This window comes from Acinetobacter sp. F-1, from assembly GCF_022869025.1.
GTDB classification, from domain to species: Bacteria; Pseudomonadota; Gammaproteobacteria; order Pseudomonadales; family Moraxellaceae; genus Acinetobacter; species Acinetobacter pseudolwoffii.
Genome location: NZ_JAJKFX010000010.1, coordinates 57,672 through 114,156, shown reverse-complemented (window position 1 = coordinate 114,156; position 56,485 = coordinate 57,672). Strand labels below are relative to the sequence as shown.

At 43.7% G+C, this 56,485-nt stretch carries 64 protein-coding genes and 1 other RNA gene (2 of these 65 only partly in view); 16 read left to right on the top strand and 49 right to left on the bottom strand.

Going from position 1 to position 56,485, the window contains the following annotated elements:
• A protein-coding gene (locus LOZ91_RS10670; RefSeq protein WP_244783180.1) for a cupin domain-containing protein crosses the window boundary here: on the top strand, window positions 1-911 show its 3' portion. Its footprint begins 259 nt before the window's first position; the window shows 911 of its 1,170 coding nt (coding positions 260-1,170); the start codon falls outside the window, past its left edge; the stop codon is at window positions 909-911.
• Between the two features lie 85 nt (window positions 912-996).
• On the opposite strand, the gene LOZ91_RS10665 is transcribed toward LOZ91_RS10670, so the two are convergent.
• The 5 genes from LOZ91_RS10665 to LOZ91_RS10645 all read right to left on the bottom strand — a co-directional run bounded on the left by LOZ91_RS10665 (window position 997) and on the right by LOZ91_RS10645 (window position 5,901).
• Window positions 997-2,919: an ATP-binding protein gene (locus tag LOZ91_RS10665; protein WP_244783179.1), complete on the bottom strand. Its 1,923-nt coding sequence runs from the start codon at window positions 2,917-2,919 to the stop codon at window positions 997-999.
• Entirely contained in the window at window positions 2,919-3,602 is a 684-nt protein-coding gene (locus LOZ91_RS10660) for a response regulator transcription factor (RefSeq protein ID WP_005096728.1), read from the bottom strand. The genes LOZ91_RS10665 and LOZ91_RS10660 overlap by 1 nt, the downstream gene beginning before the upstream one ends.
• Before the next feature lie 220 nt (window positions 3,603-3,822).
• A complete protein-coding gene (locus tag LOZ91_RS10655; protein WP_074382852.1) occupies window positions 3,823-4,605 on the bottom strand; it encodes a glutathione S-transferase N-terminal domain-containing protein in 783 nt (260 codons plus the stop codon).
• 109 nt (window positions 4,606-4,714) lie between these two features.
• Window positions 4,715-5,224, bottom strand: a complete 510-nt coding sequence (gene rraA / locus LOZ91_RS10650) for a ribonuclease E activity regulator RraA (protein WP_005096725.1) — start codon at window positions 5,222-5,224, stop codon at window positions 4,715-4,717.
• A gap of 11 nt (window positions 5,225-5,235) precedes the next feature.
• Window positions 5,236-5,901: an NAD(P)H-binding protein gene (locus LOZ91_RS10645; protein ID WP_005171169.1), complete on the bottom strand. Its 666-nt coding sequence runs from the start codon at window positions 5,899-5,901 to the stop codon at window positions 5,236-5,238.
• Between the two features lie 214 nt (window positions 5,902-6,115).
• Between LOZ91_RS10645 and rpsT the strand changes: the two genes are divergently transcribed.
• Complete coding sequence (rpsT, locus tag LOZ91_RS10640) at window positions 6,116-6,385, top strand: 30S ribosomal protein S20 (protein WP_180096576.1); 270 nt, start codon at window positions 6,116-6,118, stop codon at window positions 6,383-6,385.
• 154 nt (window positions 6,386-6,539) lie between these two features.
• On the opposite strand, the gene LOZ91_RS14605 is transcribed toward rpsT, so the two are convergent.
• The 9 genes from LOZ91_RS14605 to LOZ91_RS10600 form a co-directional block, all read right to left on the bottom strand.
• The gene (locus LOZ91_RS14605) at window positions 6,540-6,665 is read right to left on the bottom strand and encodes a hypothetical protein (protein ID WP_005107186.1); all 126 of its coding nucleotides are present in this window, start codon (window positions 6,663-6,665) and stop codon (window positions 6,540-6,542) included.
• A gap of 238 nt (window positions 6,666-6,903) precedes the next feature.
• On the bottom strand, window positions 6,904-7,644 hold the full coding sequence (locus LOZ91_RS10635; protein WP_244783178.1) for a phosphoglycerate mutase family protein: 741 nt from the start codon (window positions 7,642-7,644) through the stop codon (window positions 6,904-6,906).
• A 62-nt stretch (window positions 7,645-7,706) separates the two neighbouring features.
• A complete protein-coding gene (locus tag LOZ91_RS10630; RefSeq protein ID WP_244783177.1) occupies window positions 7,707-8,558 on the bottom strand; it encodes a 3'(2'),5'-bisphosphate nucleotidase CysQ in 852 nt (283 codons plus the stop codon).
• Window positions 8,559-8,885: 327 nt separating this feature from the next.
• Window positions 8,886-9,257, bottom strand: coding sequence for a hypothetical protein (locus LOZ91_RS10625; RefSeq protein ID WP_244783176.1), 372 nt, complete (start codon window positions 9,255-9,257; stop codon window positions 8,886-8,888).
• The gene (locus LOZ91_RS10620; RefSeq protein WP_244783175.1) at window positions 9,258-9,800 is read right to left on the bottom strand and encodes a glycoside hydrolase family protein; all 543 of its coding nucleotides are present in this window, start codon (window positions 9,798-9,800) and stop codon (window positions 9,258-9,260) included.
• A complete protein-coding gene (locus LOZ91_RS10615; protein WP_244783174.1) occupies window positions 9,784-10,047 on the bottom strand; it encodes a holin in 264 nt (87 codons plus the stop codon). Before LOZ91_RS10615 ends, LOZ91_RS10620 begins: the two co-directional genes overlap by 17 nt.
• A gap of 157 nt (window positions 10,048-10,204) precedes the next feature.
• Window positions 10,205-12,922, bottom strand: coding sequence for a hypothetical protein (locus tag LOZ91_RS10610; RefSeq protein WP_244783173.1), 2,718 nt, complete (start codon window positions 12,920-12,922; stop codon window positions 10,205-10,207).
• 9 nt (window positions 12,923-12,931) lie between these two features.
• Window positions 12,932-14,584, bottom strand: coding sequence for a phage terminase large subunit (terL, locus tag LOZ91_RS10605; RefSeq protein WP_244783172.1), 1,653 nt, complete (start codon window positions 14,582-14,584; stop codon window positions 12,932-12,934).
• A gap of 3 nt (window positions 14,585-14,587) precedes the next feature.
• Complete coding sequence (locus LOZ91_RS10600; RefSeq protein ID WP_244783171.1) at window positions 14,588-14,905, bottom strand: hypothetical protein; 318 nt, start codon at window positions 14,903-14,905, stop codon at window positions 14,588-14,590.
• A 163-nt stretch (window positions 14,906-15,068) separates the two neighbouring features.
• Here LOZ91_RS10600 and LOZ91_RS10595 point away from each other — a divergent pair, with 163 nt between their 5' ends.
• Complete coding sequence (locus tag LOZ91_RS10595) at window positions 15,069-15,212, top strand: hypothetical protein (RefSeq protein WP_171066772.1); 144 nt, start codon at window positions 15,069-15,071, stop codon at window positions 15,210-15,212.
• Window positions 15,213-15,258: 46 nt separating this feature from the next.
• Here the strand turns inward: LOZ91_RS10595 and LOZ91_RS10590 are convergent, their stop codons facing one another.
• The 24 genes from LOZ91_RS10590 to LOZ91_RS10475 form a co-directional block, all read right to left on the bottom strand.
• Window positions 15,259-18,429, bottom strand: coding sequence for a hypothetical protein (locus LOZ91_RS10590; protein WP_244783170.1), 3,171 nt, complete (start codon window positions 18,427-18,429; stop codon window positions 15,259-15,261).
• Window positions 18,426-18,677: a hypothetical protein gene (locus tag LOZ91_RS10585; RefSeq protein WP_244783169.1), complete on the bottom strand. Its 252-nt coding sequence runs from the start codon at window positions 18,675-18,677 to the stop codon at window positions 18,426-18,428. The genes LOZ91_RS10590 and LOZ91_RS10585 overlap by 4 nt, the downstream gene beginning before the upstream one ends.
• 64 nt (window positions 18,678-18,741) lie before the next feature.
• A complete protein-coding gene (locus tag LOZ91_RS10580; protein ID WP_244783168.1) occupies window positions 18,742-21,567 on the bottom strand; it encodes a lytic transglycosylase domain-containing protein in 2,826 nt (941 codons plus the stop codon).
• On the bottom strand, window positions 21,567-23,597 hold the full coding sequence (locus LOZ91_RS10575) for a methyl-coenzyme M reductase (RefSeq protein ID WP_244783167.1): 2,031 nt from the start codon (window positions 23,595-23,597) through the stop codon (window positions 21,567-21,569). The genes LOZ91_RS10580 and LOZ91_RS10575 overlap by 1 nt, the downstream gene beginning before the upstream one ends.
• On the bottom strand, window positions 23,597-23,983 hold the full coding sequence (locus LOZ91_RS10570; protein ID WP_244783166.1) for a hypothetical protein: 387 nt from the start codon (window positions 23,981-23,983) through the stop codon (window positions 23,597-23,599). Before LOZ91_RS10570 ends, LOZ91_RS10575 begins: the two co-directional genes overlap by 1 nt.
• A gap of 2 nt (window positions 23,984-23,985) precedes the next feature.
• A complete protein-coding gene (locus LOZ91_RS10565; RefSeq protein WP_180050354.1) occupies window positions 23,986-24,438 on the bottom strand; it encodes a GNAT family N-acetyltransferase in 453 nt (150 codons plus the stop codon).
• Window positions 24,439-24,440: 2 nt separating this feature from the next.
• Window positions 24,441-26,465, bottom strand: a complete 2,025-nt coding sequence (locus tag LOZ91_RS10560; RefSeq protein WP_244783165.1) for a carbohydrate-binding protein — start codon at window positions 26,463-26,465, stop codon at window positions 24,441-24,443.
• Window positions 26,465-27,028, bottom strand: a complete 564-nt coding sequence (locus LOZ91_RS10555; protein ID WP_244783164.1) for a hypothetical protein — start codon at window positions 27,026-27,028, stop codon at window positions 26,465-26,467. The genes LOZ91_RS10560 and LOZ91_RS10555 overlap by 1 nt, the downstream gene beginning before the upstream one ends.
• Window positions 27,029-27,265: 237 nt before the next feature.
• A complete protein-coding gene (locus tag LOZ91_RS10550; protein ID WP_244783163.1) occupies window positions 27,266-28,165 on the bottom strand; it encodes a phage capsid protein in 900 nt (299 codons plus the stop codon).
• Window positions 28,166-28,178: 13 nt separating this feature from the next.
• Entirely contained in the window at window positions 28,179-28,799 is a 621-nt protein-coding gene (locus tag LOZ91_RS10545; RefSeq protein ID WP_244783162.1) for a hypothetical protein, read from the bottom strand.
• Window positions 28,792-29,316 (bottom strand): hypothetical protein, encoded by a 525-nt coding sequence (locus LOZ91_RS10540; RefSeq protein ID WP_244783161.1) that lies wholly within the window; start codon window positions 29,314-29,316, stop codon window positions 28,792-28,794. The genes LOZ91_RS10545 and LOZ91_RS10540 overlap by 8 nt, the downstream gene beginning before the upstream one ends.
• On the bottom strand, window positions 29,313-30,971 hold the full coding sequence (locus tag LOZ91_RS10535) for a portal protein (RefSeq protein WP_244783160.1): 1,659 nt from the start codon (window positions 30,969-30,971) through the stop codon (window positions 29,313-29,315). The genes LOZ91_RS10540 and LOZ91_RS10535 overlap by 4 nt, the downstream gene beginning before the upstream one ends.
• Before the next feature lie 3 nt (window positions 30,972-30,974).
• Window positions 30,975-31,205: a hypothetical protein gene (locus LOZ91_RS10530; protein ID WP_244783159.1), complete on the bottom strand. Its 231-nt coding sequence runs from the start codon at window positions 31,203-31,205 to the stop codon at window positions 30,975-30,977.
• Window positions 31,206-31,207: 2 nt separating this feature from the next.
• Window positions 31,208-31,528: a hypothetical protein gene (locus LOZ91_RS10525; RefSeq protein ID WP_244783158.1), complete on the bottom strand. Its 321-nt coding sequence runs from the start codon at window positions 31,526-31,528 to the stop codon at window positions 31,208-31,210.
• 111 nt (window positions 31,529-31,639) lie between these two features.
• Entirely contained in the window at window positions 31,640-31,987 is a 348-nt protein-coding gene (locus LOZ91_RS10520) for a hypothetical protein (protein WP_005251552.1), read from the bottom strand.
• On the bottom strand, window positions 31,988-32,251 hold the full coding sequence (locus LOZ91_RS10515) for a hypothetical protein (protein WP_244783157.1): 264 nt from the start codon (window positions 32,249-32,251) through the stop codon (window positions 31,988-31,990).
• Between the two features lie 179 nt (window positions 32,252-32,430).
• The gene (locus tag LOZ91_RS10510; protein WP_244783156.1) at window positions 32,431-32,760 is read right to left on the bottom strand and encodes a hypothetical protein; all 330 of its coding nucleotides are present in this window, start codon (window positions 32,758-32,760) and stop codon (window positions 32,431-32,433) included.
• Entirely contained in the window at window positions 32,757-33,197 is a 441-nt protein-coding gene (locus tag LOZ91_RS10505) for a hypothetical protein (protein WP_244783185.1), read from the bottom strand. Before LOZ91_RS10505 ends, LOZ91_RS10510 begins: the two co-directional genes overlap by 4 nt.
• Window positions 33,198-33,226: 29 nt before the next feature.
• The gene (locus tag LOZ91_RS10500; protein ID WP_244783155.1) at window positions 33,227-33,742 is read right to left on the bottom strand and encodes a RusA family crossover junction endodeoxyribonuclease; all 516 of its coding nucleotides are present in this window, start codon (window positions 33,740-33,742) and stop codon (window positions 33,227-33,229) included.
• A complete protein-coding gene (locus LOZ91_RS10495) occupies window positions 33,739-33,990 on the bottom strand; it encodes a hypothetical protein (RefSeq protein ID WP_244783154.1) in 252 nt (83 codons plus the stop codon). Before LOZ91_RS10495 ends, LOZ91_RS10500 begins: the two co-directional genes overlap by 4 nt.
• Window positions 33,987-34,592, bottom strand: a complete 606-nt coding sequence (locus LOZ91_RS10490) for a restriction endonuclease (protein WP_244783153.1) — start codon at window positions 34,590-34,592, stop codon at window positions 33,987-33,989. Before LOZ91_RS10490 ends, LOZ91_RS10495 begins: the two co-directional genes overlap by 4 nt.
• Window positions 34,589-35,476, bottom strand: a complete 888-nt coding sequence (locus LOZ91_RS10485; RefSeq protein ID WP_244783152.1) for a replication protein — start codon at window positions 35,474-35,476, stop codon at window positions 34,589-34,591. The genes LOZ91_RS10490 and LOZ91_RS10485 overlap by 4 nt, the downstream gene beginning before the upstream one ends.
• A 3-nt stretch (window positions 35,477-35,479) precedes the next feature.
• On the bottom strand, window positions 35,480-35,809 hold the full coding sequence (locus LOZ91_RS10480) for a hypothetical protein (protein ID WP_244783151.1): 330 nt from the start codon (window positions 35,807-35,809) through the stop codon (window positions 35,480-35,482).
• Window positions 35,810-35,819: 10 nt separating this feature from the next.
• Window positions 35,820-36,053, bottom strand: coding sequence for a hypothetical protein (locus LOZ91_RS10475; RefSeq protein ID WP_244783150.1), 234 nt, complete (start codon window positions 36,051-36,053; stop codon window positions 35,820-35,822).
• Window positions 36,054-36,174: 121 nt separating this feature from the next.
• Here LOZ91_RS10475 and LOZ91_RS10470 point away from each other — a divergent pair, with 121 nt between their 5' ends.
• Both LOZ91_RS10470 and LOZ91_RS10465 read left to right on the top strand, forming a co-directional pair.
• The gene (locus LOZ91_RS10470) at window positions 36,175-36,918 is read left to right on the top strand and encodes a S24 family peptidase (RefSeq protein ID WP_244783149.1); all 744 of its coding nucleotides are present in this window, start codon (window positions 36,175-36,177) and stop codon (window positions 36,916-36,918) included.
• A 58-nt stretch (window positions 36,919-36,976) separates the two neighbouring features.
• Complete coding sequence (locus tag LOZ91_RS10465; RefSeq protein ID WP_244783148.1) at window positions 36,977-37,498, top strand: hypothetical protein; 522 nt, start codon at window positions 36,977-36,979, stop codon at window positions 37,496-37,498.
• Between the two features lie 257 nt (window positions 37,499-37,755).
• Here the strand turns inward: LOZ91_RS10465 and LOZ91_RS10460 are convergent, their stop codons facing one another.
• Window positions 37,756-37,923: a hypothetical protein gene (locus LOZ91_RS10460; RefSeq protein ID WP_244783147.1), complete on the bottom strand. Its 168-nt coding sequence runs from the start codon at window positions 37,921-37,923 to the stop codon at window positions 37,756-37,758.
• A 194-nt stretch (window positions 37,924-38,117) separates the two neighbouring features.
• Between LOZ91_RS10460 and LOZ91_RS10455 the strand changes: the two genes are divergently transcribed.
• From LOZ91_RS10455 to LOZ91_RS10430, 6 genes are all read left to right on the top strand, one after another.
• Entirely contained in the window at window positions 38,118-38,360 is a 243-nt protein-coding gene (locus tag LOZ91_RS10455; protein WP_244783146.1) for a hypothetical protein, read from the top strand.
• Entirely contained in the window at window positions 38,357-39,175 is an 819-nt protein-coding gene (locus LOZ91_RS10450) for a PD-(D/E)XK nuclease family protein (RefSeq protein WP_244783145.1), read from the top strand. The genes LOZ91_RS10455 and LOZ91_RS10450 overlap by 4 nt, the downstream gene beginning before the upstream one ends.
• Before the next feature lie 29 nt (window positions 39,176-39,204).
• Window positions 39,205-40,608, top strand: a complete 1,404-nt coding sequence (locus tag LOZ91_RS10445; RefSeq protein WP_244783144.1) for a recombinase RecT — start codon at window positions 39,205-39,207, stop codon at window positions 40,606-40,608.
• A gap of 52 nt (window positions 40,609-40,660) precedes the next feature.
• Window positions 40,661-41,437: a hypothetical protein gene (locus LOZ91_RS10440; RefSeq protein WP_244783143.1), complete on the top strand. Its 777-nt coding sequence runs from the start codon at window positions 40,661-40,663 to the stop codon at window positions 41,435-41,437.
• Window positions 41,437-41,718 carry a hypothetical protein gene (locus LOZ91_RS10435; protein ID WP_244783142.1) on the top strand — a complete coding sequence of 94 codons (282 nt, stop codon included), beginning with the start codon at window positions 41,437-41,439 and terminating at the stop codon, window positions 41,716-41,718. Before LOZ91_RS10440 ends, LOZ91_RS10435 begins: the two co-directional genes overlap by 1 nt.
• Before the next feature lie 139 nt (window positions 41,719-41,857).
• Window positions 41,858-42,079: a hypothetical protein gene (locus LOZ91_RS10430; protein WP_005251506.1), complete on the top strand. Its 222-nt coding sequence runs from the start codon at window positions 41,858-41,860 to the stop codon at window positions 42,077-42,079.
• Here the strand turns inward: LOZ91_RS10430 and LOZ91_RS10425 are convergent.
• Entirely contained in the window at window positions 41,989-43,290 is a 1,302-nt protein-coding gene (locus LOZ91_RS10425; RefSeq protein ID WP_044110199.1) for an integrase family protein, read from the bottom strand. The two genes, LOZ91_RS10430 and LOZ91_RS10425, sit on opposite strands and share 91 nt — an antisense overlap.
• Window positions 43,291-43,511: 221 nt before the next feature.
• Between LOZ91_RS10425 and LOZ91_RS10420 the strand changes: the two genes are divergently transcribed.
• From LOZ91_RS10420 to LOZ91_RS10405, 4 genes are all read left to right on the top strand, one after another.
• Window positions 43,512-44,186 carry an HAD hydrolase-like protein gene (locus LOZ91_RS10420; RefSeq protein ID WP_244783141.1) on the top strand — a complete coding sequence of 225 codons (675 nt, stop codon included), beginning with the start codon at window positions 43,512-43,514 and terminating at the stop codon, window positions 44,184-44,186.
• Window positions 44,179-44,619, top strand: a complete 441-nt coding sequence (locus LOZ91_RS10415) for a S4 domain-containing protein (protein ID WP_005096718.1) — start codon at window positions 44,179-44,181, stop codon at window positions 44,617-44,619. Before LOZ91_RS10420 ends, LOZ91_RS10415 begins: the two co-directional genes overlap by 8 nt.
• A 145-nt stretch (window positions 44,620-44,764) precedes the next feature.
• Window positions 44,765-45,805, top strand: coding sequence for a recombinase RecA (gene recA / locus LOZ91_RS10410; protein WP_005096717.1), 1,041 nt, complete (start codon window positions 44,765-44,767; stop codon window positions 45,803-45,805).
• Window positions 45,806-45,895: 90 nt separating this feature from the next.
• Entirely contained in the window at window positions 45,896-46,507 is a 612-nt protein-coding gene (locus LOZ91_RS10405) for a regulatory protein RecX (RefSeq protein WP_244783140.1), read from the top strand.
• Window positions 46,508-46,699: 192 nt separating this feature from the next.
• Here the strand turns inward: LOZ91_RS10405 and ffs are convergent.
• Window positions 46,700-46,796: signal recognition particle sRNA small type (gene ffs / locus LOZ91_RS10400), an RNA gene on the bottom strand.
• Between the two features lie 293 nt (window positions 46,797-47,089).
• Between ffs and LOZ91_RS10395 the strand changes: the two genes are divergently transcribed.
• Window positions 47,090-47,887, top strand: a complete 798-nt coding sequence (locus LOZ91_RS10395) for a YbgF trimerization domain-containing protein (RefSeq protein WP_244783139.1) — start codon at window positions 47,090-47,092, stop codon at window positions 47,885-47,887.
• Between the two features lie 73 nt (window positions 47,888-47,960).
• Here LOZ91_RS10395 and lpxA read toward each other — a convergent pair whose 3' ends face one another.
• The 8 genes from lpxA to LOZ91_RS10355 all read right to left on the bottom strand — a co-directional run.
• Window positions 47,961-48,749 (bottom strand): acyl-ACP--UDP-N-acetylglucosamine O-acyltransferase, encoded by a 789-nt coding sequence (gene lpxA, locus LOZ91_RS10390; protein WP_074382858.1) that lies wholly within the window; start codon window positions 48,747-48,749, stop codon window positions 47,961-47,963.
• A complete protein-coding gene (gene fabZ, locus LOZ91_RS10385; protein WP_171063349.1) occupies window positions 48,746-49,231 on the bottom strand; it encodes a 3-hydroxyacyl-ACP dehydratase FabZ in 486 nt (161 codons plus the stop codon). Before fabZ ends, lpxA begins: the two co-directional genes overlap by 4 nt.
• 5 nt (window positions 49,232-49,236) lie before the next feature.
• On the bottom strand, window positions 49,237-50,307 hold the full coding sequence (gene lpxD, locus LOZ91_RS10380; protein ID WP_074382859.1) for a UDP-3-O-(3-hydroxymyristoyl)glucosamine N-acyltransferase: 1,071 nt from the start codon (window positions 50,305-50,307) through the stop codon (window positions 49,237-49,239).
• 3 nt (window positions 50,308-50,310) lie between these two features.
• A complete protein-coding gene (locus LOZ91_RS10375; protein WP_005171235.1) occupies window positions 50,311-50,808 on the bottom strand; it encodes an OmpH family outer membrane protein in 498 nt (165 codons plus the stop codon).
• Between the two features lie 82 nt (window positions 50,809-50,890).
• Window positions 50,891-53,404, bottom strand: coding sequence for an outer membrane protein assembly factor BamA (gene bamA / locus LOZ91_RS10370; protein ID WP_005171238.1), 2,514 nt, complete (start codon window positions 53,402-53,404; stop codon window positions 50,891-50,893).
• Between the two features lie 39 nt (window positions 53,405-53,443).
• Window positions 53,444-54,799: an RIP metalloprotease RseP gene (gene rseP / locus LOZ91_RS10365; RefSeq protein ID WP_100328701.1), complete on the bottom strand. Its 1,356-nt coding sequence runs from the start codon at window positions 54,797-54,799 to the stop codon at window positions 53,444-53,446.
• Window positions 54,800-54,802: 3 nt separating this feature from the next.
• A complete protein-coding gene (gene ispC / locus LOZ91_RS10360; protein ID WP_159515858.1) occupies window positions 54,803-55,999 on the bottom strand; it encodes a 1-deoxy-D-xylulose-5-phosphate reductoisomerase in 1,197 nt (398 codons plus the stop codon).
• Window positions 56,000-56,485: the 3' portion of a phosphatidate cytidylyltransferase gene (locus tag LOZ91_RS10355; RefSeq protein WP_244783138.1), read on the bottom strand. The gene runs 339 nt beyond the window's last position; 486 of the gene's 825 nt are visible here — the last part of the coding sequence; its start codon lies beyond the right edge, outside the window; the stop codon is at window positions 56,000-56,002.

Here is a 56,485-nt window from a genome sequence, read left to right as displayed (position 1 = left end):
GGACACTTTTGGTTCAGGCTGTAGATCACTATTCATTTGACCTGTCGGCGCTTTGGAAAAAATTCCCGTTTATTCCACAATGGCGTCGCGATGACATTATGGTGTCTTATGCTCCACAAGGCGGTTCAGTCGGCAAACATTTCGACTTCTATGATGTATTTCTGGTACAAGGCCATGGCCACCGTCGCTGGCAGCTTGGGCAAATGTGTGATGCCGAAACGGCATTCGTTCCAGGTCAACCACTTAAATTATTACCTGAAATAGAAGTGAACTTTGATGAAGTGCTGGCACCTGGCGACTTGCTCTATGTGCCGCCTGGTCTGGCTCATTACGGCGTGGCTGAAGATGACTGCCTGACTTATTCATTCGGTTTCCGCATGCCAAATATCAGTGACATGATGGATCGTGTCGGGGATAAATTCTCTGAAAATGAAACGCTGCGTAACCCATTGCTGGATATCATCCGTGATCAAGTCGGTGCTATCGGTGAAGTGAGCAGCAATGAGCTGGAATATCTGAAAGAACAGATCATGCAGCAACTGCATAATTCCAATGTTCTCGAAGATGCCATCATGAGCTTGATGTCCGAACCTAAATATCCTGAAAACCTGCCTGAAGCAGAAGAAATCGGTACAGGTGATCTGGAAGAAGCACTCGATCAGGGCTATAGCCTGATGCTTGAACCTGCGTCACGCCTGCTTTATACTGAAACGGACGGCGACGTTCTGTTCTGGGCAAATGGTGAGGGTGTGTGCATCTCTGAGACATTTACCGCAAAACTCAAACAGCTTGCAGATGGTGAAGCGCTGTTATTCGGTGAAGACTTCGCTGATGAAGAAATTCTGGAAGATGTTGCTGCATTATTAAATGAAGCCGTGTTGATGCTGGTTCCACCGCCAGAAGACGAGTAATCTTTCCACGGTTCTATTTAGGCAATAATTTTAAGAGGATCACATGATCCTCTTTTTTATTTTTAGAGTCTAGAATTCTAGCTACTTAAGGCTGATAAAGTTCCAGTACCACCCGAATCAGCGTATTTCCTTGCTCGGACTCAATCTGAAACACGCCTCCCATACGTTCGACCCGCATTTTCATGCTGCGCATCCCAATACTCAGACCATTTTTTTGCACTATTTCAGCATCAAACCCAACGCCATTATCCTGAATACTTAAGGTGAGTTGATGTGGCAGAAAATATTCCAGACTAACTTTCGCCTGACTGGCCTGACTGTGCTTAATGATATTGGTCAGACTTTCTTCGACCACCCGAATCAGGGTCAAACATTGCAATGCGGTCGGTTCACGCTGCCAGACTTTTGGAAATAACCATTCAACCTCAATATTTATCTCTTCCAGCAACTGGGTAAAACGATAACGTACCGGGGCAATCCAAAGTAGCGGGGTTTCCGGTACTTTATTTTCGATAGACGAACCACTATCAATGATTTGTCTGAGATCATCTCTAAGCAATTTCAGCATAGAAAGAAACTGTCGGTTGGGAATGCTGTCAGTACTCTGATCGACCAGAATCATAGAGCGCACAATCGAGCCTCCTAGCCCATCATGCAGTTCATGCGATAAGTTAATCCGCTCCTGTAAGCGGACATTATCCAGCTCCAGTTGATGTTTATCGTTCAGGCTTTTATTCAGATCAGCGCTGACCTGCTGGACTTTACGTTCTAACTGGCTATTAAATTTTTCGATTTTCCTGACATTACGATTCAACCGCGTGGCCATAATCAGCACCACAAACAGGGTAATAATTGGTGAGGTATAGGGTGATAAAGGTGAAAAATCACTAATTGCCGTTTGACTTAAAATGATCAGATCTACGATTACACATAACAAAATCCCCCAGAGACACAGCATCAGGAAAAGATATTCCCCATTGCGGGTTTTAATTGCGTAATAGCTCACATAAATAATACAGCTTATAAATAATCCCACATAGAAAATAAATGCTGTGCCCAGTATCTGCCCCAGATAATCCAAGGAACTCATCACAATCAGCAGAGCAAATAAAAGCGTGATCAGGATAAATCCCCGCTCCACATACTTAAATCTCTGTTTTAAAAAGCGGATCAAATACAGACTAAAACAGTGGATATAGGCAATAAAACAAAGCATATTGGCTTTGCTGGCCGCGATGCTGGAGCGAAACGGAAAGCTTTCTGTGGTCAGCACATTGGAAATAAACAGAATCCATAGGAATGAACTGAGTGCCAGCCAGCCAAAGGTGGTTTCTGAACGTCGAAATTGCCAGACAATGAAGCAGATGATCCCAATCATTGCTGAGAAAATCATATTCATCTGAAACAGCGTGCGGCGATCCCAGATTTCGCCTAAATGCTTCTGGCTATTGACCAGCACATTATTAAATTCAATTTTACCCAGTCCGGCGTTCTGAAAACTATAACCCTGTACATAAACCAGAATTTCATTGCTGTCCTTGTTTAAGCCACTGATGGGCAAAATCCAGTAACGCGGCATATTCCAACTTTTTGACAATGGTTCTTGCAGGTGCTGATCTGACCAGAGTAAATCACCATTCAGGAACACGGCGCCAGCCGAATTAATATAATCAATGGAAAAGGCAATCGGTTCTGCAAGACGAATATTGTCTTGGCATGACCAGTTCCAAACAATTTTATACCAGGCCCCACCATGATAATCTTTCCAGTTACGCTGCCAGTTATCCGGCAAACGTACGCTTTGCCAGCCCGATTTCGGCATCTCGGTAGGACCCTGAGCCTGAACCTTCTGAATATAGTCGATCTTCACCTGACAAAGATCATTAATCTGAAAATGGCTTTGCGCCTGACTCATACCACTTAACAGACACAGCCAGCAGCAAAAGAGCAAAATACCGATCCATTGCAATCTCTGTCGCTGCCTGCTTCCAGAACGAGCTGGATGCATCACAGAATTCCTAAATGCCGTGCGGTACTGACTGCCTTGGTACGCCGACTGACCGAGAGTTTCCGGTAAATATGCTTGATATGACTTTCGACGGTATAACGTGACACACAAAGTTGCTCGGCAATCTCTCGATTACTCAGGCCTTGTGCGACCAGTGACAGAATTTCTTTTTCCCGATGGGTCAGCACTTCCTGCTCGGCATCCGAGTGGTTGCGTTCGACTGGTGGTGATGAAGCAGGTATAGAAATCTGCTTGAGAATTTCCCGCGCAATAAAAGGATCAATTGGCGCGCCACCCCGTAAAATACTGCGGATCGCCAGAGTGACCTCCACATCATCGCGTTCTTTTAATACATAACCGGTGGCACCCGCCTGAATTGCGGTAAATAAACTGTTCTGCGTACTCCAGGCCGAAACCACCAAAATCAGAGTTTGTGCGTCATTTTCGCGAATTTTTTCAATAATCGAAATCCCACTTCCATCCGGCAGCCCCAAATCGACCAATGCCAGTGAAATCGGCTGTTGTTTTAAAATGAAATATGCTTCTTTAAGATTATTGGCAAAGAGCAGAACATCTTCGCTATAGCCCAAATTGGTTAATATAATTTTTAAACGTCGTTGAATGACATACTCATCTTCAACGATTAATACAGGTACTGGCAAGACTGCCTCTAGTGCTGTCATAAGCACGCCCCTTATATTTATTGTTATGTCACCTTGAAGAGTAAAATATAACCAAAAAAACTCTAAAAATCATGATTTATTTCATTTTTATGCTATTTCTTTCTAGCCTCATAGGGATATTCTAAATACCGTCTGCTTAAAACCAGCATAAAAAAATGCCATCTACGCAGTGAATGGCATTTCTTAAGCACAATTTTAGAGTTTTAATAGGCTGAATATTTTAAGCGGCGCCGTATTGCTGTTTTAAATATTTTACAATCTCAGCTGATTCAAACATATTCACGCCTGTATTTGGATCGACCAGATAAGGAACCTGAATATTATTTCCCATCATTTCAAATAAATGTTCACGCTTCCCGCCTGGTAGTGGTTCATATTTCCCCGGTCTTAAGCGCAACTTGGCTGGCCCATAATCCTGCCAGCGTTCTTTGGCGACATTGTGAAAAATAAAGGGAACTTCCAGCTCACTCAACACGGCGCGTACGATCCGGGTATAAGGACTGGCCTCAAAACCCCATAATTCTAGTAACTGTTCAGGTGTTGGCCGATCCTTGATCTTGGGATTCACCATTCCTCCGCGTAAACCGTTGATGACTGTGCCAGCAATTGCAGCCACCGGAATTTTGGGATAGTGAGCATATTTTTTGGGTGTCTTGCCTGTTTTGCCATAGTGCTTGAACAGATGATGAATAATATCTTGCGATTCATAAAGTCGATCGCCCGTATTTTCATCTACCAGAAATGGAAACTGGAGTTTTCCGCCTAATTGCTGAACTTCGGGACGAAAATGAGTACCACCCCGTGGACATGGATAGACTTCATAATCCAGATTCAGCAAAGTCATGACTTCACGCACCCGGCGACAAAATGGCGAACCCTCATATTCATAGAGCTTTAAGGCTTTTTCAGGCTGATTCGGAAATGGTGTACCGACCATGCCACGTCCACCTTGAGCGACTGCAGAGGCCAAAGCTTGTGCAACTTTAATTTGATGACCCAACATAATATTTTCCTGTTTTTGTTTTATTCAACTGAAAGACAGAATCTAAGCATCCTGTCTTTCGCGGTATAGATCAGTTTTGTTGTTATTCTTTAATGTAGCACTTGGCCAATTAAGCCACTAAGGCTGTTTTAGAGACCACAATGCCATTATTGTCTGCATAGACATAATCGCCAGCATTAAACGTGACTCCACCAAAACAGAGGGAGATATCCACCTCACCCACGCCCTTGCGATTGCTCTTTTGTGGAATAGCCGCCAAGGCATGCACACCAAGGTCTAATTCAGCAATCGCATCGACATCACGCACACAACCATAAATAATCACACCATTCCAGTGATTTTTGACCGCAGATTCCGCAATCAGGTCACCCATCAAGGCACAGCGCATCGATGCACCGCCATCGACCACCAGTACCTTGCCTGTTCCATCTGTGGCCAGTAACTCTTTCACCCGGGAGTTATCTTCAAAACATTTCACCGTCACAATCTGACCGCCAAAAGTTTTCCGGGCCCCATAACTCTTAAAAAATTTACCGTCCAGACAAGGTGTCACCACTTGAAGCTCTAATTCCGGATGATCATCTAATAAGTCACAGGTGACAAATGCTGCTGTAGACACGGTGTTTCCCCTCATTTCATTTTTTGTATGCGTAAATTATCATAAATTTCAAATTTTACCGTCTGAGTCAGCGCGGCCTCGACCATAGTATGAGCTACCTGCTCGGCTGTCACTGGCTTATAAGCAAAACCATCCGGAATAAAACGCGATATTTTATGATAAACCTGCTGTGCGGCATCCTCCAAAAAACGCTGCTCAGGACGTTCGCCAATTAATAATGAAGGCCGAATCAGGCTGATTTTATCCAGACTCAAGGTCTGTACATATTCTTCTAGCTGGCCTTTAACCTGATTATAATAAAAATGAGACTGGGAGTTGGCGCCCATCGCGCTCAACAGCAAGTAATGCGCTGAAGTCTGTTGCAGCAATTCGGCAAAATGGGCATTAATAGTATAATCAATATTATAAAAGGCCTGCTTGGATCCGGCTTGTTTCATGGTACTGCCCAAACAGCTAAAACCGTGACTGTGCTCGCTGACATCCTGATCATTCAGCATCAGAAAATCTTCAAGTACCAATTGCTGGACTTTATCCAAACTATCCAGATCATTTTGATATTTTCTGACCACTGCAGTAATATGCTGGCAAGTTGGCTCGTCTTGCAGACGTTTTAAGAGTTGTTTTCCCACCAAACCGGTGGCACCTATGACGATGGGATGAATCAGCGATTTAGTCATTTTTTATACGATCTCCTAGGTAGAATACTAATCTAACGTTTTCTTTAGAATTTTTCTGCATCTAAAATGTTGTCAAAGCATGTCAAGACTTGACTTCGGTGCTCAGTTTAATCAAAATATGGCACTTGTTTACGGGCTGGTGATAATTCCTCTGATGATGGTTTTCAGTTGAGTTTCAGCCCGCCCAGACCAATCTATTTCAAGGAGTGCACGAGTGGCAAACTCTGCTCAAGCTAAAAAACGTGCTCGTCAAAACGTTAAAGCACGCAAACACAACGCAAGCTTGCGTTCTATGGTTCGTACCTATCTTAAACGTACATTAGCTGCTATCGGCACTAATGACTATGCTGTTGCTACTGAAGCGTACAAAACGCTTGTTCCAGTAATCGACCGCATGGCTGACAAAGGCATCATCCATAAAAACAAAGCAGCTCGTCATAAGAGCCGCTTGAACGCGCAAGTTAAAGCACTAGCTTCTAACTAATCGCAAATGAAAAAAGCCCTTTTTAGGGCTTTTTTTGTGCCTGAATTTAAAGAAATCAGAAAAATATAACGATTCATTCAGAAAAATAATCCGTTTAGACGCCCCTCATATAGCCGATACGATGAGATAAAAACCTGAATCCGCCTCTTTTAGATTATTGATCTTTATCCATAGAGGATGGCGAAGTGGTTTTATCCTGTTGCGTAGTGTCAGAATCCCGCTTTTGACATGCGGTTAAACCCAGAATCGCGATCAGGCTAAAAATTGTAATAATTTTCATGGTTTTTCCTCAAGATGAATATTTCTATATTTATTAAGCATAGATAATTTTTATACTTACATTATTGAACTTTCACCCTATAAATGTAAAAGATGCAGTTTAAAACTTATTTTTATCGTTTTAGCCTGACTTTTATTGAATGATCAATATGAAAGGCCATACGATCTTCATAATTTCTACCCCCCAATAAAAAACTCAATTGCTGCGAACAATTGAGTTTTGAATAGATCAATTTGATTTAAGAAAGTTGGGAACGTTTAAAATCGGCAATATCCAGTTCATGCACCTGTCCGCGCCAGATCCATTTCAGCTTGGATTCTAAAAATACATCACCTTCAAACCAGACAAACAGACCTTCCATCATTTTTGGCCAGTCTTCCCGACTGACATCCTGACGTCCCGACATCACCGCAATCATTGCTGCCAAAATGGTGTCGTGGCTGACGGCCAGACTCAATCCATATTTATTTTGCGGATGAGTGTTGTAAATCAGTTCCAGCACATCCACCACACCATGAATCGGCTGTTTCATCCCTGGCAAGGCATTATTGACAAAACTGTTAATGAAACCGAGCGCACCCTGCTTGGCAAAATAAGGCCCGGCTTTTTGAATATCCAGCACAAAACTGCCAGGCTCCACTAGAAGTCCCTGTTCAATAATTTCAATACGATGGGTATTCTGCTCAGGGGTAACCGCATCTGCCCCTTCAATCATCAATGCAGCGGTATCAATACAACGCTGGATCGGACTCGAGATACAATGATGAATCACACGGTCGGTTTGATCAGCCAGATAAGCACCCCATTCCTGCGCCAGATCCCGTCCCTGATTGGTCAGTTGCAGATCATAGCCTGCCAAACCTTGACCTGGAACATCCTCACGAATCGAATGCCGTGTGAATAAGGTGACAGGCGTCTGTACATCGGGCAATAAATCAATTGCACTCAACATACTCGGTGGAAGCAGTTTCAGGGACACGTTACAGCCAACTCTGGATTGGTAATAGGTTAAGCACCACTATAACACGCTCAGAATTTTGCTCAATGCTCGGCCTGCATGTCAGACACCGCCTGCAATGCAATAATTTTCATATCATTATTTTTATAGGCAATGAATCCACCATTCAGCAAGGTATCCCGATGATTATAAATAAATGGCCGCCCTTTTAAATCGACCAAGCCACCACCAATCCGTTCGAGCATACATTGACCAGCACTGGTGTCCCATTCCGAAGTCGGATGAAAACGTGGATAGATATCCACCTGATCTTCCAGCATCATACAAAACTTGTAGGCGCTGCCCGCTTTGAACTCTGTATATTCGGTAAGTTTGGCCAGATGCTGTAAATAGTCGACATATTTCGGTTTCTGCTGGCTACTTTGACTCAGACCAATCGCAATTCTTTGGTCTGTTGGCGCTGCTTCATAGCCAAACCACGTATCTCGCTGAATATCATATTTATAAGGCAGCCCCTGCTCTGCACAGAAATAAATCAGTTGCTGTTCTGGTACTGCCAATATGGCAAAAGTCGTCAAACTTCCACGAACCAAACTCAAATTGATGGTGAATTCAGGCCGCTGATGCAAAAACTCCTTGGTGCCGTCTAGCGGATCTAATAACCAGAATTCTGGCCATGAACGACGCTCATGTTCTTGGCCCTCTTCTGACAATAAAGGCAGGTCTGAAATATCTACCAAAGCCTGAGTTAGAAAAGTATTGACCCTTAAGTCTGCCTGAGTTACCGGAGAATTATCATTTTTTTGGATGACATCAAAAGCCGCACCAGAACAATAACGCTGATATTCTTCTCGCAAAATTTCACAGGCTTGTGTCAAAATGGGCACAAACTGCAAAATCATCGGATCTTGTGGTGCTGCTATTGCTTTAAACATAGAAAACCTAAATATGTCAAAATGCTCTGAAAAACCTACCATAATTTTCGATATGGATGGTTAAGATTGCAAGCTACTAATTTAGATATATTTTTTATTTAATATTTAATTTTATAAATATTTATGTACACATTACTGTACACATTCAAAAACATACCTGATTCATTATAAGCAAAAAGCCCTCACTTTGAGGACTTTGCTACAATTTCAATTATAGCCGCATGACGCTGCTTACAATCTACATATTTTCGTCGATCATCAACCATTACCTGCAGCACTTCTTTTGCTTGGCCAGACTTTAATTCTAATAACTCCGGACACGGTGTTTTAAGATTGGCTGGTATTACCAGCGGTATTGACTGCTGACACCCCGTCGTCATCAAAGCAATTAGTGTGGATATAAACAGGACGTTCAACGATCTTTTGCACTTCACGTGTAATGGTTTCTGTTTTGACGCGCTCAACTTCTTTTGATTCTTCATATTCTTCACCTGCTTTGTTGGCCAGCTCCTGTGCTTTCTTTTCAGCATCAATATATGGCTGTAGCTTTTTATTGATTTTGTCCTGGCATGTTGTTTCAGCTTTTCGTAAATCACCGGCTAAACGATTAGCCTGGAAGAGCTGGCAAAGGATTACGATGCAAAGCACAACAATCAGGGACCAGCGTTTGTTGTTCCAGATCAGCATTAGGAGTGGCATTTAGTTCACTCCCATGCATTTGTTGTAGCGTTCAACTTGTCGAGTCCACACGCCATAGCAATTGTTAGAACGAATACTGCAGTCACGCTTGGCCACATACTTCCATTTCAAAAGTGATTTACACGCTTGGATATATTCACGCGCTTTTAAATGACGAAGCATTGACGACCCAGACCAAGCACTTGTTCCGTACTGGTATGTAAAATCTAGGTACAGATCATATTCAGGTTGTGAGATTGGAATATTCAGAATAGTTTTATTGAAGCGTTGTGCATCTTTATCCATGTGCAGTTTGAGATATTCAAACGCTTGTTTGCGGTCAATCGCTGGATCAGTCATTTTGACTCGAACGCCATTTGGATAGACCGTGGTGCCGTGGCCAATGGTCGGGACATCACCCTTAACAGGAATCACAGGCTTAGGCGTGTAACCTTCTTTTACTGCAGTAGCTTGTACTTGCTCTTCGCTTGGACCAGTGATCCACATCCCTGCGGCAAGCACCAGAGAAGAACCAAGCACATAGTATTTAGTCTTGTTTGACATCGTAGTATTTCTCCCATTGCTCTACTTTTAGTTTGTGGATCTCATCGGCTCGTTTATTTTCCAGTCGCTTGTAGTACCAGTTCACTGCAAAGCCACCTAAAGCAATCGTGATACCCAGCCAAGCTAGAACGTCGATTGATGCAAGGTATGCGACAAAACCAGAAGCAGCCCCCGCATATGTTGTTTTTGATGCAGCGGAAGAAACAGTCGCTGCCATTTCCATTACTGCTGCTTTCTGATCGGACATGCCGCCCCCTAAATTTTGGTAATAAAAAAGCCCTAACTTATTAAAAGCTAGGGCTTGTTGTGGTGTTTTGAGTATTAAATCTATGCTTCTTAGGCAATAAAAACACACAATCCGAAGACTGTGTGTTTTATGCAGGGAACCGGCAATAAAAACCCCGTTATGGGGTTATAGGTGCTGGCAAACTAGCCTTGTATTTAGCTGGGTTGAAGTAACTAGGTAGCTTTCCAACTAATGCGGCAGGGATGTAGTTTGATGTTGCGGTTAAATACGTTCCTTCAATACGATTAATATCGTAATACATGTAACGATAGTCTGCACTCTCCTGCGTAGTAACCGCAGACAAATCTATAGTAGAATCAAATAACTCTATACTAATCCTACTACCGTTTACTGCTGCCGGAGCATCTACAGCTACGCTGACCAAGCTACTCTTAAATGCCACTGTTGTGCCAGCCCTGTTTTTATACCCATTATTTAGTACAGCATCATCCACAACGCAATCTTCAATAGTGATTTCCTTAGCAACACCTGCTAAACGCAAGGTGCTAAAAGTGATATTTTTTAGTTCCATTCTCTTTGACTTCAGTAATGTTTCGGCATCCCAAGCTGTGTATGGGTCTATTTCAGCACTTGCGTTGTACATAGATACTCGACCTTCACTACCATCAGCTTTGGTCACTGTCACGTTCTCTATTAATGTGTACTTGCAAGGGAATCGCATGGTTAGGTATGCGGTCTGTACCGTACTGTTTTTACTAGCTATCACTTTTACATTCTTGAAAATAAAGCTGTTTAATGTTCTAAATTCTAACAAATCTTCATTAGACGCAAGATAGGAGTCAGAGGTAATGCCACGTAACATCAATAACCACGCATAAGAACGGCTATCGTCTGTTGTGTAGACATTGATATTATCAATAAATATATCATCGAAAAATGATTCAACAACAGGGACACCGCGTGGGTTTGGTATGTTGGGTGTGGTTTTAAGTAAAGCGCGGTAAGGACCCAGAGATGTTTGATATACATCGCAATTAGTGATACTTAGTTTGCCATAATTAGGCGCATCATTACGCGCACTAAACATTTCATTTATAAATGTACAGTTAGTTGCGGTTACATTAATTCCTGATGTCACAATGCCTTCATGTAACGTGCATTTATCAAAGTAATAGTTGTATCCGAAGTGATCGCCAACGCTTTGTAGTGTACAACCATTAAAATATACATGATTAGCGTGTCTTCCTGAGAGGCTTGCAGCATCATTGTCAAAAGCATAGCTGACATAATCGTTAAAAGTTATGTATGCGGTGTTATACAACACTATCGTGTAAGACGATGCAGCTGCTGCCTTTCTTTTAGTAATTCTTGGACTATTAAAAATAATATTACAGCTATCTGTAATCCTAAGTTTTTGAGTGGTTTTATCAGAAACAGCGTCAATTAGTAAGTTGTCAAACGACTTGTTTGATACTTTATCTAAACTCAGTAATGTTCTGTCGTCAGCTTCTACTGGGCCATCAGCGACACTCTGGGTTATCTTTAGGTTTTTAACGGTCTTATGCGCCTTTTTCTTAACAAGCGTTACTGTTGAGCGCGAAAAGTCATCGAAGTCGAAAAGAATAGGGTCAGACAGTGTGAATACCCGAACCCCGAACCTTGTAACCGTATTACTAATAATATCGTGAGTTTCTATTTTACCATAGTCAGTATAATGAGCCTGATCTATCCTATACACTGATACTTCAGGGGAGGTTATAAGCATAAAATAGTCCTTTAGATTTATATCATCTAAATAACCATCTTCTATCTGTATGAAGGTATTTCCTTTGCTAAAACCACTTAACTTAGTAAGGTCAACAGTCATTGTTTCACTGTTCGGAAACCTAACTGCGGTATAAAACTTAGCGTCTTTTAGAACAATAGAGCCTTCGCAATTGATGTCACAATCTGGTAGGGTAATGGTGCTTCCTATGACACACTCACTATCGATGACAAACAAGTCGTCAATACCACAGGCTGCGGATGCCTTGTTGATGGCAGCACTATTATCTGTTACGCCGTCACCTTTCGCACCAAACCAAGAGACCCGTACCTCACCAGTTTCTCTTACCCGCACCCAACCGTTAAGTACTAACCCACCGTCATTAAGGGTTGATTTAGTGCTGTCGTAAACAAATGTACCCCCGCCGATATTCAACCCTAGATGATATGATTTGACAAAAACACGCATGCCGTTGAATGGGTTTTGAATCGCCAGCATTTCTGCGATTGAATCTAAGCCATCATTTATTTTTTTCTGAGGGATGCCGTTATAGATAACAAAGGAAGCGTCCCAGCCCTTATCCACTGCAATCTGAGCTAGTCGCTCCATCAAGTAATTGTAGTATTCATCAAGCTGATCTAAAGCTACACCCTGCTTGCGGATCTCTTCCATAAGATAGGCGCGAAGCTCATCATCTCGATCATCCACATAGTCTTTTAAATCATTAATTTCTTGCTCTTGTTGTTGATGTAATCGATCAACATAAAGTTTCATGAGCCAGTCTGCTACACCAAGTTCCTGAAGCTTTAACCAAAGCCGGTCAAAGTCACCATTCACCGATTGTGGTCGAAATGAGTTATTGAAAGATTGGTAATCTGTAGTGCGGCCAAATGGTGTATTTCGCTGCAGTGTAATTTTCTGACCGGCTACTGGTGCAGTAGTAAATACCACGTTGCCGCCGGATAAACTCCATGTTGCAATTGGTGGTTCAAGCTCATCCATCAATACAATTAAATGATCTTTTGACTCACAAATAAAACCTAGCGCAAAGCTTTTGGTAACACCGTTTCCAGTATGTTCTCTATACGGCGTTTGTTCTGGAACTGCCATGATCTGCCCCTAATTTTCAAAGTCTAGAGTGGCTTCAATCACGCCACTATTCCCTCTCCAATTAGGGCCTTCATTGACCTCGTTATTTCTGTGTATTTTGCCTACGCGTTCCGGAGAATCAGTCACTGCACCCGCTAAAGAATCCAGATCATCATCAGGCTGCTCAGTAATTGCTGGATTAAACATACGCATATTTTTATATTGTCTTGAGCTGTTCTCGCCTTCTTCTGGTGTATCAATCACAGATGTGTGCACCCATAACAGGCCAGACATTAAAGGGCCCTCTAATGCCTCAAGAATACGTTTGTTTTTATTCCCCACACTGTGTTCTTCTTTTACCCCGCAACGAATACGGCGTGCTTTTAACGCACCTTTTAATGCTGCCGGTGCAAAGTTACCAATGCCATTGGTTTCAATCGTTAGACTCGGTACATTGAATTGCTCAATCAGGTCGCAAAGCTGCCAGACTTGACCACCAACAATATTTCCTTGCGCATCATGTTTGACTACATCACCAGTGAGCGCAACTGATCTATGCCAGTACTTGGTACCGAAATCATCATGCAATACCAATGCGGTTGATGAGATATCAGATTTAAGTTTGCCGGATGATGGGTCCCATCTAAACGTAACCCCCACAATCTGCCGTTCACCAATCATCATGATGTACTGGCCATTGGCACGTTTTAGCACTGGCTCGCAGTCGTAAGGAATCATCTTGTCTGGATCAAGTCGAACTTCACCCACCGGCTTGGCATGCATTTGGTACTGTGAATCCCATTCGTTTAATGTCCGGCATTCTCTACGGCGCTCACCCATGACTTTCGGTGTAAAGCGTTCAGGCCATAGTGATTCACTATATAAGTCGATCAGATAGTGCGTTTCCTTTAGAACAATTTTAAAGGTGCTGCCAATCTTATAAACCGCATAATCTTCATCACGTGTGAGTAGCTTGGCGGTATGACTGATCCCACTAAAAACATAAACCGGATCGAATTCAGATAAACACTCGCTGATATTTTCAAAGCGTTTTTCTTTTTCAAACATTTTAAGAATCATGCATTTTGCACCCTGTTTTTGTACTTGTGTATAGAGTGAATCATGGGTGTGCGGTGTACCGACAAACAACTTTTGTCCACCTGGTATGAGAATGTGTGTCTGTTCAGATAGTCGATAGCGCAGCTTTTCACGTGCTTCAGGTGTGCCGATGTTGGCTGGCATTTCCACGTCATCGTTTTGGATTTCATGCGCACGTGCACCAGTCACGTTGGACAATACGCCACGCGCATGCAATGAGCCATGCCGTACATCTTCCGACCCAGTCACCCACCATTTTTGCAGCTCACCACGTTCTTTAAATACGCCAAACAACTGACACAGCGGATGCTTTTCAATGACTTGCTGAGTACCACGGCTACACTTTGCAGCATCACCATCGGTTGCGCCCTGGTGCAAGATCAGGCGATCGCGGTCAATAAATAACTTCCATGCGTTATAGATATCCAGAATCGTAGATTTACCGTGACCACGTGGCATCATCAATAAGCCAAGTGATCCGTAATTTTCCAAGAAATCACAGACATCTAAATGGAAATCTGGCACTTCCCAATTCATGGCTTCCGCATAGACCAGAAAGAAAGCAGCAAAGCTGACCTTGATCATGTATTAGCTCGGACGCTGTTTGCGTTCTTCTAACTTCTTGGCCACACTTTCAAGTAATGCAGCTGCCTGCGCCTCTGGTGATACCTTTCGATCACTTCCATCGCCAGCTGACAATTCATCATCAAGCAAGACGCGGTTCAGTTTCTCCATGCAGGTCAGCGCTTCTTTTGCCCCTTTGTATAACCAGACCTTATCGCCACGACCTGTCTTGTCAAAAACGTCCTGACCATAGGCCTCAGTCATTAGATCGACTGCATCCGTACCGGCCATCTCCATACAGAGTTTTAATTTCTCTACTGTTTCAGGCTTTAGAAAACGCAACTTCTTTACATCCGACATAAAAAATCCCCCGTATATAAGCCATATATACAGGGGACTAGGAACGGCTTTGTTGGGTGTCCTACTTTGGTCGTCATAGAATCTTAATGATTTAAAATGTATGCTCATTGAGCAAATCTGCAAATTACAATAAGTGGTATTTCAAGTGAAAACTTTAATTCTTGCTGCAATCCTAGCACTGCCTACAACTATGACTTTTGCTGGTTCATGTGACCATAGCTGGCAGTCTGCTAAAGATGGCTCATCTTGTGGCGACCGTGCTGCTGATCGTCGCCCAGGTGGTAAATAATAGTTCATTAAGATCAAAAAATAAGGCTGCAATTGCAGCCTTATTTTTATTGCACAAGTCTATCAAAATCAGGCATCTGAATATCACCAACATCATCACCCCAGAAGCGCGTCCGGTCGTGCTGACGTTCGGCTTTGCGTAGAAGTTTTTCGCGGTATCCTGGTGCAATCATGTCCTGCATTTCATCAAAGACTAGGCGATTAGTCGCAGCTTTGGTATAGAACAGGTTTTGCGCAGGGATCTTGTTCTTGAGTAAACGGAATGCCTCATTGGCTGCATTGGTGTCCTTGTCATCGTAATACTGCGTCAGGTTGCCCACAGTCAAACCAAGCACTGCTTTAACGTCTGAACCCAATGGACCCACCATAAAGTCCGAAGTACTGCGCCCTGAAGTATCGGTACCAGCAACCAGAATGTCACCTAAGATGGATAGACCACCGCCCTGAACCGCTGAGCGCGTCCAGAAGTTCATAGTCTTCTGTGGATCGTCACTATCCCACATGGTTGAAGGATCGTTACCGTTGGCCAGTTCTTTAAGCTGTACCGCCAGTGCGCCCAGTATGGTGGTCATGGCAAATAATGACACCCCATAAGCCGCCTTACCTTTCACACCATCCTGTGCCATGGTACGTGAACCATGGCGCATCAAGAATGCTGCTGGAAAGGATTTAAACTGAAGCATCCCTTTTAGAATTTCACCCATGGCTGTACCTTTCTTTTGCCCTGCACTCATCCATGTGCGCTCACGTAGACCGGCTTCAACTACCGCCATTCCCTGCTCATCCAGTAAATGCGCCTGAAATTGTGTGGCCACTTCATCACGGATTTTTTGCGCTAATAATTTTTTCTCTCCATCAATGCTATTTGCAAGGCGATCCATGACATGCTGACGTTTAGCCTGGCGCTCAGCAACCTTTGTCTGGTATTCAATAAACTCCGCATCCAAGGTATTTACACGCTTATCCAGTTCCTTAAACTTCTGCTGAATAGATTTATTGGCACTGCTATCTGCATTGCGCATTTTTGCACGAAGCTCTGTCATTCTTCGCTCAGCATTACCAAGGCGATAACCTAAACTTTCTGCTCTATTCCCATACTGCTTAGCATTGTGTTCAATATTCTTGCGTGTGGATTCTGAAGCTTTATCGGAGTGACGGCCATCTTCGACTTGCTGTAGGAAATCTTGAATTCGACCAGCCTGCTTTTCTGATTGAAGATAACGGTTTATATCTGTCTGAGCAGTTGCAGCCTCCTTCTGCGCATCGATTAAATCAATACGATCCTGAAGGGCTTGTTTTTCAGCCTGTGATTTAGCATCTTTTCGATTGGCATAATCTAGAAGACGTTGTGATAGCTGTCGTTTAACATCATCAACCTTTTGTGATCTGTTGGTCATGCGCTGATCATCTAAAGCGTTACGATCATCTAGTGCTTTAATCTGACTATCAATATCATCCGTCAAAGCTTTAACGTCACCATCCACAGCACTTAAAATCTTATCATCTGGAATTTCATAAATAGAACGTGCTGACATGAGCTGATTGCCCTTACGATCCACAACCGGATCAGCCAGACGCATGACTTCCCAAGCACGTTCATTTAGTCCGGTTTTTTCCATAAGCTCCCGATCCATTGCGTCCAGATCGGCCCATGCTTTAGAGCGGGTCAAAGTGCCATATTTATGCATAAGCATCTTGGTAAAACCGACTTTTGAAGCTGCTGTGAGTGCATTCAAGCCAGATATGCGCATAACCTGTGAAGCAATTCCACTGGATACCCGAGCCAGTTTCTGTGACTTGCCATGTACGGAAGTCAATCCATCATCAGACCAACGTGCAATAGAGCCGAGCATTTCTTCTGTGGCCAGACCTAAGCTGTGTGCCAGCTGCCGATCTTCTTTATTTGCTGGATTAAGCTGTGAAATCAGCTCACCAAAGGTTTTACGGTAGGCAATACCATGGATCGATGCAGTCTTTGCAATCATAGCCTGGTCGGTGGTGGATGAAATTGTGGTACCACCAAGCATGGATGCCACATTCATTGACCGATAGGCTAGACCCATATTGGCCAGCACTTCGGATTGCGGTGTATTCTGGCCTGAGAACTCGTCAAACATGACTTGTGCACGCTTTAAATTTTTCTCTGTGGTGCCAGCATCAACCCCTTTTTCCCAATCTTTATTTCTTGCTGCATCCATCAAAATACGCATAGCATTTTTAGGACTACTGCCTAACTTTTCAACCATGGCAATATCTTTAGACAATCCATCAATATGAGCATTGACTAAATCCACAAACGGCATGCCGCCAAACTCAGCCTGATATTCCATCCACGATTCAGCATCCTTAAAATGCAATACACGGCTTTCAGAATGTCGGCTGGTGACCTTGGAATTCCCCCCGAAAGATTGACGGCCAATTTCGGTTTTATTGGCACCGTTGCTGCTCAAGGTATCAAATGAGTATTCAAGAAGTTCACGGATCTCTTGCTGTGAATAATATGAACCATCCTCATGCACGTATTTTGAAGTGTCGATTAAGCTTTCAGCTTTCTGTACCCATGCCTGTTTGCCGGCCAATACAATCTTTTCTAAGCTATGTGTCTGCGGTAATCCCCAATCATCCAGTTTCCCAATATCACCACCGGCACGGTTAAATCGTTCGCGCATCCCTTCAAAGACTTCGCCCATTTTGTCGCTGATCTTCTTGGCCAATGGGTCGCCTGTATTGTCACCAAAGCGTTCACGGACAATTTTTTGGACTAAATCTGCATCGGTAAAGATTCCTAGTCCCCCTTTGATGTTGGTATAGAAGTCAGTTAAATAACCTTTTTGTACAGTTGCTATGCCTTTTATTGCCCAAGAATCAATTGATTGAACACCAGACATATCACCATGAAAAGCCACCATGCGATCAACAACTTCACTGGCTGGTAATGTTGAATGATCCAACAAGGCAAGGTTTCTACTTTGAGTTAAAATATCATTTGCAGCAATAGCATGCTTTCGCTTTAATTGTGCCTGGATATCTTCTGCGACAAACTCACCTGCTTTCACCAGTTTTTCAGCATCAGACAAATTGCGCCAGTTTTGAATATCTTTTTTGGCCAAAGACTTCATCGCATCCTTGATCCGGTTTTCAATGTTGGTGGCTTCTTGCTGGTTGAGTGTTGCCTTCCCGAGCGCTTTCGCTACGGCGGCCTTGCATTGGTCTTTCATTGTTTACCGCCTTTTATTTTTTCAAAATTATTTAGTACCCATTGATAGGTATTCCAATCCATCTTTGCGCCATACTCTATAGCTCGTGATTTAAGGTCATTAAGGTCTTGGATTGAATTAATCTCAGCTGGTCTAAATGATTTGTAGCCCCAGTAATAGCCGAGATAACCATATTCATTTGAAAGAATTAATTTGGATCGTTTACTAATCCTTCCGATTACAATGCCATCTGAATAAGTTAGTTTCATAATAAAAATGCCCAGATAATTTTCATCATCTGAGCATTAATAAAAGTGTGGTTTGTTGGGTAACTTATTCCCCAAACTGTAAAGCACAACTAATGGCAGTCTGTGCTGCAAGTGTGTCTTGTTCTGCTTGCTTCGCTTCTGCTTCCAGCTCATCCAGCCGTTCACGCAAGGTCATGGTAATTTCTTCCATTTCCCCATCTGGTCGCATACGACTAACTGAAATCTGCTGATCCGGATTCTGCATGATGATATCTAAAGCGGCTGATTCTTCTGGACCATCACCAAACAATGAGCCTTGTCGCGGATCTCCCATGGCATCAATTTCATCAATCTTGGATTGAATATTCTCACCAATGGCTTTTGTACTACGCTTGTTTTGGTCAAAGACATTCAGGAAGTCACGCGCACCAGGTGAAAGCCCATCATCAATAAGCTGACCTTGATTTAAATAATCCGGTACGGTCTGGCCATTGGCTTTCAGATCACTGAGCTTTTGTGCTGCTTGTGCCAAATCCTTGGCCAAAGTATTTTGATGACGACCACCCTGCTTCACTAAGCTATCAAGCTGTGCCAATTGCGGTGCAGCACGTAACAAGGCATTCAATACAGTCTTGCTGTCATCGTCCAGATTCTCAGCAAGACGACCAATTAATGACGAATCATTATAAGCACGCTGCATAATCGCAGATTCAATACGGCGTTTCCCTTCCTGGCTTAAACGTCCGTCACCGGTAATCACTGTGCCCTGTTCTGACTTTGGCAATGAGCCGACAAAGCCACGCACAAAGTCCATAGAGCCATCTAAATTAATTGAGCCATCATTGTTGATCTTCAGCAAAGAAGCATCAGGCAGACGATCTGAGTCGCTCACAGCACGTTCAGTTGCGGAGTACTGCGCCACATCCGACTCATTGGCCAGTTTTGCGAATTGCGTACGGTCGGTATCGGTTAAGCGTGTCCGGACTAAAACAGGATTATTGATACCCGCAATATCAATGCCGCGTTCAGATGCGTACTGTTCCAGAAAGGCCCGATATTCTTCAGCACGGCCCGATTCATAAGCCTTTGCAATGGCTAGTGTACGACCGTTACCAGACTCAACCACGTTGTCCATGCCGATAATCGGGGCACCATCAGACAGTTTTGGAGATTCACCAAGCAACTCAGGTCGCAGATCCTCGGCCATACGTTCAATCTGTTGACGTGATGCTTCACGGGTACGGTCACGCGGTTGTAGTTCCGATGGATAAAGCGGATTCACACCATAAGCCAGATCATTAGATGCAATCAGTTCGTCCAGTGATTTGACCTCATAAGCCATGTCATAGCTTGATCCATCCATGCCGATTGCAGTGCTGGTACCATTGCCACCATATCGAGCGCTTAGACTGTTCCACTTATTACGCCATTTGCCAATTGCTTGCCCGACCGTCATGCCCTCCATAGCATTGTTTTTCACAATGTCATTAGCGTTCTTTGGATCGTACTTACGAACCACATCGATCAAAGGAGTGTTAGGATCTGCTTTTAATACCGCAGACGCTCCACCTGGTCCAAGCAAGTGCCCTAAATAATGTTCATGCGGTTGCAGCTCACGGCCAATACTTTTCTTGATATGGCTTTCTGCCTGCTTCATATGCTTGAAGCCAATGCGGATCTGCTCATCAATATTGGATCGATCACCACCGCCCAAGTTACTCCACGACTTATCCAGCACCTGAAACAGACCATGTGCGGATGATGTTGGATTCTTGGCTGTATGGCTGAATGAACCACCTGTTTCAATATGAGCAATCGTTAAAGCTACATTTGGAGGAATCCCAGCCTGTTGTGCTTTACGTGCAATCGTTTTGGCATTGGTTGGTAAAGCCATGGTGTCGTAATTGACTGGCTTCTGCTTATCCTCACCATTAACCGGATGCACCACGTTTACCGGTCGACCCATGCGCAGAGCTTCAGTTGCTGTATCCAAGTTTTTAATATGGTTATTGGCCTGAACCGGATTGGCTGGCTTCACTGGTGCCAGCGTATCTTCAAACTCCAATTCATTTAAAACCAGTGCTGCCTGCTGCTGTTCTGGTGCGACATCGGGATTGTTAAGATACTTACCTGCACCGCGTGCTGCACCGAAAAACAGGGTATTCAGCAAGATATCTGTAGTGACTGATTCGGTTGTGACTTCGTATTTTTTAGCCTGTTTTTCATAGCCTTCAGATTCAAGAATTGCACCGGATGCAGCTTGGCCACCAATGGACAGACCAGATGCACCACCAACTGAAAGCAGGCCATCTTTAATCACGCCACCTGTGCCTTTAAAACCATAGGACATAGGCAAAGCCGTTGATACCGCAGCCACAGCACCATCAGTCAAAGCGACTTTTAAAGCGGTTTCTTCGTCCACGCCGTCACGGGTTAAGTCGCCATAGACATAGTTAGTCTCAGATCCACCAGTTACAGCCGCAGCACCAGCGATACCACCGACGGCACTACCAACTACTGCGCGTGTTGCATAGTCGCCTAGACTGAATGCGATATTGCCCACTGTGCCGGTATTTTCTTTGTCTTGCAGATAATCAATAGACTCGTATACCAGATCATCACGCGCCTTCTGCTTGCGCTCCTTGTAAGCAGAATACGGCTCGCTAAATTCTTCTTTGCCAACATCATCAAGGGAATATGAAACACGGTCTACAACCGCATCGACTGGCGCAGCAATCGCATCACCGACTTTGGCAAAGCCAGCTGCTGCACCACGAAACGGTGCAGCCACTTTAAACAATGCGCCAGATTCTTCTTTCTGCTCAATAGGTGCATAACTCACACCTGGTGTGTTGAGCTGATCAACCTGCTTTTGATCATCAGTGGAGTATTCAGATAGCCAGTTACTCATTACTTGGTTGCTCCCTGCATGTTGATCCGCCACATCACGCCACCAACTTGCAACGGCGCACCACGTTCATTGATCAGGTCATATTGGATTTCGCCTTTCTTGGATCGCTTGTCAGATCGGCGCAGGCGTAAATCTTCCAGTTCGGCTGTGCTGATACCAGTGGCCTGAGAAATCGCGGCATAACCTTTGCTGACTTCACTTTCAAAGCGGTCATCATCCATGCCGTATGGCTTCGATACCTTCCATGTCTTTTGATTGCCGTACTTCACGCCTTGTTCATATACGCCACCAGTGGCCATGCTTAATGCAGTCTTGACCAGATCCTTGCTCATATCGTCCTTGTCTTTGTGCTGGTAGCCATTGCGCTCAGACAGATGCACATAGATCGACTTGAATGCCGAATAAGACATATTTGCCGTTTCTCCGGATACAGAATTACCCACGTACTTATTGAACTCAGAACGCAATAAATCGTCCTTTGGAACAACCAAGGCTTTATTTTTAAGTGCCTGAGTGCCGGAAATAATCGCAGCTGCTACATCTTCACCTTGTTCCGAACGATAGTTATTGGCACGTGCCACACCGGCCATAAGATATGACAGATCACCACCGCCAAGCTGCCCCATGGTTGCAGACCAGATCTTACTGCCATTTGGTACGCCTTTAGACTGGTTGATTAACTCACCAATAAAATCCAGCTTGTCATTCACAGACTTGGCTTCAAACGCTTGTTTAGCTTCTGCCAGATCTTCTGCAGCAATAGGCTTCACCACAATGTTTGGATCTTTAAGCGCCAATTGACTCACGCCGTTATCAATCGCCTTTGCAGCAAATGATTTAGGGCTGCCTTTCAACTCACCAGCATTCAGGCTATGTATTTCTAAACCTGCTTCACGGACTGCCTGATTCGGATTATTTTTTAATGTTTCTGTCTTTTCCTTATGGATTGACTCATACACGCCTAAAATCTTTTCCTCATTCACAGCATCAGTGGTCTTGCTATTCTTGGCACGCGCCTTCTGTTCATTGATACGCTTTAGCTGCTCAGATGTAGACAGGTTAGAAAACTGCTGAAAATTATTGGACTGTGATTTGTAGAAGTTATATTCGGCTTCATGTTCAGTACCGACCACTGCACCGCCTACACTTGCCAGATAATCATCATCTAAAGCACGACCAGTCAGCACCTGAGATTTAAAATCATTCAGAACTTTGCCGGCTAATTGCAGACGCTTATTTTCCTCAACTTCAACCTGTTTATTGATTGCATCGATCCGGCTCAGCGCCTGAGCTTTTTTCTGCTGCAGTGTTGGGCCATCGGTAAAACCAAAACCACCGTTATCCATTTCGGTAATGAGTTGCTGCAGGCTGGCTGTGTCCTTGTTTTCAACCGCCGAAGTAATACGCCCATCAATATCTTGCAGGTCACGTGTGCCTTGGTATTTATAAATGAGTGCCTGTTTCTGTGCTTCTGGTATGTTCAAGCTCTGAATGTTGGATTTGACGTATTCAGCCCCAGCTTCACGATCCATACGTGTACCGATCTCAAGATAACGATCAGCAAGTACAGTGCCTTTCTTGGAGTCTGCGCTTAATTGCAATGGCAGGAATGCAGTGGCATTACGGCTCACATTGCTAGACCAGTGCTGACTTAATGCTTGGTGAGCATGCCCGGGCAGCTCACCTTCCATATCTTTGAAACGCTTTTCAGACCATTGCTGTAATGTTTTATTGGCTACATCAGCATTCATTGCGCCGTTGGCCACATCGTTTTTAAGCAATGTAACCTGCTCTGATAGCTCGGTGGTCAGTACATCATCTAGCTTAACTTTGGCTTCTTTCTCAGCTAGATCATTGTGATAAAGCTCTGCGCGTTTGGCAGATACATCGGCTTCATCGGATTTTCGTCTGCGTTCATCCATGATGCCGTCGATTGTCTTACCAATACTTCCGAGTCCGGTCATCGGCGTATGCTGCTGCATCACTGGTCGAGACACATCCCGACCTTGAGATTTTGGAATTAACGCCATTACTTCCACCCTCCGCCTGTTGATGCTGCACCCATAAAGTCAGATGCGGCTTGCATCGCATAATTATTACGTTGCATCTTGCCCTGCATGCGAACCTGCTTGGACTGATATCCAGCATCGGAGATATTGAGAGAAGCGTTATAGGCTGCATCAGAAATATGCTCATCCTGAAGCATTGCTGCTGCACCCACATCAACATTCACACCATTTTCCGCAGCCTGTGCACGCGCCGTTGAAGCATTGCTTTTGCCTTGCCGCTTCATCTTTTCGGCTTCTGCACGTGCGACTGAATTGATAGTTTTGGCATTACCTTTGGACACCGCATCTGCCATTTGAGCATTTGCCATGTTTTGAACGCCTTGCATGATTCCGCCTGGATTGCACATGATTAGACCTCCATTTCCAGAACATAGCCGACCAACTCAAAGCCTAGAGATTCATACAGCTTCACAGTACGTTCAGCATAAATGCCGGTGATGGTGCCGACTTGAATACGATCTGCTTCATTCATCTCTGCCCATACCTTAAATGTTTCAATCAGGTCACTGGCTGCACCTGATTTACGATACTCCGGCAAAACATAAAGACCCTGCTCATAAGCAAGTTTCTGGCCTGTTCGCCAATCAATATCAATCGCACCGATCAATGTACCGACCGGGTTCTGGTACTCATCTATCACGATCAGGATAGACTCAAGCTCATTAATCAAATGCGTAAATACATTACGCGCCCGCTTTTCATCAAAGCCCTGTTTCTTAAACCGTGGTGATTCACTGGTCAGACGCTTGCCCCAGTCAACAAGCGTGTCTAAATCTTTTAGTGTTGCTGCACGTACAAGCATCTTTATCTCTCATTCATTGATACCAACATAGCTACACTCTGGACGTGGAAAGGTAGCGGTTTGTTGTGTGTTATTTTTAATTCCATTTCGTGCAAGGTTGACCAGCCATTCATGCTGACACTGACCGGCCCCGTATAGGTCAGGTTCTGGAAGGCAGACTGATTAAATGACTTGTGTTCCAGATCGTATTGGTTGCACTGGCCACCAATTGAATTACGGATATACAAGACCGTTTCATGCGCCTGGATCTTATGGAACATTGCAGTATTGGGAACTTGACTGTGATCCGGTGGCAGAAACTCAACTTCCATATTGAACGGCTGGCCAGCAAACCAAGTGCCGGATGTTGGCTGGTTGTCATCGTAGAAATAGCCATCTGCATTCTGGAATCGGTACTGTGTGCTGTTATGCAGGTTTCTGTTTGCCAATGCGCCGTTATGCGCAATCTCACAATCCATGAATGATGTTTCGTCCAGCTGCTCAAGCACAACCGAAGTTTTACGCGTAACCAGCATGAAGCACAGATCATTGCCTGCAGCTTGGGGCAAAGCACAGATTGAGCGTACAGATCCACCAAAGTCATGCTGTGCCCAGGCATTCATCTCCTGATCACGGTTTAAAGTAATACTGGCCACCTTGCCATCATTGAGCACCATCCAAACCAGACTGTACGGCGTTTGCTGATAAGTCAGTTCCTTGATACCGCCATGATCTTCTGCAATGTGTGGTGCAATCGCTGACAGCTCCGGACTGACCAGACCGTCTACTTCATAACGATAAGACAAGGCACGCAGACGGTTACCGCCACGCTGTACGAATAGCAGTTCATTACCCACCAGACACGGACGAACATTGGATTGTGCGCCGTAAGTTGTATGCTGTTCGATCTGTGCAGATGCTGGTGTAAATGCACCGGTTGAACTGATCAGAAACTCAGATCCACCAGTAAGCGCCACCACACCACCACGTTGTGCTAGATGCAGAATGTTGTCTGCTTGTGCAGAAGATGAAGCCATGCTGAATGCACTGGCATCGTCCGTTGCTTCCAAGAAATCACCATCATTCCCGATTGCACTAACCCATAACTGGTTCGGGTTGTTCTTTGTGTTGGCAAAGACCAGGCGCTGTTTGAAGAATGTCACCGTGGATGGGTAGCCAGTCGCTGCTGTAAACGCTGCAGTATTTAAGGTCCATGATTTGGCAATGGCCTGAACTTGCGCATTCAGCTTAACAATGACTTCTCCCAGCACACCCGTTGGAGAAACATAAGAAGTAATTTTGACTTGGCCGCCATTAATCGAAATGATTGCCCCCACATGCGCAGGAATGAATACAGACGCATCACCTGCAGTCACAGATTCCCAATCGGTACTCTCAGCTGCTGGAACCTGTCCAGTGCTATCCGCTATTGCACGCCATGTCTGGCCAAGATAAATAACACGCTCACCAATGATGTAATTTTCCGTTGAACTCCAGTTCGGAAAAGCAGCTGCATTCAGTGAAATGGTTTTGCCCACTTCCACGCCAGTCGGCGTTAATGCCACGTTAGGTGTGGTATTAATTTCATCCACCGGTGCGGTGACAAAAGTGAATTGATCAAAGTTCCAGTTATCAAAGTCCTTACTGCAGACCAGACGATGTACCGGATGATCACCTTGGACAAAGAACATGCGATAGCGTGAGTGTGCCACTTGGATCTGTGCAACTTTGGTCGCTGTGTTGTACGGCGTACTTCCTGTATGGACCACGGATTGTGTTAAAGGGTCATACACCTGCAGAGTATTAATCCCCAAGATCAATAGAAATGGATTATCCGAGTTCGGTACAAAAGGGATCAGGCGCAATGCACCTGCGAAGATGCCGCGAAACTTAGTACCTGGACGTTTCTTTGCTCCACCTTCCACCAGTGGAATAGCATTTAACAGTTTCTTTGCGCCGTTGCCATATTGCTGCACATCAGTTCGGGTATGCAGTAACGGTGATAGCTCACCGCTGGACAGGTTGTTTTTAAGTAGCCATTGCTTCATTAGTAGCGACTCCCAATATAGCGTGATTCTTCATAGATGATGTCTTCAGAAGGTCGTTCTTGTGCATTGATCGTACGTGCACGCTTGATCAGATCACGATATTGCGCTTCTGCAGATTGCCCTGCTGCATCACTGCCGGTATTCGGCTTACATAGCTTTGCGGCCATCTTGAGTGACATGGCTTCCACCAGCATTGAATCCCAAGAATCTTCGTTATCGTTGTCAAAAACATATTCAAGGTTGATCTGGTTGGTATTGGCCAGAATGTAGCGATTCTCTACTTCGTATTTTTCTGTATTGGCGCTGATGATCCGAATGAAGTCACGTGGCAATGGGAAAGAATGGGTATAACCAAAGGCCGGATATGTGGTGACTGGCGCAAGAATGGTACGTTTTTTTGCACACGACCACGGATGATCACGGAGAGTGGATTTCCGCACCTGGTCATAGATATTGCGGCAGCGTTCAGCACGTGCTGTGTTCTCGTCAAATGATGCAATATTGCTATCCCCGATCAGGCTTAAAGCATGATTGACGATGGATGTTCTGGTTGTAATAGACATAAAAAAGCCCTCAATTTTTAATGATCTTGAAGGCTTTTAAGGATTGGTTTGTTGGGTATTGCGTTTACTCATCCAGCCATTTTCCGCATTTCCGGCACTCTATCTGTATAAAAATATCAGATTCATAGTCAAAATCGTGAAAGCAGAATAGACGCTTAAAAAATTGGAGCATAATACATCTCCCGAGTAAAAAAGACCCGACACCCTTCTCCAAAGATGTCGAGCCAAAGCCCCTACTTAGCGAAGGAAGTCGATCAAGACAATCTTCTGCTCGTTGGCACGTGCCGCACCATAAGATGCGATACCGCCGATCTGTTTCACGTTTGATTTGTCAGCACGGGTAACAATGTCAAAGTTAGAGATCGTATTACGGCCATAGTGAGTTGAGCCTTTCGCAACTGCAAAGGTACGACCTTCAGTATCACCGCCTGCACCATCTGCCAGCTCTTCATAAGGCAACCAGATAAAGCCACCCCATTTTTTAGCCACATCACCATCCTGAATCTGCTGGATCGTGTCGCGGTCCCATTTGGTCAGCTCTTCATCTACCAGAATCTGTTCAAGGATTTCTGAGTTATAGATCATGTATAGCGGCAAGTTGTCACACTGGTTTTTACGGAACAAGGCACGTGCTTTGGCAATCTTAGCCTTATTCATTGGTGTGGCAGATGCTGCAATGGTTTGACCTGCTGGCACCGCTGTAGCTGTGTAGCTTTCGCCGTCTGCAGTTTTACGCTGTACCGATGCACCAAGTGACGTGTAAATTACACGGTCACGCTGACGATGCTCTGCAGCTAGACACGCTTGCATGTATGGTGAAGTCGGATTTGCTGAAAGCTTCGCTTCATCACGTGGATCGATTGGTACGAATAGACCGTAATCTTCCATTACTGCCAAACGTGTACCGGATTCTGGTACAGACCATTTGGTATCAGCAAATCGAGTCGTCATCTTCTCCATTTCCACTGCGCCAAGATCATTGACTGTGAAAGATGAACCTTGGATCTGACCGCGATCATGCGCCAGTACCTGAAGAACTGACTGTGTTTGTTGACACTGAATTTCAAACGCATCGTGAAATTGACGCTTGAATGCGGCGGTAATCATCCCGCCATTTGTAGCCATGTCTTGAGCCATGTTTTACTACCCCTTAATCTACGTATTGTTTTGCATACCAAGCGTCTACACGTTGCGTCACTGACTTGTGATCAGGATGATCTGCGTTACGGTATGCTTCCGACATTTGCAATTGTTGAATGGTTTCGCTACCACTTTGCTGTGTGTTCTGTGGCGGTGAATCTTCTTGAATGTGCTTACCAATAGCAGCTGCCAGCTTTAAAGCACCTACTGGTGAGTCCAGATCCGAAGCCTGAAAACCTAATGCTTCAATGGCCTGTTTAGCCAGATTCACATTTGCACCAAAGTCATTACCCCATTCTTCCTGCAGGGCTTCCATTTGAACGGATTGGTGTTGTTCATAGGCTTTAACGACCGCTTCAACCTGCTTATTGTTCATGCCTTCAACATGGAATGATTGCAGTACTTCAGCGTTATCCGCTTTAAAAGCATCAAAATCGAAGCCATCAATTTCAACTGAATAAGCATCGGCAGATTCTGGCACCGCTTTTGCTGGATCTGTTTCAACTGGTGCCGGTTCTGCTGGCGGAGTACCCGGAGTCGGTTGTGGTTCTGCTCCCGGAGTTGGTGCTGGAGCTGGAACTGGTTCAACTGCTGGTACGTTCTCTGCGTTTGGGATCGGTTGTTCATCCATTGTTTTGCTCCATGTGTGCAAGTTCTAATTGCTCGTTATAACGAGGATCATTTGCTGTGTTGATTCGGTTAATAATGAAGTCCACGACTTCCGCACGGCCAAGACGGCGGCAGGTTTCGCGTTCATCATCGGTAAATGGATTGCGCTTAAAACGCGTTGTAAGTTCTTCTAAAATGCGTTGGCCATTCGGCTCAATATCAAAGTGAATCTGGTAGGTTTGCGCCGTTGGCTTTCGATGTGAACGCCATTTAACGTGGTGGCCAAAACCTAATTCGCCCTCTTGCTCCTGGACTAGCTCTTTAAATTCCCGATCAGGCTGAGCCTTAAGATTGGCAAGCTCATTCTTAAGTGCTTCAACTGTTTGCTTTTCTTCATAAAGCCAAATCTGAATCTCATTAACCGCATTTTTATTAAATTCGCTCACAGCTTCTACAAGCTGCTTAGACCGGTAACAGTTCCACCAGCCGTAACACGCAATCAGTAAGAGGATGGCCAGAACGGTGATAATTAAAATCATTGCATCACCTCACTGACCATTTGTGCTTCCAGACCTTTACCCATGCCCTGTGCGACTGCACCGGTCATCTGTTGTGCCATAGCTGCTTCTTGCTCCTGTGCAGCTGCCTGTTGCTGTTGTTGTGCTTTCTGTTCACGGTATGCCTGAAGTTCATCCGTAGTACGCATGATTGAAGTTGGTGCACCCAGACCAGCTGCTAGTACTTGTGGAACTGCATCAAGATTGATGTTGTCCAGTGCATCCGGAGCGACTTCAATAATTGATCCAAGTGAAGCCATAAGACGTTCAATACTGGCCACTTCCTCAAGCTTCTGAGCGCGTGCCAGGGGTGAAATAAACTTGAATGAAAGGTTGCGACCCTGTAGATCCTCTGGTGCTTCGCCTAATGCTTCTGCCCGATATGCCAGACCAAAAGCACGATCAAGAATAGGAACCAGTAATTCAGCCTGTGCACGGCCATATAGCGGCCCGAGCTGCTGCCGAATCATGTCGACACGTGCATAAATCTCTGCGGCCGTAGGTGGTGTGTTGTAGTGCTGAGCCATACCATCAGCCATAAGCTTTCTGCGTATGCTGGATTGAAGACGATCTAACAGCGGATCTGCGACCTGAAAGCCCCGACCACTATCCAGGCGCTTCATTGAATCCACGTTTCCTGCAGGAACGATCTTGCCGCCACCGATACGTACAGTACGTGGATTTAAAATCCCGTCATCCTCAGCAATCCAGAAACCGAGTACATCAATCTCGGCACTGCGTAAGGTGTCACGCATCAAAGCATTGGCTGATTTAGCATCTGGTAACGCCGTAGACATGATGCCAATTCCGTACACGCTGCCCGGGATCTTTCTAAAACGTGGTACCGCACAGGGAAATTCGTTATAGCCAGATTCCTTCAGAATATTTTTCCCATCCACTTCCACATGATATGAAGCAAAAGGCATATTCTTCGGCAGCAATACACGGTTGGTCATTGATGCCTTGACCTTGCGTGGTTCAATCACATGCACAATCTTGAAACGGTCATCTGGTCGGCTCTGGTAAGCATTACGAACTGCATCACTTACTTTGCTCTCACCAAACTCTGTCACCAGCTGTGCAGCGGTTTTGGTGTATTCGCGGTAAATCGTATCTACTTGCCCATCTGGACGCGTGGAAGCAATAAAGCATTCACCGATTGGCCAGCACTGATAAGTGAAGCCACCGCCTTTTTCACGGTCAATGTCTTGATAAACCACACCCCAGCCAGCAACGGCGAAATCAATGATCATGTCGTAGATTTCACTGTCAAAGTTTGCGCCGTGGATATTACGAAATAAGAATTGTGCGACCTGTTCAAGCCAGTGTTCACCTGGTGTGAGTTCAGCTTGATCGTCCATACCATCAGGCACAGCTTTAAACCAGATCGCGTTTGCAGGTGTGGTACCTGCAATCAGGTTAGATACAAAGATCAGGATTGATTCGGCAGCAGTAGAATCCAGCAAATCAGCACGCTGTTTTTCTCTTGTGCCTTCGGAACCTGAACTACCACTAAAACACTGTTGGCGCTCAGGTGCTCCGTACTTGTAGCATTCAGTCCAGTGGGCTTCATATTTGGCACGTTCTGCCCGAAGCTCACCCAACCGTTTGCAAATTTGACTTGCTCGATCACTCATGCCTTAACCGCCTAGTGTTGATTTCTTTTCATCATCAGATGCAGAAGAAAGCACTTCAGATGCCTTACGCTTTTTACGTGTGGCAATCTCTGCATTTTCCGCTGTCTGTGCCTCTGCTCGGGCTTTGGCTTCCGCTGCCTGAGCGTCATAGCCCTTGGATGCTGCCTTGGTATCAGTCAGACCAATGGCATCAGTCACAGTGCTAATGGCCTTGCCTACGAATCCACCACACATAATTAGATATCCTTAAGTTCTAGACCGTATTTGCCTTGGGACCAGCGCTGTTTTTTCTTCACTTCAATGCCACCCGACTTTAATAACTGGTCGAGTTTCTTTTCGATGCGTGCTTGGTTTACAAGGATCTGGCCAATACGTGAGTCTTCGACAGGTTCAACTAGTGCACCTAGTGAACTGGTTTCATTAGTAGACTGGTCTTGTGGCGCTTCAGACGTTTGACCTGTGATGTGTTCTAACGCTGCATCGTCCTGTTCTGCTGTGCTGACTGGTTCCGGTGCTTTCTCTGTTGCACCTGGTGTATTTACTTTGCGAGCTGCCATAAAAAAACCCTATTCAGTGGTTGATTGAATAGGGTTACTGTGGGGGTGTGGGTGTTCTGCTTTATTGTGTATTTTCAGGAAAACTTGAGAATTGGCATGCTTATTGCCAAGCTATTCACAGAGATCATCCGAGATAAATGGTTTAACAATATCCCGAACATCATCCTTCAAAGACTCGCTATGAAGACTGTCGAACGCATTGATAGCATCACGGATCTGAGACTTATAGGCCGCTACCTCTTTATGCAATCTTTGATTCTCTTTAGCCAACTCAATGCGGCGCTGCTCGTGAGACTCAATGATAGCTTGTTGGTGTTCCCACGCTTCAAAAGCTATATAGACTTCATCTCCAGAGCCATTCTCTAAATTAAACCAATTTTTATTACCCACCAGTCCCGTATCAAAGCACCACTTTTTAAAACCTTCATCTTTGCGCATGCGCTCGTTGATCGTATTCATTTAAATTATCTCCACGCTTAGATCATCACGGTAAACCATGGAATTAAATTTATCTAACCAGTCGCCTTTTAAGCCTTCTTTAGCTCCCGCAAAGTGGCAATCGTGAATCACCAGATTATTTTTCACAGGAAAGAAAACACAGCGGTTCATTTTCTCAAGATTAAGTAAAAATGTTCTACCGCGAACAACATCACCATCTTTAATTTCAGGATTTAAACACGCCCATTTCTGTATAAGCTCTTTAGCGCTTGTAGATTTATTCATGTATCGCCCAACTCTAATTGTGTTTTTCATAGATCACCTAAACTTATTAAAAAAATTACTATTCTTCGGCCCGACATACGGACACCATCCCCATAATTCACGCCAGTAAAACCAATCGCCGTTGGATTCCTTCCACGGCGTGCCGTCATTCTCGATATGGGTGTAGTCAGGTGGCATATTCATAGAAATATTGCCTTCACAATTCCAGCCCCGATGATCAAAAAGATCAGCATTAATGCCTTATCAAGTTCCTTTGAATGCTGTTTTTTCTTGGCTCGTTCAACTTCATACTGGTGCAAGGCTCCTGCAAGCCATACACTTTGATTAATTCTGGCTTGAATCCTCAATAGATCCATTTCCATTTCACGCTGACGCTTAATCCTTTTTAGCTCTTCTGCCCACATCAGCTGCTCTTGGTAGCGCTTCATGACTTGATCCATACGGTATTCAGTATCGGTAAGATATTCACCTTCTACTGATTCAACCTCACTTTTGATTAGTTCGTTCATAGCCCCAACTCCCGATCTAACTCATCAATGACCTGATCACACAGGCCGCCGTCTTCAAAAATATCCATCTGACCAATCTTGTACTTGTATGTCATCCATTCACCTTCCAGTGGGTAGCGCACAATGCCCGTCTCTGTTTGCCAGAGCAAAATGAATGCATGGCCGTTGTCATAGTTTGGAACGCCACCACGCGCCCATTCACTCACAGTTGAAGCACCAGATACAGGCAGAACGTCTGCAATCTTTTCGTGTGTCCAGCCGCATTTGCCCAAGTCCAGAATCATTCTGTTGAAGTCCGGACGCTTGTAATTTCGAAGTTTTAACTTGAACTCTTTGACCTTCTTTCTGGTATGCAGATTGATAAAACGCGCGCGCGCGCGAGGATCGTTCGTATATACCCCCTCTCCACACTCCCCACCCACTAGTTGCAGCCCCATAGAACGTCCCATAGCAACCCCTATAATCATTAGATTTCCATCACTTTTATTTTGAGTAATCCGCCTTTAACAACATTGCCCCGGCGTACTATCAGCTCATCAAACTGTTCGTCATCTACGCAAAATTCACACTTCACCAGGCTATCAATCGTTGCTTTCAAGTAATTATCGATATCCCGTCTTAACCGATTTGGAAAATGAAACGTCACCTCCAGTTTTAACCGTGCTGCTGTTCTGGTTGGCGGTACCAACATGCTGACCAGATCGTGAAAATCTCTTGCCTCGTCACTCAACTTGAAACCGCGTCCAGATTTCTTCCAGTAGTGGTTTACCGATGGAGGAATAGCCGGCAAATTAAAATCTAAAATGACTTTTTCACCCCCTGCGCTATTTCGCTCTAGTTTCGCGTCTACGGCGTTTTGTTCTGCTCCATGTGTCTTTGCTTCAATTTTGTTTTTAAATTGCACTGACGCGCATTCCTTGCGCAAATTGTGCTTATTCAAGTGAACTTCTAACTGTTTTTCGCTCCAACGGGTTCCAGTCATGTACCAGCCTCAAATAATTGTTTAGCTTTTTCGGTTGGCAAGAATCCTTGTGGGTATTTTTTATCGCCTGTGATGTATCCAAGCTTCTCAAGTGATGCCAGATACTTCTGCACAGTTCTTTTGCTTACGTCTGAAACCACATCATCCAGAACATCCTGCACATAGGTTTTCTTTCTCCGGAACGTGATGAACAAAACGATTTCAATCGTGAGTTCAAACATGTGGCCGTGTGATTGACTGATACTCATGCTGCACCCCCTGTACGATTAAAAACACCTTTCACTTTTGCCGCCAATTCAGGTGGACATGGCACGCCTTTACGATTCTTCTCGTTATGCTCAATCGCTACTGGTTTTACCGGTGGTACATACATCACTTGAACACGTCCGGATTTTTTAGCTTTGTCTAGGTAATCGCTGTAAATATCTCTGAATGCAAAGTGAGCTGCTTTCTGGCCTTCGGTTTTGAGTATGTGGCGTACTTCATCCAGTGCACGTTTGGCCAAGGTCGTGATCTTATTGGTCGGATCTGATTCAAAATTTAAAGCTTTGGCCCATGCCTGTTCAGCTGTCCACCAGTCGCCGTCATGCACACACCAAGAACGAAACTCTGGAAGTGATGGGCACCATTTTTCAGAATTCATACGCTCTAAGCCACGGCGCAACTCTGCAGGTTTCAAACCGTTCAACACCGTGCAAACAGTGAATTGCAGCTCTGCTGGATTGATATATCCGTATTTTTTATCGAACATTTCACCGTACAGCGCTTGCATCCGACCTAAGACCTGGTCTGCAATCTCAGCTGGGAAATCAACAACGAATGCATCCTGGAATAATTGAATATTGCTCATGATTCACCTCGTGGAATTACACCTTGGCCATAGCGATGGCGTTTTGGTTGTTCAGCCTTAGGTTGTTTTGCTTCTGCCTTCGGTTTTGCAGGTTGGTAATTGCGTAACCAGTTCAACCAGGTGGTCATCCACTTTTGAGAAATGCGTTCAGGTTGGCCAACTGACCATTGCGCCAGCTCTTTGAGTTGCTCAAGTACGATGTCTTGTGACAGCTTTGGAAAACTCACAGCTGCTTGAGCCATGAAGTCCTGTTTGATTGGGTAGGTCCCGGATAGATCTTTCAGCGAATACAACTTTGAGTCTTCAGAGTGGTAGTCAATAAAATTCAAAGCACCACGATCCTGAGGAACAAATTCAGCCGGCGCTTTATTCTTATTATTTTCTTTAATATTTTCTTTAAAGTTTTCTTTAATAGTCCCCTGTTTCATGGGGGTACTCTCCCCACTTGTGGCGGTGGTACTCTCCCCCTGTTTCATGGGGCTACCCCCCTTTGATGGGGGTGGTACTGTTTGTTGGTACTGGTCAAGCGTGAGGAAGTACTCATTCAAACACCCTGATTTACGCTCAACTTTAATAGCTTTGCTTTGCTCTAATTCACGAATTACCTTGGTAACGGTTTCCTCCTTTTTAATACCGCAATACTTTTGGAACTGAGTAATTGAAATGGTGTGAGAATTGCGCCCAAAGCCTAGAGTTTGACGCACTATGAACACTAGGCATTTGAACGCCTTGTCGCTCAGATCCGCCATAATCTCAGAGTCAATGAGCAGATTTGGAAACCTTGTATAGCCCTCATCTATCCCTGTCATCGTTAGTCGCTCTTTTTTGGGAAACAGTAAAACTAGCGCTTGAGCCGGTTGTCGTTCCTGTGCTAAATTCAACATTAGTTACATGCCTCGTTTACTTTCTGAGTGAACGGCAAGAAAGTCCATCTGTTCCAGCAGTTGGGCTTTTTTGTTGCCTGTAGATTTTGGTAATGGTTCGGGTGCAAGCTCAAAAAATGGCGTATGCACTGTAGACACTGTATTCATAGCCAGGTCGAACTCTTTTGCTAGACAATGCAGATATTCCTCAGTTGCAGAAATATCCTTCATGAGCAAATCACGTAAATATTCAGATATTGAATTAAATTTTTTTACCCGAGCTATAGCCTCAGCTTTGTTCTTTTCATCAAAAGAACAGCGTAGTGTTGCAACAGCATTTAGTTTTTCTGACATGAAACACCCCCTACTTGTTGCTTGGCTGTTTTGGCTTAGCAGCTTCTCTCAGCCAGTCCGCTGTAAAAGCGCTATTACTATTTTCTGCAAGAATCTCCGCATACTGGGTCTCACCAGTGTATTCGGTACGTGGCAAGGTTCCTCTGCTCTCCATCTTGCTGACCGCCATATAAGAGCGATTAAGAAGTTTTGCGGCTTTTGTTCGGCCACCAACAGATTCAAGTGCAAATTTAATTGGATTCAATTTAAGTATTCCCTATAGGCTTCCACTTAAAATTAAATCATAGGTTTAATATTAATACAATCTATGGTTGCTTCTTATTTTCTCAAAAAAACTTAAAATTTAAACCAAAGGTTTTATTTATATGTTGTTAATCATGGATTCTTTAGTTGGGCGTATTCAAAAAGCATTGGATCATGCGGATTTAGCATGGTCAGCTGCTGCTGTAAAAATTGGGCTATCAGCTCAAGCTGCCACAAATTGGAAAAAGGGGAAAATAGGTAGAGAGACTCTTAAAAAGTTAGCCAATTTAACTGGTGTCAATGCCGGATGGTTATTGGATGGCAATGGATCGATGCTCAATACAGCAGAAGAAAGTGCAGAAATAACAGATATAGAAGTTATTACTTACGAAGATGGGGATCCTATTCCTGATGGATATGTGGCAATTGATTATTATGATGAAGTGTTTGTAAGTGCGGGTGGTGGGTATTTGAATATACAACAGCCCAGTACTAAAAAAATGTTATTTCCTATGTATTTAATTGCGGAATGCAATGTAAATATAGGCACCACAAAGGTTATTCGGGTTCGTGGCGAAAGTATGCGGCCAGTATTCTCTGATGGACAGCCAATTTCGGTTGATATGTCAGCAACCAAAGTTTACGACGGTGAAATATATGCTTTTCAGGTAGGTGAAGATACTAAGGTTAAGTATTTATTCAATTGGAATGATCAGGGGGTTGGTGGGTTTAAAGCAGTCTCACGTAATGAGGATAAAATTCAATACCCTGATGAATATTATTCACCAGCTAGAATAGAGGCTGAAGGTATTCATATTATTGGTCAATATTGGTGGAAGGCCGAAACAAGAAAAATTAGACGGTAATAAGTGATCTACTTTTTTATTTATTACTTTAATTCAGGAACTGAAGATTATTCTACTTATGGAAATATTAATATACATATTAGCTATTTTGGGTTTTATTTTTATCATTTCTTTGGCTTGGATATTAAAAATTTATTTTAACGTTAAGAAAAAAAAGAAAAATAAAATGGAGGTTATGCATTTTAAAGACAATGATGCAGCATTTGAAATGGTATGTAATTTCATGGATACGGATATAGTTCAAGATAAGCCTGTGCTTGCCATATCTATGCAAGATATGAAAAGGCCATCTGAGCCAATTATGATAAAGGTAGCTGGTGATCCGCCATTTTATGCCCACACAGCAACACATTACACAGGAGATCATTTAATAAAAAAGGGAGATTTACTTGGTGTTGTACCATTTGAAAAAAGCGAATATGTAACTAGCTACATGGAGAATGATGAAAGGAAACAATGGCTTTTTTATGTAATTTCCGAGCTAAATCCATCCTTTCATTCAAAAAAACAAATGTGGTCTATTAAGAAAAACTTTTTAATGGAAGCTGTTGCGCGGGAAAAGATGCAATCGCATGGATAATTCAAGAAAATAAAGCCGCATACCCGAGCGGCTCCTGGATCGGGTGGAGAGAATCATGCAACAACAAGTAGAGTCAATTGAAATTCGCTGCCAACATTGTAAGGAGTGGTTTAATTCGCCAATCTTCATTGGCGGTGACCTAGCCTTTATAACCGCAACACTATCAAATAACTTAGCTCAGTGCCCTCATTGCCACAAAATGACTGGATGCGACAAAGAGAACATGAGAGTTAGATATAAGGATAGTAAAGGTGGATTTATTGGGGATGACACCTGACCCAACTAATGCCATCCATACAAAAACAGAGATTAATATTATTTTTGTTTAGGAAAACAATTAAACTTGCAACTGCACCATCGTTACCTTTTTCGTTTTCTTTAGATAAAATCTTAATCAAATCCTCAATATTTTGATTAGATAACATTTTTAAAACTCCAAACAACCCATCCCTGTGATGGGTTTTCTTTTGTCTATTAAATCCTAAATATAAAAATAATTCAATCTCTGGTTTAACAACCTATTGCAATGAAATTAAATCTAAGGTTTAATTAAATCACAGGCAATAAAAAGCCCGCAGGGACTGGAAATCTAGCGGGCTTGCATTAAAGCGAGATAAGTATGAAACAAAATCCTATTCAAAGCAACCTGCCAGAGTTCGGTCAATCGAGCATGACCTCTGAGCGCTTGTACCAACACCCAGAACCGAAATCAGTAGCGAAAGAAGTCGCTTCAAATGTAGCGGCTTGGATGCTCCTTTTCTCAATCTTTATGGGTCTTGCCTTAATGGCTGGTTATGCAGCAGATAAAGAATCTGCATACCAGGCAGAAGCCATTGCTCAAGCTGTTGGGGGTGCGAAGTGAATGCCTATGTCAATCCTACCCGGATTATCCCGATCCGCGCTTCATCGTTAGGCGATCTGTTCGATTGCCCTGCACGTTGGGAAGCCAAGAATCTTTTGAATAAACGCAATCCAGCTGGTGCACGCACTCGCTTGGGTACCGCAATTCATGAAGCTGTAACCCAATGGGATCACCTGAACTTAATCGGTGAGGAAGTTAGCCTGGAAGAATGCGAAGAAATTTTGCATCACCAGATCTGGCAACCGAATGAAGAAGTGGACTGGTCTGATCTGGATCAAAACTCTGCTGAGTCCATTGGCCAGTCATTAATGCACAAGTACATCACCCACATTGCACCTACTCAGAACTTCATTGGTGTGGAAGTACGTTGTGAATCTTTGATTCTTGCAGATCTAGGCATTGAGCTTACTGGCACCATCGACCGCATTTATGAAAACGATGAAGGTGAATTAGGTATCTCTGATATCAAAACCGGCAAGGCTGCTGTAACTAATGACGGCGTAGTAAAAACCGTTGGCCATGCTCCACAGATGGGAATTTATACCGTACTTGCTGCACATGCTCTACAGGAACCGGTAACAGCCCCTGCCCGTATTTATGGCTTGACGACTGGCAAAACAGATAAAGGTCAACACGTGGGTATTGGTGAAATTGAATCACCTGCAGAAGTACTGCTGGGTACTGAAGAAGATCCAGGACTACTGCACCACGCGGCCAAAATCATTAAACACGGCACGTTTTACGGCAACTCTAAATCAATGCTCTGCAATGAAAAGTTCTGCCCTGCATACGCTACCTGCAAATTTCGTAAGTAATTAATTTTTTAAAAATAAGGAATATCAAAATGACTTCTCAAGTAATGACAACTGAACAACTTCGCGCTCAACGTAAACCTGAAAATGTTGAAGCAAACTTTAATACTTATCGTGGCTTTCAGGCGATGCACCACATGGCTGAAAGTTTGGCCAATAGTACGATCATTCCTGAAGCTTTCCGCAACACTCTTATGGTTAAGGATCGCTATGATGCCCAGGCTAAAAAATGGATATACCGTCCTGAAGCAAATCCAAACGGCGTATCTAACTGTATTATTGCCTTGAATATGGCTCAGCGCTTAGGTGCAGATCCAATGATGATCATGCAAAACCTTTACCTGGTGGACGGTCGTCCGAGTTGGTCAAGCCAATTCATTATTGCTGCAATCAATAGTAGTGGTCGTTATAGCCCTTTACGCTTTGATATTACTGGCGGTGAGGAAGAAGTGGAAATCCCATATGCTGTGACTGAATGGGTTTATAACCAAGCTACCAAGAAAAAAGAGCCAGTAGAATCAAATCAAACTGCTCGCGTTAAGAATTATAAGTGTGTGGCTTGGGTTGTAGAAAAAGCGACTGGTGAGCGTCTGGAATCGACTCCTATCACCATGGAAATGGCTGTAAAAGAAGGCTGGTATCAAAAGAACGGTAGTAAATGGCAATCAATGCCTGAACAGATGCTTCGCTATCGTGCTGCTTCATTCTTCGGTCGTATCTATGCGCCAGATCTTCTAATGGGCTTACGCACTCAGGAAGAAGAAATGGAATCAATCATTGATATTACGCCTGAACCAGCACCACAAGAAGCACCGCAAACGCTGGACAGTATTAAACAGAATGTTGTGAAAGAAGTTGTTACCGATGCACCTGCAGAAGAAAAGCCAAAACGCTCACGTCAACCTAAGGCTGTGGAAGAAGCACCAGTTGAAAATGTCCAAAATCAAACATCAAATGAGGCGGCCGAAGGCGAACTAAGCGTAAATGAATTAAAGCGCTTACAGCAAGAAGCTGAAGCACTGGTACAGCAAAAGAAACAACCTGCCTCTGGTGAGCTTAGACGTGCTTATGCCAAGGCTCTGAATACAGCAAGATCCTTGGCCGATGTACTGGATATCGAAGAACAGATCGAAAATGACGGTGCTTTAAATCAGGGTGATGCTCAGTATTTAGTAGGCAACATTGAAGAAGTACGCGCCAAGTTTGAGGCATCACAAGCGCCAGCTGTAGATGCTCTCAAAAGTGGGTCAGTTAAAAGCGGTCTTATCCTACTGATTTCTGATGCCAAGAACGGTGAAGATCTTCGACAAGTCGCCCAGCAAATGAATGCAGCGAAGCCGAACTTGACCAATGAGCATCAACAGGAATTACTGCAAGCCTACCAGCAAAAAAAGAAATTGATCGAAGATCAGATGGATATGTTCCCAAGTAAATAATACGGATATGGCCACGCCTTCGGGTGTGGTTTAGAAAGCAATGGAGATAAAAATGAATTCAGCAGCAGATTTAAAAAGACATCATGATCGTGAAGCTTTAAACAAAGCTAAAGATAAAGTTTTTAAGGCTCTTCAAAATGATCCGCTTGGCCTGTCTATTAACCAGTTAATGAGCGTATGCCGCTTAAGCGTAAAGACAGTAAGAGCTGCTTTGGGTCTTATTGAGGTGGATGAGGAACAAGGTGTTTATTTCTTGGTGAATGCTAACCAAGTAGCAGATGAGGTTGTGGCTCAGCCAAAGCCAGTTGTAAAGCCAAAGTCTGAATTGGCGACTAATGAAGTAAAGATTAGTGCAGAAAAAGCGATTCTTCACTATTTAGAAGACTTCCCTAGTGGGTTGAGTAAGGCCGAACTCATGACTACTGCAGAAATAAGTGACAAGCAGTTCACTAATTCGATCTATAGGCTCACCCAAAATGGATCTGTGAAACGGATTGGAAAATTAGGCAGCTTTAAATATTTATTAGCAAAGCATGTAGAAAAGGAGATTGATGTGATTGAACCTGTTGAAGTGCCAGCGGCTCCGAGAGAACCAGCAAAAGAAGTATGGGAAGTATTCTGTGATAAGCCAACGGAGGAGCCTGTAAATGCAATCAGCAGCTTAAAAGCACAAATCAAAACTGTTGTAACCCGTAAAAGTGAACTAACACTGCAGGAAGATCAACTCATTGAATTATTGGCCAACCTGTTTGACTTAAATACTGTGAAATTCTGCGTTGATGGTGGTCGTTTGGTAGGCGTTCATTTATCCGAAGAGGTTGTGGCGTGATGAAAGATCAACAAATCAATGTGACAAACATACTTCAAGGCACAACAGAGCAAGTGGTTGATCAGATCTTCAAAGTTTTTATTGGCCAGATTCATGATCGTATGCAGAAGGATAATCCAGCTCAAGCCTTAGATTTTGCTTTTCTTGTTGCCGGTAATGGAATTGCAGGTTTGCTTAATCAGGCTGCAGATCATCACTTAGATGATATGGCCAAGATGCTTCACGACATGGTGAATGAAGCCACTGAAAATCTGAAAGTAATGCAAACAAAGAAAAGCTGAGAAAGCCAATGAACTTTGATGATGCTCAATTCCTCTGGTGTACCAACTGGTGCAAAGAACAAGGTTTAAGCCCATGCGATGCAGCGAATTGGGCAGCTGCTAAAGCGGAATATTTGAAGGTTTCAAAGGAGGTGTCTTGATGGTTTTATATATCTCAACGCCTGAGTTACTGAAGCGTTATGGGGTAACAAAAGGCACTTTGATCAACTGGCGCAATAAAAAGGATTTTCCTGAACCAGTGATCAAAGCACATGGGCGCTCAAGCAGCCGTTACGGGATCAAAGCCGTGGATGCCTGGGAAAGAGACAACGGATTGCTTGAATCACTTGAAATACAGCCTTTGATATCAAAGCGCTCGTAATTGTCCAATATGGCGCAGAGCTTGAAGAACCACTTTTCATATGCCTGCGCCTGATCATCTAAATATTCGTGTAAATCATAAGTTCCCCATACTGCAGGCAAACCATGGCCAAGCATAATTTCACAGATATGCGGTGGTGCCAGTTCTGATATATGCGTTCTCATCGTTCTGCGTAAATCATGTGTGGTCCAGTGCTGGATCTCCACCCCAAAACGCTTACGCACATTTTCATTCACATATACAGGTATGGTGGTCTGAAAACTTTTGGCCAACATGGTATAGGCTTTACCCTTCAAGTTCGGGAAAGCGTATTCACAGCTATCAGGTGAGAGTGAAAAAACATACTTAATGAATGGCACAATTTGTGGAATGATGGGCCGAATAATAGGCTTATGGGTACGATCCCCCATCTTGTGATTCTCTGGTGGTACGTGCCAGATCATTTCCTGAAAATCAAAGTCAGACTTCTTGGCCAGTCTTAATTCTGATACACGACAACCGAAGAACAGCAGCATGATAATAATGGCTTTGTTTTTTGGTGAGATGGCATTGGATCGCAGTGAAGCATGTACCACCCAGAATATTTCCTGTTCTGAAAGATAGCGTGAGCGTTTCACTTTCTTTACGTTTAGATCTGCTGCTCTCAAGTGCTGAATAGGCTGATGCTGTAATTTTCCGTGAATGCATCCCCAACGCATGATCATTCTTAAATTGCCCAGTACTTTAATCGATACGGTTTTAGCATCTGCAGCAATATCAAAAAGCAATTGCGACCACTCTTGCAAAGATACGTCATCACAGATCCGTCTACCTATACGCGGGTAAACATGCAATTCAAAGGCTCGATAATCATCCTTGTAAGAGACTTTATGAATGGCAACTGTATTGAACCAGAGATCACAAATGTCTTTAACGGTGAGCTGTTTCAGATAGTCGCTTTCCCCTTTCAGTTTAAGCTGCATTGGATCCTTGCCCTGGTCGAGTTCAGCTTTATATTTATGTACCTGTATCCGGGCATCTTTTAAACTGAGTAAGGGATAAGTGCCTAAGTCCAGTCTTTTCGCCTTACCGCCAAAACGATAGCGATATTGAAAGACAATCTTGCCTTTAGGTGTAATTCGAACTGACAGGCCATCCCGATCCGTCACCACCTCAACTTTTTCACGCGGTTTTCCATTGTTGGATTTTAGCCAACTGTCACTTAAAGCCATTTAAATTTTCCAGTCCAAATGTTCTATACTCTGTACATATTCAGGCAGAGCAAAATTATGTACACACATATGTACATATTTTTTCTTGAAAGGTAAATGACTTTGTTGAACTTTGAATTTATTTGATTGCCGTTAATAAACGCGAAAGTTGAATAATTCTATTGAATCTAAAGCTTTTCTATATGCTTTGTTGAACTTTGAAAAACTTTGGAGAATGTTGAATGGAAAGGCCGACTATAATTTTCGATATGGATGGAACTTTACTTGATCTTGCCTACGATGATTTCATCTGGAATGAGTTGCTGCCTGTGCGTTATGCTGCCACACATGGCTGTAGCATGGAACACAGTCAGGCGACCCTCTCCGCATTCTATCAGGAACATAATCATACCCTAAACTGGTACTCCTCACGCTTCTGGACGGCTAAAGTCGAAGTTGATGTTCTGGCGATGCAGATTGAACATAAAGACAAAGTCGCCTTACGCCCGTATTGTCTCGAATTACTGGATTATCTTAAAACGAATGGCTACCCGATCTGGCTGGCTACCAATGCCGATTGTGCCGGACTGGCCTTTAAACTGGATCACTTAAATTTAAGCCATTATTTTGATGTGATTGTCAGTTCAGAAACGATTGGGCATGCCAAAGAATTTGTTGAATTCTGGCAAGGCTTGAATGCCATGCATCCATTTGATCCGGAAAATGCTTATTTTATTGATGATACTGAAAAAGTCCTGAATGGGGCCCAAGCCTATGGTATTCAGAACCTGTTCAGCATCCAGCAGCCCTCTTCAGCCAAAGTAGCACGTCAGACTTGTAATTACCCGATGCTGCACCAATTAACAGATTTAATCACTCATTTAAACCAGGCTGAGGTAGAGAAAAAATATGCGTAAATCGTCTTTACCCGAAGATGCGGTAGGCATGCGTATAGACAAATGGCTTTGGGCAGCACGGTTTTTCAAGACCCGTTCCATTGCCAAACATGCAATTGAAGGTGGTAAAGTCCACCACAATGGTGAACGTGTCAAAGTATCACGCGAAGTTCGTGTTGGCATGGAACTGACGATTCAGCAAGGCATCGACAAGAAAACCGTCCTGGTGAAAGAACTTTCCGATGTTCGTGGGCCCGCACCTGTGGCACAAAAACTGTATGAAGAAACCGAAGTCAGTATTGCTCGACGGGAATTGATTACCTCACAAAGAAAGTTGCATAATCTAGCTCGTCCCGATCATCGTCCAAGCAAGAAAGATCGCCGGGATATCAGTAAATTTAAAAATGAAAATAGTCAGAGTTTTGATCAGTCATGGTCGTATAATGACGATTAAATTCAAGCGTCAGAATGTGTCGTACATGCGCTGACATTGATAGAACACTAGGGAAAATTCTGTCACTATACGCCTGTGGAACAAAGCTCTAATTTAAGACATCCACTTGAGTACTAACTGAGTGACATCGTATTGAGGTTGTAAGATGGATGAGAATAAAAACAAGGCGCTTAACGCTGCCTTAAGCCAGATTGAAAAACAGTTTGGTAAAAATACAGTCATGCGTCTTGGTGACAATACCGTTCAGGCTGTTGAAGCTGTATCTACAGGTTCTTTAACTCTGGATATCGCACTCGGTATTGGTGGCCTGCCGAAGGGCCGTATCGTCGAGATTTATGGTCCTGAATCATCAGGTAAAACCACGATGACCCTGCAAGCAATTGCAGAATGTCAAAAAGCCGGTGGTACGTGCGCATTTATCGATGCCGAACATGCACTTGATCCGCAATATGCGCGTAAACTTGGCGTAGATATTGATAACCTGTTGGTATCGCAGCCCGATCACGGTGAACAGGCACTTGAAATCGCAGATATGCTGGTACGCTCTGGTGCAATTGACATGATCGTGGTCGATTCTGTAGCTGCTCTAACGCCACGTGCGGAAATTGAAGGCGAAATGGGTGACTCGCATATGGGTCTGCAAGCCCGTTTGATGAGCCAGGCACTGCGTAAAATCACCGGTAATGCCAAGCGTTCCAACTGTATGGTGATCTTCATTAACCAGATTCGTATGAAGATTGGTGTCATGTTCGGTAGCCCGGAAACCACGACTGGCGGTAACGCATTGAAGTTCTATGCATCTGTACGTCTAGACATCCGTCGTATTGGTCAGGTGAAAGAAGGTGACGAGATCGTTGGTTCTGAAACCAAAGTCAAAGTCGTGAAAAACAAAATGGCACCTCCATTTAGAGAAGCCCTGTTCCAGATTCTGTACGGCAAAGGCGTGAACCATCTGGGTGAATTGATCGATCTTGCTGTACAGCAAGAAATCGTGCAGAAAGCCGGTGCGTGGTATTCTTATCAAGGCGACAAAATTGGCCAAGGTAAGAACAATACCATCCGTTATCTGGAAGAGCATAAAGAAATGGCACAAACCATTGAAAAGCTGATTCGCGAGCAACTGCTGACCAAAGCCGTGATCACTGAAGAAGATAATAAAGAAGAAGCAGATCTTTTAGATGCCTAATCTATTATCTGCCTAGTCTTTAAACATCACGACACAGCGCCCTACGGGGCGTTTTGTTATTATGGGTAGATGATAAAATGCGAGAGAAAGATGTCAGAGGCAAAATTCAGCAAACTGCTCGATTATGAAACTTTAAAACAGCAATTTGGCGATGCTGATGATCAAGCGACCCAGCAAAACATATCGAAACAAAAACCCACTTTCGACTCAGAAGAGCGCCTGTTTGATACCCCTGATGATGAAAAGAAAAAACCGGGCTTAACTGGCTCACGTTTGCGTTCGTATGCTTTTGCCGTACTGACCCGCAAAGAATATGCCAAAGCCGAACTGATCGAGAAGCTATGCCTATATGCAGAGGATCGCGATGAAGTACTGGAATTAGTTGAAGAATTATCACGAGAGAATTACCAGAGTGATCAGCGTGTCGCAGAAACCATGCTGTCGAGCCAAAAGCGTAAAGGCAAAGGCCCCAATCAGATTAAAATGAAATTAAAAAACAAGAAAGTTGATACGGCTTTAATCGCAGAAGAACTGAAAGAAACTGACTGGGTGCAGCAAGCCTATGCGCTGAAAGTCAAAAAATATGGGGCGGAAGTTACTAAAGATCCGAAGCTCAAGGCCAAACAGATCCGTTTTCTGATGTACCGTGGTTTTGAAATGGATACGATTATTAAGGCGATTAACCGTAAAGTGGAAGATTAATTTGTATTCAGATTCATTAATAGACCCACTACAAAAGTGTTTGCAGATTGATCTTAAAATGAGAAAATCAGTTCGCTAGCAGAACGAATTATCGGGATAATAAAATATTAAAAATTAGCTGATATTAGAAGTGAGCTTTGAGATTAATAGGCTGGGATAAAATGTTTTTATTATTGAAAAATATGGTGGCAACCCTACCAGCAAAGCTCCGGCACATCATAGTTCTATTACCGTTGCTACCTTCCGGTCCTGGCGGGGTTCATAGAGTACAATTGCGAAGTAACCAGCAGGGCTACCATTACAAAAACAGAGTATAGAGATTTTTAATCAAGTTGCAAGCTTTGTTCCTTAAAATAATCCATCAAGCTATCCGTTTGATTATTTTAAAAACAATATTGATATTTCTGCTGATTTTCAGGCGATCTTCACAATCAATCCATCAACACCCAGATTCGCATGATCTTTGTAAAACCTTGTTGCAATTTCTAAAAATGCCGTTTTTAATGTGTGCAATGTATATGAATGATCTTCTTTAAAAGATGAGCAGCGGATACGTATCTCACAAAGAATTATGGAAATTTTATGATGTTTAAAAAGACCGTATTGTGTGCAGTGACAGCACTCTTTACCACACCGCTATTTGCCAATATTCCAATCGAATCGCGGGGCTTGAGCCAGACTGCCAATCAAGCGTCAATGAATACCCAGTCTGCGAGTTCTGCCGGCGTATCGACACCTGTGCAAACCAATACCAGCTGGCAGATTATGCAAAAAAACCAGCAACTGGAAAATGATCTGCGAATCTTGCGCGGCAAAATGGAAGAACAGGAAAATGAAATTGCCCAACTGAAAAGCGAACTGACCAATCGCTATGCCGATCTCGATCAGCGCCTGGAACTGTTACAGCAAAAAATTGAACCGGCTGAAGAAAACCCAACGGAGGACAACCCACAGGATAGTTCTCCCAGTTTAAATGCGAATGAGATCAATACAGCGAGCAGCGGACAACAGCCCACCGAGCTGGACAAAGCAGCCTATACAGTAGCCTTAGATGCCTATAAAAATGGCGGTGCAGCCAAAGCCATTGCACCCATGCAGAACTTTATTAAAAACAATCCGAATAGTGTGTATATCAGCAATGCCTATTTCTGGTTAGCAGAATTCAATCTGGCCATCGATCCGCCAAATTTTGAAGAAGCAAAACGCAATTACACCATTGTGGCAGACCGCTATCCAAAGTCGACCCGTGCTTCGCGTGCGCTTTATCAACTGCATAACATTAGCAAGGACGTCGAGCAAAAACCGGCCATTGCCACCCAGTACAAGAACAAATTACTCAGTAATTACCCGCAATCTGAAGAAGCTAAATTTTTTAAGTAATAATCTTCTATATAACCCTTAATTCAGCAATAAAAAAGACACCTTAAAGGTGTCTTTTTTTACTTGAAATATTTTAGCGCACAATGCCACGCTTGGATTGTTCAAGAGAATCAATCAAACGTTGTGCTTCGGCAACTTCCGGCAAGATATCTTTACGAATCTGCTCGATTGCTTCCTGCGTGGTTAAACCTGATTTATAAATCAGTTTAAAGGCAGTACGCAAACCGTCAATTATGGCCTTAGACCAGCCCTTACGACGCATTCCCTCAATATTCATAGCAAAAGCGTGCGCAGGATTACCTGACACCATCACATAGGCCGGCACATCTTTCAAAATCAGTGATGCTCCGCCAATCATGCTATAAGAGTCAATCTTGCAGAATTGATGAATCCCTGAGTTTCCACCAATGACCACATAATCCCCGACATGAACATGTCCAGCCACACCGACATTATTGGCAAAGATATTGTGATCACCGACCATGCAGTCATGGGCAATATGGGTGTTGACCATTAGAAGATTATGACTGCCAATCTTGGTTAAACCCTGATCCTGAACGGTACCACGATGCAAACTACAATGCTCACGGATCTTGTTGTGATCGCCAATCTCAAGCCAGGTTTCTTCACCGGCATACTTAAGATCCTGACAAACCTCGCCCACACTGGCGAACTGGAAAATTTCATTATATTCACCTATACGCGTATAGCCACCCACCACTACATGTGAATGAAGTTTGCTACCCGCACCAATAGTGACGTTTGGCCCAATGATACAGTATGGACCAATTTCTACATCAGCAGCGATGACTGCTGATGCGTCAATAATGGCAGTTGGATGAATAAGGGGATTATTGCTCATGCCTGCTCGACTTTTTGATGCGAAACCATAATTTCCGCGGTTGTTGCGACGACGCCATCTACAGTGGCAATACAATTATATTTGTAAATGCCGCGCTTTTGCATCACCAATTCAGCTTTTAATACCAATTGATCGCCTGCAACCACCTGTTTTTTAAACCTAACCTTCTCCGCACCGGCAAAAAGGAACAATGAACCCGCACTTGGTGTTTCATTGTTCATCACAAAACCCAAGATTCCCGAGATTTGTGCCAGTGCTTCAACAATCAGCACACCCGGCATAATTGGATAATTCGGAAAATGGCCTTGCAAAAACTCTTCATTAATTGAGACGTTTTTATAACCAACAATGCCATTTTCGGTAATCTCGACCACGCGATCAACCAATAAAAATGGATAACGATGGGGCAAATATTCACGAATCTTTTGAATATTCATTGGCAATTCAGGTTTCGTGAATGTAGGCAAATTCGACTCTGTCATCATAATTATTTACGCAACTTAAATGTTGATTCAATGGACTCAATTTGAGATTGCATATGATCTAGTCGTTTCATCACCTGGGTCAATGGCACATCTGCTAATTGTTTAAAACGCACAGCAGCACGTTTCCAGTGCAAACTTTCCAACATAGGTGTGCCAGAAGAATAACTGCCCGCCTCAGAAATATTTTTTGTCACCATTGACATGCCAGTAATTGTGACATTATCTGCGATATTAATGTGGCCTACTACCCCCACCGCACCTGCAAATACACAGTTTTTGCCAATTGTAGTGCTTCCGGCGATTCCGCATTTTGCTGCGAGTGCGGTATTGGCACCAATCTTGACGTTATGCGCGATTTGCACAAGATTATCAATAATCACACCCTGTTGCAAAATCGTATCATCCAATGCACCGCGGTCTATACTACAGTTTGACCCGATACGCACATCATCAGCAATACGCACAGAACCAAGCTGGGCAATACGATGCCATTTACCTTGATAAGGTGCAAAACCAAAACCTTCGCTGCCAATCACGGTATTGGCATGAATACGAACGCGATTGCCAATTTTGGCGCCACCCGTCAGCGTCACATGCGCATCAATAAAACAGTCCTGACCGATTTCCACATCATTATCGACATGTACATGAGGCTGAATAACGGTATTGGCGCCCACAACACAATGCTCGCCAATCACCACATAGTGTCCAATATACGCATCATCGGCGATGATCGCTGAAGGATGAATTTGAGCAGTACTTTCGATACCACGCTGGGTATTTTTTTTCTCAAATACATGGGTCAGGATCGCAAAAGCCAGATAAGGATTTGCAACAACAATAAAGTTTTTATGTGACGTTATTTGTTGTTTCAGTTCAGCCGTGACAATTAAAGCAGCTGCCTGACTTTGATTGGCTTGCTCTACATATTTGTCTGCATTGACGAATGCCAAATCTTGCGATGTCGCATGCTCAAGACTGGCCAAAGCGCTCAAACGCAAATCTGCCTGACCTACGCACTCGCCTTGAACCAGGCGAGCAAGGTCAGCTAACTGAAGCTGTTGATGATTCATTGATTACTTAATTGCATTAACCTTTTGAATCATTTTATCAGTTAAATCATATTTAGCGTCATAAGCAAGTGCTGAATTTTTATTTAAAACCACATCCAGGTTATTTTCTTTACGCAATTGTTCAGCAATTTGCTTTACACGTGCATCAAATACCGTCCGAATCTGCTGAATCGAACTTTGAACATTACTCTGCACAGATTGTTGCAACTGATTCAATTCCTGAAATTTAGCCTGATATTGCGTAGACATCTTCTGCTTTTCAGCATCGCTCAGTTTGGTATTAGACTGAGCACGCTGCTGCAAAGCTTCCAGTTCTTTACTGAGTTGTTCAATCTTGCTGGTTTGTGGCTGAATTTTTTGCTGAAATGCCGTGTTTTGCTGTTTCAGATAAGTACTGCCTTCAACAACACGCTCCAAGTCAATCACACCAATACCAGCTGCTTGAGTTAACGGTGCAACACTTGCCAAAGCCAGGCTCATCGCCATGATCATTTTTTTCATATTCTTACTCATTCAAAAAAATTTGCTCATAAAGCCTCGCAACTTCATGAGCAAAATCTATATTCAGGATTAGCTAATAATCTTAGAAAGTACGGCCGATTTCGAACTGGATATTTTTAGTTTCATCACCGTCTTTCTTATTCAACGGATAAGCATAGCTCAGTGACAATGGGCCAATCATGGTAATCCAGGTGAAACCGGCACCAACGCTATAACGCATATTGCCTGCATCGAAACCGAAGTTATCTTTACAGTATTGGCGAGCATTATAAGTAGTACCACCTACAATAAGATTACTGTCTGGAGCAGGCACATCACAGTTGGTATCAAAAACCTGCGCACCTTCTGCAAAGATAACCGGACGAACCTGACGCGCCCAATCGCCTTTAAATGGCACTGGCAGTACTAGCTCAGTACCAAACTGAACCAATGCATTACCACCTACTTCTTCAGGTGAAGGATCCGGCTCACCTCTTTCACTAAAATATACACCATCATATTTTGGACCTAAGGTACTATTTTCATAGCCACGCACCGAACCAAAACCACCGGCATAAAAATTCTTATAGAATGGCAGGTCATTACCATAGCCCAACTTACCATAACCGCGCAGCACAAAGTCTTTACCTAACGGGAAGAAGGCCTGAGCATCATAAGTCACTTTTTGATATTCCACTTCACTACCCGGTAATGCAACTTCTGCATTAATACGATGTGACATACCATTAGTCGGGAACATCGGACGGTTTAAGGTATTATACGACCAGCCTAAATTTAAGTTATATGTTAAGAATTTACCTTCAAATTCACTTTCATAACTATTGGTGACTACACTACCCTCTGGACATGTCCATGCAGGGTCATTACCCGGATTAGCAATTGAACATGTTTGGAATGTATTGGTATCAATACTCTTCCCTCCATTCGCTTCTAGATAATCACGAACATACGTAGATACAAACTGACCTGTTGTCACTTTAGTTTGATCGATATTTAAACCAGCACTAACACTCTGGTTTTCATCAATTGGATAACCAAAGTTAATTCCACCACCAAAACTGTCCGTCACATAGTTGTTGACGTTATAGTCATCGTCTAGCTTGGTCTTGCGGTAGTACATGTTATAACCGCGACGTACACCATCAATGGTAAAGTACGGGTCCATCACACTCAGGTTATAATAATCTTGGGTTTCAGAACGCGACAAGTCGATCGATACACTATTACCAGTGCCCAGGAAGTTGGTTTGACTTAAACCTGCCTGGAAGGTCACACCGCCACTTTGCGAGAAACCCACCGCCAAGGTACTGGTACCTGAATGCTGTTCTTCTACTGCGACATTTAGATCGACCTGATCCGGTGAACCCGGAATACGTGCAGGCTTAATATCAACTGTTTTAAAGAAACCGGTACGTTCCAGACGGACTTTAGACAAGTCAATTTTTTCATTACTGGCTAAAGCACCTTCCATCTGGCGCATTTCACGACGCAACACTTCATCTGCAGTTTTGGTATTACCGGTAAAATTAATACGTCGTACTGTAACTTGCTGACCTGGGTTAATGTAGTAATTTAAATCAACCTGTTTGGTTTCATTATTAATTTGAGGAACAATATTCACTTCTGCATAATAATAACCAGCATTACCATATTTACGCTGTAATAGCTGCTTAACCACATTTACTTTTTCTTGCGAATAAGTTTCACCTTCTTTAAACAGCTGTAAGGCTTGCAATTCTTCAGTTTGATAAAGTGCATCACCTAAATATTTGGTTTGACCAAATTTAAATTGCTCGCCTTCATCTACAGACACTTCAATAAAGACATTCTTTTTATCTTCACTCAAGTTCAAACTGGAATTGGTAATATTAAAGTTAATATAACCCTGGTTCAGATACATAGCACGCAATGCTTCAAGGCTTGCAGCCATTTTTTCACGTGCATAACGGTCATTACGTGAAATCACCGAGTTCCAGCTACTTTCTTTAACAGCAAATGCCTGTTTAATATCTGATTCTTTGAAAACAGTATTGCCAATGATATTGATATCAAAAACTTTTGCGGCTTTACCTTCAATAAAATCAATCAGCAATTCAACTCGGTTATTCGGTCTTGCTGTCGTCGTGACTGTAACATCTGCATCATAGCGACCTTGCTGCATGTATTGCTGTTCAAGCTCGGTTTCGACTGTCTGTAAAGCAGATTTTTTCAGCACTTCACCTTCAGCCAGACCCATTTTTTTCAGGCCATCTTCAAGTGCTTCCTTTGGAATCAGCTTATTGCCTTTCAGTTCGATTTTCGAAATGACTGGGCGCTCTACCACCTGAAAAACTAGAGTATTGCCTTGCTGAACAGCTTTGATGTCATCAAATAAGCCTGATGCATATAAACTGCGAATTGCATTGGCAATGACCGGATCATTGACCCGATCACCACTGTTAATTGGCACGAGGCCATATACATTCTCAGGAGTTAAACGCACTAATCCATCAAATTTTATATCTTGTACAATGAATTCATCTGCTGCATATACTTGTTGTGCTACTGCCATTGCACTAACGAGTGCCAGAGGCATAAATAAATGTGTGTGCTGCATGCCAGTCTTTTCCGCTGTTAATTTATTCCATCTACGTTGTTATAAACGCATAAAATCATTAAATAATGCCAGAAGCATCATACTGCCGAGCAGTACCATACCAATTTTTAGTCCAACCAATTGTATTTGTTCGGAAACAGGTTTACCACGAATTAATTCAACAAAATAGTAAACCAGATGTCCGCCATCAAGCATTGGAATCGGCAGTAGATTTAATATTCCTAAACTTACACTCATTAGCGCCATAAAGGAAATAAAAGTTTCCCAACCCATTTCCGCGCTTTGTCCTGCGACTTTGGCAATGGTGATCGGTCCAGATAAGTTATCCAGTCCAATCATGCCACGTACCATTTTGACAATCGAGTTCAGAATCATCGAAGATAAGTGCGCAGTTTTATCAAATGCCATCACCAGTGCTTCAGCTGGATTGTAGTGAATGGTCTGCTTATATTCTGCAGGAATCGAGATTTTACCGGGATCACTTTGTACACCGAGCATACCCGTGACATTGCCCATATTGTCACGCTTGCCCTGTGGCATCACTTCAAGTTGCACCACCTGGTTTTCGCGCAATACATCCATCTTCAATAACTTTTCTGGTGATGCCTGTACAATTTGTACCACATCAAACCAGTCTTTCATCTGGACACCATCAATGGCCAGAATTTTGTCACCTTGCTTCAGGCCTTGGCGAATTGCTGCACCATCTTCAGTCAGCTTGCTAATCACAGCCGGAATTTCCGGTCGATAAGGCAAGAAGCCCAGACTGTCTAACGGAGATTGACTCTGGTCTTTTAAATAGTCCCGAATCGGTAACTGGAACAGCTTGTTTTCCCCGGCACGTTCTGCCTGAATAGACACTACACCGGTTTCACCCACACGATCCACCAGCGCATAACTCAGTTTTTCCCAGGTTTCGACTGGAGTCCCGTCCACAGCAACAATTTTGTCACCCGGCTGCATTTGTACTGTTGCAGCCGGCGTATCTGGTAAAACTTTACCAACGCGGGTATTCAGCTGCTCTTGTGCCGGTAAAAACAGCACCCAGAATAACAGCACCGCAAGAATGAGGTTGATCAATGGTCCCGCTGCCACAATGGCAATCCGTTTCCAGGGATGCTGACGGTTAAATGCTTTGGGCAAGTCTTCTTCAGCAACATTGCCTTCACGTTCATCCAGCATTTTCACATAACCGCCTAAAGGTAAGGCGGATAGCTGATATTGAATGCCGGATTTTTTTGAGGTCCACTTTAACAGCGTTGGTCCAAAACCAATCGAATAGACCAACACTTTAACGCCCAGTTTACGCGCCACAATATAGTGACCAAACTCATGAATCGCAATTAAGGGGCCGAGTAACAGGATTGCGGCTGCAATAATAAACAAGGCGTTCATGTCTTAACTTCCTTTATTCACAACATACTGCTGTGATAAACCTCGTGCCATTTGATCTGCCTGCAAGATAGCCTCCAGATCATTTGCCGGCTGATTATCCATCTGATTCAGGACATGCTCAACCACTTGAGGAATTTGGGTAAACCTAATTTGCTGATGTAAAAATGCGTCAACTGCAATTTCATTGGCCGCATTTAAAATCGTGGGTGCAATCCCGCCGCTCTGCATCGCCTGACGCGCCAACTTTAATGCAGGAAACCGAATCACATCCGGTTCCTGAAAGTTAAGCTGCGAGTGCATAAACAGATCTAAGGGTGGTACATGCGTACTGATTCGCTCAGGCCATGCCAATGCATGTGCAATAGGTGTGCCCATATCCGGATTACCCATTTGTGCCAAAGTTGAACCATCTACATATTGAACCATGGAGTGAATAATACTCTGTGGATGCACCACGACTGTAACAAATTGTTCTTGAACTGCAAACAAATGACAGGCTTCGATCAATTCCAGACCTTTATTCATTAAAGTCGCTGAATCGACCGAAATTTTTTGGCCCATTGACCAGTTGGGATGCTTGCAGGCCTGTGCAGGCGTCACATCTTCAAGCTGTTGTAGACTATGATTGAGAAACGGCCCACCAGATGCAGTTAACAAAATTTGCGAGACACCCAGCTTGGGCTTGCCATGACGCTCTGCCTCAAAATAGTGCTGTGGTAAACACTGGAAAATCGCATTGTGTTCGGAATCCACCGGAAGCAACAATGCACCATGATCGCGTGCAGCCTGCATCATGAGGTCACCGGACATCACCAAAGCTTCTTTATTGGCCAGCAGTACGCGCTTGCCTGCTTTTACTGCAGCCAGTGTCGGCAACAATCCAGCAGCGCCGACAATGGCAGCCATGACAATATCGACATCCGCATGTTCAGCCACAGCAATTAAACCGGCTTCATCTTGCAGAATTTCAATATCAGCCAGACCATGTTGCTGAAGGAGTTTTGAAAACTCCTTCACTTTTGCCGCAGGCACCACCGCCACTTTAGGGCGGTATTGCTGGCAAATCTTGACCAGCTCATCAATACGACTTTGCGCGGTTACAGCAAAAACCGAGTACGCTTCAGGATGTCGCTGCAAGATTTTTAAAGTACTTTGACCAATAGAACCTGTAGCACCCAGTATACAAACCGCTTGTGACATTTATAAATCTACACCAATAAGTTTTAGAACAGCAATACCTGCCGCAAAGATTGGAGCTGCAGCAAGCAAAGAATCAATACGATCCAGCACCCCACCATGACCCGGTAAAATACGGCCCGAGTCTTTAATACCGGCACGTCGTTTGATCATGGATTCAAACAGATCTCCCAGTACTGAACTGAAGACCGTGATCACCGATAAGATCAGGAATAAAATAAGTTCTGGCCAGGTCATCTCCAGATAAAGCAAAGCAACTGCAATCACAATCAGCATTGAGGTGACCACACCACCATACAGCCCTTCTACAGATTTGTTTGGGCTGACATTTGGTGCAAGTTTTTTCCTACCGAATTTACGGCCAACAAAATACGCACCGCTGTCTGCGCCCCATACCAGTAAAAACAGGTACATCAACCACCACGGTGAACTTTGCCAAACCGAGAAAATTGCAGTGACGGCAGCAGAAATCAGCACTACACCAATGCC

What these genes read in the sequence shown, in the direction of transcription:
- LOZ91_RS10645 (WP_005171169.1), bottom strand. Translation starts at nt 5,901, where the DNA reads ATGACTAAATCGCTGATTCATCCCATCGTCATAGGTGCCACCGGTTTG.
- LOZ91_RS10620 (WP_244783175.1), bottom strand. Translation starts at nt 9,800, where the DNA reads ATGTCAAACAAGACTAAATACTATGTGCTTGGTTCTTCTCTGGTGCTT.
- LOZ91_RS10510 (WP_244783156.1), bottom strand. Translation starts at nt 32,760, where the DNA reads ATGAACGAACTAATCAAAAGTGAGGTTGAATCAGTAGAAGGTGAATAT.
- LOZ91_RS10550 (WP_244783163.1), bottom strand. Translation starts at nt 28,165, where the DNA reads ATGGCTCAAGACATGGCTACAAATGGCGGGATGATTACCGCCGCATTC.
- LOZ91_RS10520 (WP_005251552.1), bottom strand. Translation starts at nt 31,987, where the DNA reads ATGAATACGATCAACGAGCGCATGCGCAAAGATGAAGGTTTTAAAAAG.
- LOZ91_RS10435 (WP_244783142.1), top strand. Translation starts at nt 41,437, where the DNA reads ATGAAAGATCAACAAATCAATGTGACAAACATACTTCAAGGCACAACA.
- LOZ91_RS10610 (WP_244783173.1), bottom strand. Translation starts at nt 12,922, where the DNA reads ATGGCAGTTCCAGAACAAACGCCGTATAGAGAACATACTGGAAACGGT.
- LOZ91_RS10545 (WP_244783162.1), bottom strand. Translation starts at nt 28,799, where the DNA reads ATGGATGAACAACCGATCCCAAACGCAGAGAACGTACCAGCAGTTGAA.
- LOZ91_RS10465 (WP_244783148.1), top strand. Translation starts at nt 36,977, where the DNA reads ATGGAAATATTAATATACATATTAGCTATTTTGGGTTTTATTTTTATC.
- LOZ91_RS14605 (WP_005107186.1), bottom strand. Translation starts at nt 6,665, where the DNA reads ATGAAAATTATTACAATTTTTAGCCTGATCGCGATTCTGGGTTTAACC.
- LOZ91_RS10660 (WP_005096728.1), bottom strand. Translation starts at nt 3,602, where the DNA reads ATGACAGCACTAGAGGCAGTCTTGCCAGTACCTGTATTAATCGTTGAA.
- LOZ91_RS10585 (WP_244783169.1), bottom strand. Translation starts at nt 18,677, where the DNA reads ATGAAACTAACTTATTCAGATGGCATTGTAATCGGAAGGATTAGTAAA.
- lpxA (WP_074382858.1), bottom strand. Translation starts at nt 48,749, where the DNA reads ATGAGCAATAATCCCCTTATTCATCCAACTGCCATTATTGACGCATCA.
- LOZ91_RS10630 (WP_244783177.1), bottom strand. Translation starts at nt 8,558, where the DNA reads ATGTTTAAAGCAATAGCAGCACCACAAGATCCGATGATTTTGCAGTTT.
- LOZ91_RS10625 (WP_244783176.1), bottom strand. Translation starts at nt 9,257, where the DNA reads ATGCCACTCCTAATGCTGATCTGGAACAACAAACGCTGGTCCCTGATT.
- LOZ91_RS10375 (WP_005171235.1), bottom strand. Translation starts at nt 50,808, where the DNA reads ATGAAAAAAATGATCATGGCGATGAGCCTGGCTTTGGCAAGTGTTGCA.
- LOZ91_RS10555 (WP_244783164.1), bottom strand. Translation starts at nt 27,028, where the DNA reads ATGTCTATTACAACCAGAACATCCATCGTCAATCATGCTTTAAGCCTG.
- LOZ91_RS10615 (WP_244783174.1), bottom strand. Translation starts at nt 10,047, where the DNA reads ATGTCCGATCAGAAAGCAGCAGTAATGGAAATGGCAGCGACTGTTTCT.
- LOZ91_RS10505 (WP_244783185.1), bottom strand. Translation starts at nt 33,197, where the DNA reads ATGGGGCTGCAACTAGTGGGTGGGGAGTGTGGAGAGGGGGTATATACG.
- LOZ91_RS10395 (WP_244783139.1), top strand. Translation starts at nt 47,090, where the DNA reads ATGATGTTTAAAAAGACCGTATTGTGTGCAGTGACAGCACTCTTTACC.
- LOZ91_RS10430 (WP_005251506.1), top strand. Translation starts at nt 41,858, where the DNA reads ATGGTTTTATATATCTCAACGCCTGAGTTACTGAAGCGTTATGGGGTA.
- LOZ91_RS10590 (WP_244783170.1), bottom strand. Translation starts at nt 18,429, where the DNA reads ATGAAAGACCAATGCAAGGCCGCCGTAGCGAAAGCGCTCGGGAAGGCA.
- terL (WP_244783172.1), bottom strand. Translation starts at nt 14,584, where the DNA reads ATGATCAAGGTCAGCTTTGCTGCTTTCTTTCTGGTCTATGCGGAAGCC.
- LOZ91_RS10440 (WP_244783143.1), top strand. Translation starts at nt 40,661, where the DNA reads ATGAATTCAGCAGCAGATTTAAAAAGACATCATGATCGTGAAGCTTTA.
- LOZ91_RS10500 (WP_244783155.1), bottom strand. Translation starts at nt 33,742, where the DNA reads ATGACTGGAACCCGTTGGAGCGAAAAACAGTTAGAAGTTCACTTGAAT.
- LOZ91_RS10470 (WP_244783149.1), top strand. Translation starts at nt 36,175, where the DNA reads ATGTTGTTAATCATGGATTCTTTAGTTGGGCGTATTCAAAAAGCATTG.
- LOZ91_RS10490 (WP_244783153.1), bottom strand. Translation starts at nt 34,592, where the DNA reads ATGAGCAATATTCAATTATTCCAGGATGCATTCGTTGTTGATTTCCCA.
- bamA (WP_005171238.1), bottom strand. Translation starts at nt 53,404, where the DNA reads ATGCAGCACACACATTTATTTATGCCTCTGGCACTCGTTAGTGCAATG.
- fabZ (WP_171063349.1), bottom strand. Translation starts at nt 49,231, where the DNA reads ATGACAGAGTCGAATTTGCCTACATTCACGAAACCTGAATTGCCAATG.
- LOZ91_RS10665 (WP_244783179.1), bottom strand. Translation starts at nt 2,919, where the DNA reads ATGCATCCAGCTCGTTCTGGAAGCAGGCAGCGACAGAGATTGCAATGG.
- LOZ91_RS10655 (WP_074382852.1), bottom strand. Translation starts at nt 4,605, where the DNA reads ATGTTGGGTCATCAAATTAAAGTTGCACAAGCTTTGGCCTCTGCAGTC.
- LOZ91_RS10580 (WP_244783168.1), bottom strand. Translation starts at nt 21,567, where the DNA reads ATGAGTAACTGGCTATCTGAATACTCCACTGATGATCAAAAGCAGGTT.
- LOZ91_RS10485 (WP_244783152.1), bottom strand. Translation starts at nt 35,476, where the DNA reads ATGTTGAATTTAGCACAGGAACGACAACCGGCTCAAGCGCTAGTTTTA.
- LOZ91_RS10460 (WP_244783147.1), bottom strand. Translation starts at nt 37,923, where the DNA reads ATGTTATCTAATCAAAATATTGAGGATTTGATTAAGATTTTATCTAAA.
- LOZ91_RS10480 (WP_244783151.1), bottom strand. Translation starts at nt 35,809, where the DNA reads ATGTCAGAAAAACTAAATGCTGTTGCAACACTACGCTGTTCTTTTGAT.
- LOZ91_RS10525 (WP_244783158.1), bottom strand. Translation starts at nt 31,528, where the DNA reads ATGGCAGCTCGCAAAGTAAATACACCAGGTGCAACAGAGAAAGCACCG.
- LOZ91_RS10405 (WP_244783140.1), top strand. Translation starts at nt 45,896, where the DNA reads ATGTCAGAGGCAAAATTCAGCAAACTGCTCGATTATGAAACTTTAAAA.
- LOZ91_RS10565 (WP_180050354.1), bottom strand. Translation starts at nt 24,438, where the DNA reads ATGCTTGTACGTGCAGCAACACTAAAAGATTTAGACACGCTTGTTGAC.
- LOZ91_RS10570 (WP_244783166.1), bottom strand. Translation starts at nt 23,983, where the DNA reads ATGTGCAATCCAGGCGGAATCATGCAAGGCGTTCAAAACATGGCAAAT.
- LOZ91_RS10575 (WP_244783167.1), bottom strand. Translation starts at nt 23,597, where the DNA reads ATGGCGTTAATTCCAAAATCTCAAGGTCGGGATGTGTCTCGACCAGTG.
- LOZ91_RS10530 (WP_244783159.1), bottom strand. Translation starts at nt 31,205, where the DNA reads ATGTGTGGTGGATTCGTAGGCAAGGCCATTAGCACTGTGACTGATGCC.
- LOZ91_RS10415 (WP_005096718.1), top strand. Translation starts at nt 44,179, where the DNA reads ATGCGTAAATCGTCTTTACCCGAAGATGCGGTAGGCATGCGTATAGAC.
- LOZ91_RS10515 (WP_244783157.1), bottom strand. Translation starts at nt 32,251, where the DNA reads ATGAATAAATCTACAAGCGCTAAAGAGCTTATACAGAAATGGGCGTGT.
- LOZ91_RS10455 (WP_244783146.1), top strand. Translation starts at nt 38,118, where the DNA reads ATGAAACAAAATCCTATTCAAAGCAACCTGCCAGAGTTCGGTCAATCG.
- LOZ91_RS10495 (WP_244783154.1), bottom strand. Translation starts at nt 33,990, where the DNA reads ATGAGTATCAGTCAATCACACGGCCACATGTTTGAACTCACGATTGAA.
- LOZ91_RS10420 (WP_244783141.1), top strand. Translation starts at nt 43,512, where the DNA reads ATGGAAAGGCCGACTATAATTTTCGATATGGATGGAACTTTACTTGAT.
- LOZ91_RS10535 (WP_244783160.1), bottom strand. Translation starts at nt 30,971, where the DNA reads ATGAGTGATCGAGCAAGTCAAATTTGCAAACGGTTGGGTGAGCTTCGG.
- LOZ91_RS10445 (WP_244783144.1), top strand. Translation starts at nt 39,205, where the DNA reads ATGACTTCTCAAGTAATGACAACTGAACAACTTCGCGCTCAACGTAAA.
- LOZ91_RS10540 (WP_244783161.1), bottom strand. Translation starts at nt 29,316, where the DNA reads ATGATTTTAATTATCACCGTTCTGGCCATCCTCTTACTGATTGCGTGT.
- recA (WP_005096717.1), top strand. Translation starts at nt 44,765, where the DNA reads ATGGATGAGAATAAAAACAAGGCGCTTAACGCTGCCTTAAGCCAGATT.
- ispC (WP_159515858.1), bottom strand. Translation starts at nt 55,999, where the DNA reads ATGTCACAAGCGGTTTGTATACTGGGTGCTACAGGTTCTATTGGTCAA.
- rseP (WP_100328701.1), bottom strand. Translation starts at nt 54,799, where the DNA reads ATGAACGCCTTGTTTATTATTGCAGCCGCAATCCTGTTACTCGGCCCC.
- lpxD (WP_074382859.1), bottom strand. Translation starts at nt 50,307, where the DNA reads ATGAATCATCAACAGCTTCAGTTAGCTGACCTTGCTCGCCTGGTTCAA.
- LOZ91_RS10560 (WP_244783165.1), bottom strand. Translation starts at nt 26,465, where the DNA reads ATGAAGCAATGGCTACTTAAAAACAACCTGTCCAGCGGTGAGCTATCA.
- LOZ91_RS10425 (WP_044110199.1), bottom strand. Translation starts at nt 43,290, where the DNA reads ATGGCTTTAAGTGACAGTTGGCTAAAATCCAACAATGGAAAACCGCGT.